The 50,148-nt window shown below is 28.0% G+C and carries 42 protein-coding genes, 1 tRNA gene and 1 other annotated feature; of the genes, 9 read left to right on the forward strand and 34 right to left on the reverse strand.

Annotated elements, in window-relative coordinates; all coding sequences use genetic code 11:
- On the forward strand, positions 1–332 hold a 332-nt coding region (locus ACRDBA_RS17215), incomplete at its 5' end, for a DUF5685 family protein (protein WP_438574162.1).
- Positions 333–400: 68 nt separating this feature from the next.
- On the opposite strand, the gene ACRDBA_RS17220 is transcribed toward ACRDBA_RS17215, so the two are convergent.
- The 11 genes from ACRDBA_RS17220 to ACRDBA_RS17270 all read right to left on the reverse strand — a co-directional run bounded on the left by ACRDBA_RS17220 (position 401) and on the right by ACRDBA_RS17270 (position 10,865).
- The gene (locus tag ACRDBA_RS17220) at positions 401–1,255 is read right to left on the reverse strand and encodes a PRD domain-containing protein (RefSeq protein WP_438574163.1); all 855 of its coding nucleotides are present in this window, start codon (positions 1,253–1,255) and stop codon (positions 401–403) included.
- Between the two features lie 219 nt (positions 1,256–1,474).
- Complete coding sequence (gene asrC, locus ACRDBA_RS17225; protein WP_438574164.1) at positions 1,475–2,452, reverse strand: sulfite reductase subunit C; 978 nt, start codon at positions 2,450–2,452, stop codon at positions 1,475–1,477.
- Between the two features lie 11 nt (positions 2,453–2,463).
- On the reverse strand, positions 2,464–3,258 hold the full coding sequence (gene asrB, locus ACRDBA_RS17230) for an anaerobic sulfite reductase subunit AsrB (protein ID WP_438574165.1): 795 nt from the start codon (positions 3,256–3,258) through the stop codon (positions 2,464–2,466).
- Position 3,259: 1 nt separating this feature from the next.
- Positions 3,260–4,276, reverse strand: coding sequence for an anaerobic sulfite reductase subunit AsrA (gene asrA / locus ACRDBA_RS17235; protein ID WP_438574166.1), 1,017 nt, complete (start codon positions 4,274–4,276; stop codon positions 3,260–3,262).
- A gap of 163 nt (positions 4,277–4,439) precedes the next feature.
- A complete protein-coding gene (locus tag ACRDBA_RS17240; protein WP_438574167.1) occupies positions 4,440–6,044 on the reverse strand; it encodes a M20/M25/M40 family metallo-hydrolase in 1,605 nt (534 codons plus the stop codon).
- A gap of 341 nt (positions 6,045–6,385) precedes the next feature.
- A complete protein-coding gene (gene rplT, locus ACRDBA_RS17245; protein ID WP_438574168.1) occupies positions 6,386–6,745 on the reverse strand; it encodes a 50S ribosomal protein L20 in 360 nt (119 codons plus the stop codon).
- 24 nt (positions 6,746–6,769) lie between these two features.
- On the reverse strand, positions 6,770–6,967 hold the full coding sequence (gene rpmI, locus ACRDBA_RS17250; protein WP_438574169.1) for a 50S ribosomal protein L35: 198 nt from the start codon (positions 6,965–6,967) through the stop codon (positions 6,770–6,772).
- Positions 6,968–6,987: 20 nt separating this feature from the next.
- Positions 6,988–7,509 (reverse strand): translation initiation factor IF-3, encoded by a 522-nt coding sequence (gene infC / locus ACRDBA_RS17255; protein WP_438574203.1) that lies wholly within the window; start codon positions 7,507–7,509, stop codon positions 6,988–6,990.
- Between the two features lie 349 nt (positions 7,510–7,858).
- Positions 7,859–9,019 (reverse strand): MFS transporter, encoded by a 1,161-nt coding sequence (locus tag ACRDBA_RS17260; protein ID WP_438574170.1) that lies wholly within the window; start codon positions 9,017–9,019, stop codon positions 7,859–7,861.
- Between the two features lie 118 nt (positions 9,020–9,137).
- Positions 9,138–10,307, reverse strand: coding sequence for a class I SAM-dependent methyltransferase (locus tag ACRDBA_RS17265; protein ID WP_438574171.1), 1,170 nt, complete (start codon positions 10,305–10,307; stop codon positions 9,138–9,140).
- A 108-nt stretch (positions 10,308–10,415) separates the two neighbouring features.
- On the reverse strand, positions 10,416–10,865 hold the full coding sequence (locus ACRDBA_RS17270) for a metallophosphoesterase family protein (protein WP_438574172.1): 450 nt from the start codon (positions 10,863–10,865) through the stop codon (positions 10,416–10,418).
- A gap of 303 nt (positions 10,866–11,168) precedes the next feature.
- Between ACRDBA_RS17270 and ACRDBA_RS17275 the strand changes: the two genes are divergently transcribed.
- The gene (locus ACRDBA_RS17275) at positions 11,169–11,711 is read left to right on the forward strand and encodes a TetR/AcrR family transcriptional regulator (RefSeq protein WP_438574173.1); all 543 of its coding nucleotides are present in this window, start codon (positions 11,169–11,171) and stop codon (positions 11,709–11,711) included.
- 66 nt (positions 11,712–11,777) lie between these two features.
- On the opposite strand, the gene ACRDBA_RS17280 is transcribed toward ACRDBA_RS17275, so the two are convergent.
- Complete coding sequence (locus ACRDBA_RS17280; RefSeq protein WP_438574174.1) at positions 11,778–15,836, reverse strand: polysaccharide lyase family 8 super-sandwich domain-containing protein; 4,059 nt, start codon at positions 15,834–15,836, stop codon at positions 11,778–11,780.
- 138 nt (positions 15,837–15,974) lie between these two features.
- Here ACRDBA_RS17280 and ACRDBA_RS17285 point away from each other — a divergent pair, with 138 nt between their 5' ends.
- Positions 15,975–16,577 (forward strand): hypothetical protein, encoded by a 603-nt coding sequence (locus ACRDBA_RS17285; protein ID WP_438574175.1) that lies wholly within the window; start codon positions 15,975–15,977, stop codon positions 16,575–16,577.
- Positions 16,578–16,729: 152 nt separating this feature from the next.
- Positions 16,730–18,568, forward strand: a complete 1,839-nt coding sequence (locus tag ACRDBA_RS17290; protein WP_438574176.1) for a hypothetical protein — start codon at positions 16,730–16,732, stop codon at positions 18,566–18,568.
- A 41-nt stretch (positions 18,569–18,609) separates the two neighbouring features.
- Here the strand turns inward: ACRDBA_RS17290 and ACRDBA_RS17295 are convergent, their stop codons facing one another.
- The 3 genes from ACRDBA_RS17295 to ACRDBA_RS17305 form a co-directional block, all read right to left on the reverse strand.
- A complete protein-coding gene (locus ACRDBA_RS17295) occupies positions 18,610–19,197 on the reverse strand; it encodes an HD domain-containing protein (protein WP_438574177.1) in 588 nt (195 codons plus the stop codon).
- A 72-nt stretch (positions 19,198–19,269) separates the two neighbouring features.
- Positions 19,270–20,655: a GTP pyrophosphokinase gene (locus ACRDBA_RS17300; protein WP_438574178.1), complete on the reverse strand. Its 1,386-nt coding sequence runs from the start codon at positions 20,653–20,655 to the stop codon at positions 19,270–19,272.
- A gap of 172 nt (positions 20,656–20,827) precedes the next feature.
- Complete coding sequence (locus ACRDBA_RS17305; protein ID WP_438574179.1) at positions 20,828–25,090, reverse strand: acyl-CoA dehydratase activase-related protein; 4,263 nt, start codon at positions 25,088–25,090, stop codon at positions 20,828–20,830.
- Between the two features lie 240 nt (positions 25,091–25,330).
- Between ACRDBA_RS17305 and ACRDBA_RS17310 the strand changes: the two genes are divergently transcribed.
- Both ACRDBA_RS17310 and ACRDBA_RS17315 read left to right on the forward strand, forming a co-directional pair.
- Entirely contained in the window at positions 25,331–26,104 is a 774-nt protein-coding gene (locus ACRDBA_RS17310) for a threonine/serine ThrE exporter family protein (RefSeq protein ID WP_438574180.1), read from the forward strand.
- The gene (locus ACRDBA_RS17315; protein WP_438574181.1) at positions 26,101–26,532 is read left to right on the forward strand and encodes a threonine/serine exporter family protein; all 432 of its coding nucleotides are present in this window, start codon (positions 26,101–26,103) and stop codon (positions 26,530–26,532) included. Before ACRDBA_RS17310 ends, ACRDBA_RS17315 begins: the two co-directional genes overlap by 4 nt.
- Positions 26,533–26,563: 31 nt before the next feature.
- Here the strand turns inward: ACRDBA_RS17315 and ACRDBA_RS17320 are convergent, their stop codons facing one another.
- The 4 genes from ACRDBA_RS17320 to asnA all read right to left on the reverse strand — a co-directional run bounded on the left by ACRDBA_RS17320 (position 26,564) and on the right by asnA (position 30,637).
- A complete protein-coding gene (locus ACRDBA_RS17320; RefSeq protein WP_438574182.1) occupies positions 26,564–27,517 on the reverse strand; it encodes a TDT family transporter in 954 nt (317 codons plus the stop codon).
- 410 nt (positions 27,518–27,927) lie between these two features.
- The gene (locus tag ACRDBA_RS17325; RefSeq protein WP_438574183.1) at positions 27,928–28,767 is read right to left on the reverse strand and encodes a metallophosphoesterase; all 840 of its coding nucleotides are present in this window, start codon (positions 28,765–28,767) and stop codon (positions 27,928–27,930) included.
- 159 nt (positions 28,768–28,926) lie between these two features.
- Positions 28,927–29,511: a TetR/AcrR family transcriptional regulator gene (locus ACRDBA_RS17330; RefSeq protein ID WP_438574184.1), complete on the reverse strand. Its 585-nt coding sequence runs from the start codon at positions 29,509–29,511 to the stop codon at positions 28,927–28,929.
- Between the two features lie 109 nt (positions 29,512–29,620).
- Positions 29,621–30,637, reverse strand: a complete 1,017-nt coding sequence (gene asnA / locus ACRDBA_RS17335) for an aspartate--ammonia ligase (protein ID WP_438574185.1) — start codon at positions 30,635–30,637, stop codon at positions 29,621–29,623.
- A gap of 106 nt (positions 30,638–30,743) precedes the next feature.
- Positions 30,744–31,010 (reverse strand) — a binding site (T-box leader).
- A gap of 164 nt (positions 31,011–31,174) precedes the next feature.
- Between asnA and ACRDBA_RS17340 the strand changes: the two genes are divergently transcribed.
- Entirely contained in the window at positions 31,175–32,842 is a 1,668-nt protein-coding gene (locus tag ACRDBA_RS17340) for an S-adenosylmethionine decarboxylase (RefSeq protein ID WP_438574186.1), read from the forward strand.
- 43 nt (positions 32,843–32,885) lie between these two features.
- On the opposite strand, the gene ACRDBA_RS17345 is transcribed toward ACRDBA_RS17340, so the two are convergent.
- The 3 genes from ACRDBA_RS17345 to ACRDBA_RS17355 form a co-directional block, all read right to left on the reverse strand.
- Positions 32,886–33,395, reverse strand: coding sequence for a GNAT family N-acetyltransferase (locus ACRDBA_RS17345; RefSeq protein ID WP_438574187.1), 510 nt, complete (start codon positions 33,393–33,395; stop codon positions 32,886–32,888).
- Positions 33,396–33,647: 252 nt separating this feature from the next.
- A complete protein-coding gene (locus tag ACRDBA_RS17350; protein WP_438574188.1) occupies positions 33,648–35,234 on the reverse strand; it encodes a leucine-rich repeat domain-containing protein in 1,587 nt (528 codons plus the stop codon).
- A 292-nt stretch (positions 35,235–35,526) separates the two neighbouring features.
- Positions 35,527–36,696, reverse strand: coding sequence for an iron-containing alcohol dehydrogenase (locus tag ACRDBA_RS17355; RefSeq protein WP_438574189.1), 1,170 nt, complete (start codon positions 36,694–36,696; stop codon positions 35,527–35,529).
- A 294-nt stretch (positions 36,697–36,990) separates the two neighbouring features.
- On the opposite strand from ACRDBA_RS17355, the gene ACRDBA_RS17360 reads away from it, so the two are divergent.
- Positions 36,991–37,079 (forward strand) — tRNA-Leu (locus ACRDBA_RS17360).
- A gap of 37 nt (positions 37,080–37,116) precedes the next feature.
- Here ACRDBA_RS17360 and ACRDBA_RS17365 read toward each other — a convergent pair.
- From ACRDBA_RS17365 to ACRDBA_RS17420, 12 genes are all read right to left on the reverse strand, one after another.
- Positions 37,117–37,344 (reverse strand): hypothetical protein, encoded by a 228-nt coding sequence (locus tag ACRDBA_RS17365; protein WP_438574190.1) that lies wholly within the window; start codon positions 37,342–37,344, stop codon positions 37,117–37,119.
- Positions 37,345–37,475: 131 nt separating this feature from the next.
- Entirely contained in the window at positions 37,476–37,991 is a 516-nt protein-coding gene (locus ACRDBA_RS17370) for a DUF1836 domain-containing protein (protein WP_438574191.1), read from the reverse strand.
- A 21-nt stretch (positions 37,992–38,012) separates the two neighbouring features.
- On the reverse strand, positions 38,013–38,864 hold the full coding sequence (locus tag ACRDBA_RS17375; RefSeq protein ID WP_438574192.1) for a DegV family protein: 852 nt from the start codon (positions 38,862–38,864) through the stop codon (positions 38,013–38,015).
- Between the two features lie 270 nt (positions 38,865–39,134).
- On the reverse strand, positions 39,135–40,157 hold the full coding sequence (locus ACRDBA_RS17380) for a threonine aldolase family protein (RefSeq protein WP_438574193.1): 1,023 nt from the start codon (positions 40,155–40,157) through the stop codon (positions 39,135–39,137).
- Between the two features lie 143 nt (positions 40,158–40,300).
- Complete coding sequence (locus ACRDBA_RS17385; protein ID WP_438574194.1) at positions 40,301–40,579, reverse strand: hypothetical protein; 279 nt, start codon at positions 40,577–40,579, stop codon at positions 40,301–40,303.
- Between the two features lie 100 nt (positions 40,580–40,679).
- A complete protein-coding gene (locus ACRDBA_RS17390) occupies positions 40,680–41,609 on the reverse strand; it encodes an exonuclease domain-containing protein (RefSeq protein ID WP_438574195.1) in 930 nt (309 codons plus the stop codon).
- 131 nt (positions 41,610–41,740) lie between these two features.
- Positions 41,741–42,895 (reverse strand): DNRLRE domain-containing protein, encoded by a 1,155-nt coding sequence (locus ACRDBA_RS17395; RefSeq protein ID WP_438574196.1) that lies wholly within the window; start codon positions 42,893–42,895, stop codon positions 41,741–41,743.
- A 314-nt stretch (positions 42,896–43,209) separates the two neighbouring features.
- Positions 43,210–44,625, reverse strand: coding sequence for a glycoside hydrolase family 32 protein (locus ACRDBA_RS17400; RefSeq protein ID WP_438574197.1), 1,416 nt, complete (start codon positions 44,623–44,625; stop codon positions 43,210–43,212).
- A 3-nt stretch (positions 44,626–44,628) separates the two neighbouring features.
- Complete coding sequence (locus ACRDBA_RS17405; protein ID WP_438574198.1) at positions 44,629–45,600, reverse strand: carbohydrate kinase family protein; 972 nt, start codon at positions 45,598–45,600, stop codon at positions 44,629–44,631.
- A gap of 93 nt (positions 45,601–45,693) precedes the next feature.
- A complete protein-coding gene (locus ACRDBA_RS17410) occupies positions 45,694–47,076 on the reverse strand; it encodes a sucrose-specific PTS transporter subunit IIBC (RefSeq protein ID WP_438574199.1) in 1,383 nt (460 codons plus the stop codon).
- A 236-nt stretch (positions 47,077–47,312) separates the two neighbouring features.
- Entirely contained in the window at positions 47,313–48,311 is a 999-nt protein-coding gene (locus ACRDBA_RS17415) for a LacI family DNA-binding transcriptional regulator (protein WP_438574200.1), read from the reverse strand.
- A 171-nt stretch (positions 48,312–48,482) separates the two neighbouring features.
- A complete protein-coding gene (locus ACRDBA_RS17420; protein ID WP_438574201.1) occupies positions 48,483–49,388 on the reverse strand; it encodes a protein kinase domain-containing protein in 906 nt (301 codons plus the stop codon).
- A gap of 248 nt (positions 49,389–49,636) precedes the next feature.
- Between ACRDBA_RS17420 and ACRDBA_RS17425 the strand changes: the two genes are divergently transcribed.
- Positions 49,637–50,148 (forward strand): SDR family oxidoreductase (locus ACRDBA_RS17425; protein WP_438574202.1); only part of this gene is annotated, 512 nt, incomplete at its 3' end.

Raw genomic sequence — 50,148 nt, forward strand, 5'->3', positions numbered from 1 at the left:
TTAACTTGTATAACTTTGGATATTTCTTAGGAAAATGGATTTATTTAATGGATGCCTTAGATGATTTAAAAGATGATTTAGAAAAAGATAATTTTAATCCTATAAACTTTTTATATAATAAAGATAATAAAGATTTAGATACCTTAATTAAAGATATAAACGACCCTATTGAATTTTTTATATTTACATGTAGTTCTTTTTGCAAAGAACACCTTTCTAAACTGCCTATTATTCGTAACAAGGAAATTTTAGATAATATAATAAATTTAGGTGTAGTAAATAAATATCAATCTGTTATTTCTAAATATGAAAAAAAAGAGCAAAGTAGGTAACCCCTACTTTGCTTATTATAAAAAATAATTAAATAATACTATAATTCCATAAAATCTAACAATACAAATTATAACTTCATTGTTACTTTAAATCTCTCTATGTGCATTGCAAGGTATGCAACTTCATCATTTATCATTTCTATTCCTAATTCTTTTTCTATTATCTTTGAAGCATCAATTGCAATACTATATGATAAGGGATATTGCTTTTCTATAGCTCCTGCTAACTCATTAGTAAGCTGAGAATTAGTAATTATTCTTTCAATTGCAAATCTTATATGTGTTATAAATCTTGCATAATCTAGGCTATCTCTGCTTATTTCTTTATCAAGTTTTTTTTCAACATCTTCAATAATTCTATTACTTAAATATCCATATTTAATGGTATTTGATAAATTCCCTTCGTTTCTAGCAGAATGTATATGTAGTGCAATTAAACCAACTTCTCCATCAGGAATATCAACCCCAACTTCCTCACTTATCCTCTTAGAAACATTTTGGGCTAATTTATATTCTTTTTTATAAAGAGTTTTTATTTCTACTAAAAATGGATTATCTGTAACTTCGTTTTTCTTTAATCTTTTTATTGCAAATGATAAATGATCTACTAGGCTTATATGTATATTTTCATTAAGTTCCTCTCCTAGTTCTTTTGTTATTTGAACAATTACTTCTTCGCAAAGAGCAAAGAACTTATTATCTACTCTATGCATTACCTCTTTTAAATTACTCTTATTTTCTTCACTTTCTATAGAAAATATCTTATCTACTTCTATTCCAGCATCAATAGTTTGTCCAAATTTCTTTCCAAATCCAATTCCAATTTTTACAATAATTTTTTCAGTTCCCTTATCCCTAACTAAAATTACATTATTATTAAAAACCTTAGTAATTACAACTTTTTCTTTCAATAAATACCCCATAAAACTCCTCCTATCAAATTTCCCATTACTTTTTTTACTCTATTTAAATGTTTACTTATATCATTTTATAATACACTGCACTTCATGTCAATATTTGTTAGGTAAAGGATTTCTTTTATTATATTTCAATTTATATTAAACAATTCCACAAAACCAAAAATTATCATATTTTTATCCAATAAAGAAAAATAGTGCTATACGCACTATTTTCACATTATTTTACTTATAATGGATTCCATTCCAATAGACATGATCTTTAACTTCTGCAATTTCCGGTAAATTTACACCTTCTAAAGCCCATTTTTTAAATTCCTTATAACCTACTCTATCAACTATATATCCTATATGCTCCTTTCCCATAGGTGCATCCTTTGATATGTATTCTCTTACAAATCTATAAGTATTTTCTATCACCTTTATTACTGTATCTTCATCTGCCCACTTAATAAAATCTTCTGCTAATCTCGGATTCTTCTTTCCAGTTCTCCCCATAATAGCTATTCTATAATATTTTTTCGGACTTCTAACCCAAGCATTATTAGGACAATTCAAAACACATTCCCCACATCCTATACACTTATCATGATCTCTAACTACCTTATAATTTATTCCTTTAAGTGCATTAGTAGAAATATTTTTACACTTCCTTACACAAGCACCACAAGATATACATCTATATGAATTATATTCAGGTAGACACATACCTATAACTCCAATATCATGCATCCTAGCCTTAATACAGTCATTAGGACATCCTGTAAATGCTAACTTAACATGTAAATCATCTGGATAAACTATATTTTCTATCTTTCTTGCTAATTCAGTAGTATTATATTGAGCTTTAGGACAAACTTTATTACCAATGCACGCTGCTATATTTCTAGTTCCTGCTGATGGATACCCTGTTCCTGGAATATCTTGATTAGTTTCCATATTATCTATTATAGGTTGAATGGATTCATTTACTTCTTGCATATATTCCATTGGAATACCCATTATTTCAAAACCTTGTCTTGTAGTAATATGAACTTCTCCATTACCATATTTTTGTGATACATCTGCAACTAACTTTAAAGTATCTGCATGAATAGCTCCTCCTGGAACTCTTACTCTTAATACAGTTTCATATTTATTTTTTGTTATTCTAAAAGCATTTTTCATAACCTTTCTAGTATTTAAATCTCTAACTTGTTTCATTTATATCACTCCTAATCAAATAAGGTTTTTCCAAAAGTAAAATTAAAAACAGGTCCATCCACACAAATATATGTTGAATTCATTTTACAATGACCACATTTCCCAATTCCACAACTCATTTTTCTTTCATAAGAAACCCAAATTTGCTCATCCTTTAAACCTATTTTTTGTAATTCAAGTATTGTAAACTTCATCATCATAGGTGGCCCTACAACTACAGCTACCATGTTGTTAATGTCCTTAACATCTATTTTAGGAATATATTTTGTTACAAGTCCTATTTTTCCGTTGTAACTTTCTTCACCCCTATCAACTGTTAACATTACATTAAATTTACTGCTCCATTTTTCTAGATCCTCTTTGAATAATACATCCTCTGGTGATCTAAATCCACATATTAAAGTTAGCTTTTTACACGCTTCAATATTATTATAAAAATACTCTAAAATCCCTCTTACAGGAGCTAAACCACTTCCACCAGATACTATCACTATTTCCTTTCCCTTATACTCATCTACATTAAATCCATTTCCATATGGTCCTCTAAGTAAAAGCCCATCTCCAACTTCTAATTTAAATATTTCATCAGTAACCTTTCCTACAGCTCTAATAGTAAAATCTAATGCATTTTGACCTATTCCTGAAACTGAAATTGGAGATTCTCCATGCTTAGGCATAGAAATTTCATAAAATTGACCTGGTTTAATATTTTCGCTTTTTTCTTCAATAGTAAACGTCCATTCCTTTTCTGTATGTTTATCTATATTTAATATTTTCGCTAAATGAGATATATACAAGTTATTCATTTTATCGTTCCTCCCCAGCTATGTCTTCAACATACTTTGTAACCTTGTTCATTGCTGTAGAAAGTGATATATACTGAGGACATACATCATCACATCTTCCGCATCCTACACACATTTGTGGCCCAAACCTTTGTGCATAGTCATACATCTTATGTAATGTTCTAAACCTCATTTTATCTCCATTTTTTTCTCTAACGTCGTGCCCCCCAGCCATAGTACTAAAACCTGGCACTTGACATGATGCTCCTACCCTTCTTCTTTCTCCGCTTTTTGGATTTTCTCTACTTATAACATCTTGCATTGTAAAACAAGAACAAGTTGGACATGAAAAATTACATCTTCCACAAGCTATACATCGACCATCATACTCTCTCCAAAACTCTGCTTGCTCCACCTTTAAAGTATTCATCTTTTCAGGTAACTTTACAGTAACTCCATTTGATTCTACAAAATCTATATTAAAATCTGCTTTTTCACCTTTAAATATCTCTTTAAATTCATCATCCTTAATATCAATATAAACGTCCCCCTTATCCACTTTTATTCCCAAGGAGTAATTATCTGTTTTATTTGTGTTAAAGCTTACGCAAAAACAATTTCTAAAGCTTTCCTCACATTCCATAACCACTATTTTTACTTTTTCTCTTAATCTTTTGTAAAAGAAATCAGGTTCCGGTCCATTTTGAAGATAAACTCTATCTATACGATCTAATCCATGAATATCACAAGCTCTCATAAACACTAATATTTTTCTTTCATCTATACTAGCAATTTTATAATTATCTTCATTAAAATAAAATAAAGTTTCTGTTACGGGCATTACAACTTCCTTTGCTGTAAAATGTGATTTTTCTCCAAACTCCACTTCCTTTATGCTATTTATTTCTTCATATCTAATTACATCTGTATCTGAATATGTTCCACTATAAGGTATTTTAACAGGTGCAACTACTTTATAATCATTCTTTATATTATCTAATAGGCTATCAAACTGCTGCACAGACATTTTTACTTTCATACTCTTCCACCTCTCTTATTTTCATATCTTATTTTTGCTAATTTCACATATTATTATTCCTTATTTATACATAAAAAGATAATAAAACAGGGTATATTCTCAAATATACCCTGTTCGCTTATTGCTTTATATTATTGCCCCTTTTTACTTATCTAAATACTTATTACTTTATAGTTCTTAAATTAACTGATACTGGCTTTGATAATTCCCCGTTTGAATACTTACTTACTATTTTAACCCCATAAATAGTATTAGCAGTTAAATTACTTATTATTATTTCAGCCTTATCTGAAGAAATTTCTTCTAATACTTTTCCATCTTTATATATTATATAACTAACTAACCCATTTGGTGAATTAGGTTTTTCCCAAGTTATTTTTGCTGAATTATTTGTTACTTCTTCTAATTTTATATTTTCAACTTTAGATACTACAATTTCTTCTTCTACCTTATCCGTTGCCCCTACTAAATCAAAAATAGTTGAAGATATAAGTTCTCCCATTTCTCCTAATCTCTCTGGTGATATCTTGTCTATAGTATCTTCATAAGTATGGTACCATGGTTCAGTTCCATTATCATTTGTATTAGGTATTACCCAAATAAATGTAACTTCATCTATTCCTGCATTATGGAAGGATACATGGTCTGATCCACCATATTTACTTACAAAATAATGATCCTTACCTAAATTTCTACCTGCATTTAAAACTGCATCAGTTACCTTATGAGTTGACCCATCTACTGTTTCTATCGCTAATTGAGTACACTCTTCATAGTTAGTTCCTATCATATCCATATTCATGTTTCCAATAGTCTTTTCTTTTTCTTCAGATGTTAAATTGTCTACATAATATTTTGATCCTTTAAGCCCTATTTCCTCTGCACCAAATGCTACAAATTTTATATCAGCCTTAGTATCATAATCTACAAATAGCTTTGCTAGTTCCATTAGCATCGCAGCTCCTGATGCATTATCATTGGCCCCAGGTGAACCAGCAACTGAATCATAATGTGCTGTTACATGTAAAACTTCTGGATTTTCTATCCCTGTTGCTTTTTTAGTTGCAATTACATTCCAAGTTTTATCATATATAGTTTCACCAACAGAACAAATTATATCTTCCCCTGAAGTTTCTAAATCGCTTACTAAAGCTTCTCCATCTACCTTTGGTATTAATACTACTGGTACAGGGCATTTATAACTTCCTAAAGACACTCTAAAGCTTCCATCTTTATCATTATATATAGCTATAGCCTTAGCTCCTTTATTTACGGAATTTTTTATTGCATCAACCACAGATGAACTATTTTTTATTATAGCTATATTATCGCTAACTTCATCTTTAGTTTGGTCTATACTACCAGTTTCACAGTTTACTGCCTTTCCTTCTACAAAGCCTTCCCCAAAGGTCCCTACAGTTCTATACCCCATTATATTGTAGTCTTCACTACTAGCTACTTTCACTGTACCTCTTTTATTTACTATAGGTACTTCTTGAACTTCAACATCATAACCAAGTCCTTTAAAATAGTTATAAATATAATCTGCAGATTCTTTTTCTTTTTCTGATCCTGCAAATCTTTCACCTATTCCTTCGCTAAAATAAGATATATTACTCATAACCTCATTAACATTTAATTTTTCTGAAATTGATTTTTTTTGTTCTATATACTGTTCAGTAGCATTTACCTTTTCAGCATAACTTACGCTAGAAATTACTAAACTTAATGCTATTGCAGCAGATAATATCTTTTTGATCACCTTCATACTTATATCCCCCTTATAAATTATTACTTTATTAACATTTATTTCTATATTAATAATTATACATTCTTTTTTGTATAAATCAAGCTTTTTTTAATAAATATACATAAAAATGTATATTTATTACTTTGTTATTATTTTGTTAAGTGTAATATTCTTTTAAATTAAGCTATATAAATACACTAATATATTTTATCAATATAATTTTTTATATAAAAAAAGGTTAAAAGTAACTTATATTACTTTTAACCTTAAGAATTTATCTAATTTAAACTACATCTAAATAATATTACTTATTCACTTTATTAAAGTAAAAAAAGGTAACCTAACGGTTACCTTTGATATTACTTGTTTATTTGAGCTTTAGCAACTGCTACTAAATCTGCAAATGCTTTTGGATCGTTTATAGCTATTTCTGATAACATTTTTCTGTTCATATCGATTCCAGCTAATTTCATTCCATTCATGAATCTTGAGTATGAAAGACCATTGATTCTTGTAGCTGCATTTATTCTAGCTATCCAAAGTCTTCTGTAATCTCTCTTCTTTAATCTTCTACCTACGTAAGCATTTCTTAAAGCTCTGATTACTGTTTCGTTAGCAGTTCTGAATAATCTGCTCTTTCCACCGTAGTATCCTTTTGCAAGCTTTAATACTTTTTTATGATTCTTACGGCTGTTAACCGCTCTTTTAACTCTTGCCATGTTTCAATTCCTCCTAAGTGTTTTTTATAGATATGGTAATAATTTCTTCATTGCTTTTTCTTGAGTAGTTGAAACATAAGCAGCTTTTCTTAAGTTTCTTTTTCTCTTAGCACTTTTCTTTGTTAAGATATGGCTCTTGAAAGCTTTAGCTCTCTTAAGTTTACCTGTACCTGTTTTTCTAAATCTTTTTGCTGCACCTTTGTGCGTCTTCATTTTTGGCATAATAAAAATCTCCTCTCAAGTTATGCTTTTTTAGGGCCTACCATTAGTGTCATGTTTCTGCCTTCTTGCTTAGGTTGCTTTTCTACAACACAAACATCTTCAAGCTTTGAAACAAAGATTTGTAGGATTTTTAATCCCATATGACCTAACTGTGCTTCTCTACCTTTAAATCTAACGGTAATTTTAACCTTATCCCCATCTAATAGGAACTTTCTTGCATTTTTAGCTTTAATTAAGATGTCGTTCTCTTCAATATTAAGACTACATCTAATTTCCTTAATTACTGTTACCTTTTGGTTCTTTTTAGCTTCTTTTTCTTTTTTTGATTGCTCATAGACATATTTCCCTAAGTCCATAATTCTACAAACTGGCGGGTTAGCTGATGGAGAAATCATAACTAAATCTAGTTCCTTCTCATCTGCCATTCTTTGAGCCTCTATAGTAGAAATTACTCCTAATTGACTTCCATCATCAGCAATAACTCTTACTTCCTTATCTCTAATATCTTCGTTACATATAAACTTCTTGCTAATATGTTCCACCTCCAAAGTGATTTTACAATATATTATAATAATAAAAAAAAGGATGACCTAAGTCATCCATCTTGTCATACTTATCTAAATAATAATTTAGCAATACTCTAACAAAATTACCTTACTAAGTATTCTACCGTAAGGTGGGAATGACTGTTTCCACTTGATAATTATTTACTTTACTTTAGTCATTTTATCACTAGATTTTTATAATGTCAAATGTTAATATACGGAATTCATTAAAAAATATTATTATAATATAATCTTTTTTCAAACTGCGTATATTTAGTTAAAATTATTCCCACTTTAACCTCTTTATATAACAAAAACTCTCAAAATTCTAGATATATTTATAATTCTATTTTGTTTCTATCTTTACTCTTGTTAATAATATAAACCCTATAAATAGCACTATTCCTGATGCTAAAAATGGCAATTTCGCACCAAAATCAAATATTGCACCTGCAAATAATGATCCTATAACCATACCAACTGCTTTCGCTGAATTTTGCAATCCCATTAATGCTCCATAATTATCTTTAGATAACTTTGTAACTATATTTTGTTGAATAGGAATATAAATACTACATACTGAAACAAATATTATAATAAAGAAGAAAAATAATATTATATTAGGAATAAGTGCCACAATTGTTATAACTATAGATAATATTAAAGTAATGTATTTAAAAATATCTTCACTTTCAAATTTCTTTCCTATATATGGAGTTATTAATATATTAGCTAAAAATCCAATTATACCCGCTATAGAAATAAATACTCCATTAAATGTAGGAGGTAAATTTAGAACTGACTCTATATAAAAGTTTATTGTTGAATTATAACTTGTAGATGCAAAGTAAAACATCACTACCATAAGCATAATGAATGTTAAATTTCTATTTAATATACTTCCATATTTTTTAAATGAAAATGATGTTAATTTTAATTTTATCTTTTCTTTTTTCTTTTCTATGGTTTCACCTAACATAAAATATAATGCAAAACATAATATAGCTGATAAAATAAATTGCCATAAGAAAGTTATCTTATAATTATTATTTCCAATAACACCTCCAAGTAAAGCCCCTAATGCTCCACCAAAGGTTGTTGCACCTGCATAATATGACATATATTTAATTCTATTTTCTGAATTTGTTATATCAGTTAAATAAGCTAATGCTACAGTTAAATAACTAGTTACAAAAGCTCCACCTAAAACCCTAAATACTACTATTAAAAATGTATTTTCAATAAATCCGAATCCTAATTGACTTACTCCATACCCTAATAATCCTATTATTAAAAATCTTATTCTCCCTTTACTATCTGACAATCCACCCCATATAGGCGAAAAGAAAAAGTTTCCTAATGACATCGATGCAAAAAATATTCCAAACATAATTGATGGTAATCCTAAACTTTTAATTAAAACTGGAGTAACAGGATGTGCCATATTTAATACTATTGATATTAAAAATGTTAATATCAATAAATAGTTCATTGATTTTTTCTTCATAAATACCTCCTCCTCATATGTTATTAAAATAAACTAATAATAATTATTAATTAATCTACTTTATAATATATTAAAAAATAGATACTTACAATAATTAGCAAGTATCTATTTATATATTTTATATATCTAATAAGTTATCCTCTTTTAATAGCCTTAATAATGTTGGCTTTAAATTAAATTGATTTATTAAGTTCTCAACTTCTTTTATAGATGCTTTTCTCTTACTTTCTGATATATTTGACTTTGATGCTCTAATTAATATATTTTTAGGTGAATGAGAAATATCTATAAACTCTAGCAATTGTGTTTTATATCCTACACATTCTAAAAGATTTGCTCTTACTGAATCTGTCATTAAGGCAGCAACTCTTTCTTGAACTATTCCATATTTAGTTAATATTGATAAATCTTCTGTTTTTATTTGACTATTAAACTCATGTTGACAACAAGGAACTGAAAATATCATTTTACTATTCCACTTTATTGCATTATATAATGCATAATCCGTTGCTGTATCACAAGCATGTAATGTAATTACCATATCTACTTTATTATTATACTTAAATCCATTTATGTCTCCTAATTCAAAGCTAAGATTCTTATAATTATATCTTTTCGCTATTTCATTACACTTTTTAATTACATCTTCCTTTAAATCTAAACCTATCATATTTACCTTTATCTTTTTAATTTCTACGAAGTAGTAGTAAAGAACAAATGTTAAATATGATTTTCCACATCCAAAATCTAAAATAGTAAGTTCTTTAGATTCTACCTTTTTTATTTCATCATCTATAATTTCTATAAATCTATTTATTTGCTTATACTTATCATATTTTGAATTAATAACTTTACCTTCTTTAGTAAATACACCTAAATCAATAAGTGGTTCTATTATCATTCCTTCTTTTAAGATATAATTCTTTTCTTTATTATGTCCCTTATTTACAATCTTTGAATTATCACTTTTTTTCTTTCCTAAAAATACCTTTCCTTTTTTTGATATTTTCAAATCAAATGTAACTTCTTTTGACCAAGCAGATAATTGCTTATAATTTGAATTTATGTACTCTAAAAGTTTTTTTGATAATTCATTTATTTCTATATTTTCATGAAAGGCTTGCTTTTCTGTGTACTTTTCTATTTGATAATACTTCTTTTTCTTATTTTCCTTTAACTCAAAAGTAATTTTATTATATTTAACATCTTTATTCATTTTATTACTAATAACAACTTTAATAACTTCTTCTTTAACAATATCCTCAATTGCTTTTTTTAAATCTTCCATTTTGCACATCCTATTTATTTTTTATTCTTAAAAATCTATATTTTACTTAATGTTTATTTTATCATTTTTTTCCTAAACTACAATCTTTAATAATACTATATTTTAAATTTAATCAATATCTATTTTTTCTATTTTAATTTTTTCATCCTTTATAGTTATTATCCCCATAGTCAATGGTAGGGAAAATCTCTTTTTCCCGCAGCTTCCAGGGTTGAAAAATATTATATCTCCCTCATTTTCTAAAGAATATTTATGAGAGTGACCATAAATTACAACATCCACATTATCCACGTACCTTGGGAGTCTTTTTATTTCATGAATTATAAATATGCTTTTCCCACCTATATTAATCTTTTCTCTTTCATTAAGAGACTTTGTCCAATCTTCTAAATCATTATTTCCTTTTACTGCTATTGTAACAGCTATTTCTTGTAACTTTTTTATTATATCCTCGGAACCTATATCTCCTGCATGAATTATGTAATCACAACCTGATAACCTATCTATAACATCATCTCTTAGTACACCATGAGTATCTGAAATTACTCCTATAATCATAAGTTTCATCTCCTTAAATATAAATATTTTATTACTTTTAAATATACCATATTTATATTTTGCAAAAAATATTAAGATTTATTACTTTATATTTTTACATATAAAAAAAGAATGTTAGTAATTCTTCTAACATTCTTTTTCTTATATAAAATGCAGTGACAATATAACAAATGTTATACATTTGTTATAGTATTATGATATACTGTAAAAAAATATATCAAATACAAATTAATTATAACAAAATTATAACATTTACTACAATGAACAATTTTAATAAAATTGTCTATTTTATGGAGAGAATTTATGACTGAAAAAATATATAGATTATCAGATACGCGTGATAACTTACAGTTTGCATTTTGGGAACTATATAAATTAAAGCCAATAGAAAAAATATCTGTAAAAGAAATAACAACTAAGGCCGGCTATACAAGAGGAACATTTTATCTTTATTTTGATGATGTATATGATATGTTAAATAAAATTAAAGATAGGTTCTTAGTTTTAATTGAAAAATTTACTATATCTATGTTAAATATGACTTTTAAAAATAAGAAGCCTCTTCAAGAAGATTATCGTCTCTTTAATCTTGTAAAAAAACATCTAAATGATTTTCATTTTTTACTTTTAGAAAATGGAGATATAGAATTTCAAAAGAGATATTTTGATGTTTTAGCAACTCACTTTTCCAAACAAGTTAATACATCAGAAATTTCTAAAAACCTAATATATTTTTATGTTTCTGGCCAAATGGGCTTTATAATATTATATCTTTCTAATAATTCTTCTTGTACATTAGATGAGTTAATTAGAGATTTGAAACTCGCAATTAATTACAAAATATAAAATACCTAATGGTTAAATTTCATCATATGTATGCTGAATTATCCATTAGGTATTTTTTATTTAATACTACTTTTTAGTTCTCTCATTAATTGACTTTGGTTTAGATTCCTTCTTATTTGAATATTTAGCTACTATCTTAAATCCATAAATAGTATTTGATTTTAAATTATCTACAATATATTCTTTTTCATTAGCCTCTATAGTATCAATTAATTTACCATCCTTATAAATTATATATTCTGATAGTCCTACTGTTTCTTTAGGGGACTTCCATTGTAAAGTTATACTCTCATCAGTGATATTAATGCTTTTTAACTGTTCTACTTTACCTACAATTATATCTTCTGGTACTTTTTCTTCTAGTTCCATATTAAATTTAACTTCTATTGCAGATCCATTTTGGTTAGCTGTATTTACTTTAAACTTAACTAACGCATTTGTATCTTCTATTAAACTAACATCATTTCCTTCTATAATATTTAATGATTTTAATCCTTCAACAGGTAACTTAGTTTTATCAATAGAAACTATAATCCCTTCTTCATTTAACATAGTTGGATCTGAAACTGCTACTGTTAAAGTATCTTCTTCAACTTTTACCATTACAGATGATTTTTTGTCTACAGTTATATACTCAATATTTTTTTCACTATCTGTAAAGCTATTAAATGATGTAATATTTAAACCTTTATGCTTTACAGCTTGAAGTTCTTTTGTGTTACTTAATATTTCTACTTGTGGATTACTATTATAAGCTTGAACTTCATCATTTGTCTTATTTGGAAGAATTACATATTCATAACTATCATTTTCTGGATTTACTCCATGGTCTACCCACATTTCTAAATAATTATTTTTTATTTCCTTAGGCTGACCATTTTTAACTGGCCCACTTGAACCTATTGATTGCCAAGTACTTGTATTTTCAACATTTCTAAAGTTTAATTCAGCTTTGTTAGGGAAGTAATATCCTATAGATGTTCCCCCTTGATTCCCCTCTACAAATATAGTTTTTACATCCTCTAAAACTTCCTTATCTTCTGTTGGCTTAGGATCTAAAACAATATTTTGACTAATCTTATTAAAGTTAGCTTCTTGCCCATTTATAGTAATATTATTTGAATTGTCATTTTTAAGCTTTATATTGTCTACTATAGTTTCTATTGTTCTTCCATCTGTACTATTTATTCCAGCACCTAATGCAACTATTTCATCATCAAACATAAACCATGACTTTGTTGCTTCAAGTGATAATCTATCCATTTCTCCAGTAGAAGTATTTAATATCCCCCTAGGTCCTATTTGTCTATATTCCATACCATTAGCTCCATAGTTACCTAATTGAACTCCACCTATCCAATCTTTATCTAAATTAGATTTATTTCCTTTTCCATCTTCCATAGTTATTGTATCTACTGTTGTTCCTGGTAATCTATAAGGATTTATAGTTGGCCAATAATCTTTATAATATCCTAAATCATCATTATAAAGATAAGTCATACCACTACTTGTATGCCATGCTCTTTTATTCTCTCCATTCATTGATTCAAAGTTTGCAATTCTTTTTGAGAACATAGATATTCCAAATAAATAGTCTTTTCTTGAATGAACTACTCTATCTTGTAATGGTGTAAATAAGTGATATTCTTCATTTACTTTTCCTTCAATATCACCGCTTAATAAACTATTTAAATCATTTACTAATGATATTGGATATTGTCTATAATCAAGCTTTGCTATTGACTCCATATGGTCTGAATAAGTATTAAGTTCAATCATTCCCTTAACAAAAGAATATAATTCATTTTTTTCTACTTCATCATCTATTACTCTTGCAACCATCATAATAGTATTTAATGCAGTTTTACCTGAACCATCATCTGAAGAATCATATCTACTTATTGCTCGTCCTCTAGTCATATCAAGCATAGCACCCTTATATATATAAGGAATAAGAGAATTATCTACAAATTCTTTTAATATAGTTAATTTTTCCTTAGAAACTTCCCAAGGTGAATTTTTAAGCATCTCAACAACAGTTGGTGCTCCTGTTAAAAATACACATCCATATGTGCCTATATAAGGTATAGCTCCTAATCCAGTCTCACTTTTATGCTGTATAAATGAAGCATCTGTATAGAAACCATCACCTTCTGTTGTATATTCAAATAAGCTTTCTATTGCATCTCTTGCCATTAACAATTGATCATAATCCTCAACTAAAGAACCTAAAACAGCAGCTATTTTAGAACAATCTGATCTATTTGCTCCTGTTGTAACCTTATATGCCTTATTAGTAGGATTTAACTCTCTAAAGCAGTTATTAAATGGATCTGGTTGATAGAAGTAAATTGGCGCCATATATTTTTTCATAGTTTCCATATCTATTTCATCATGTAATAACACACCTATATTTGTTAATGCTAACGGTGTTCCTATTTCCCAATTCCACCAGTTTCCATACTCAATATTTAAGTTTTCATTATACTTATTGTTATACATCCACTCAACTGCATCAAGTATATCTGATAACATTTCCTTATTTCCTTGTAATGGACTATTTTCCATATGATAAGCTCTAAGCATAGTTTCTATTCTTCTATACCCAGTAGTAATTGCATCTGATATTTTTATATCCGTATTTTTCTGATCTAATCCTTGAGCCTCTATAGATGAATCTGAAATATCATCCCATACATGCTCCCTATTTTCCTTATCCTTATTCATGCTTGTCCAGAATTTTTCAGCATCATTGAATATCTTATCAACAAGCCCCTTAGTGTTCTCATCATTATAATCATAATCTCCACCAGTTAAATCATATAAATATCTATCTCTTATTTTGTCGTATTCACTAGATTCTATTTCTGGCGGATTTACTATATGTCTTACCTTAACAGTTGTACTAGCAACCTTATTACCGTCTTGAGTCTTTGCTACTATTTTTACATCTCCCCAATTTACACCTGTTAAAACTCCATTTGAATCTACCTTTAACTTCCTATCATCTTCAGTACTCCAAACTATATTTTTGTTAGTTGCATTTTCAGGAACAAATTCAACTAATTCTTCTACATTTAATGTACTTCCCTTTTGAACTGATAAATTATCAGGTAATATTATCTCTTCAACATTTACCACCTCATCAACTGTAACATTACAAATTGTGCTTACTTTACCATCTAATGAAGAAACTCTAATTTCAGCAGTACCTTTATTTTCTCCTGAAGTAACGACTCCATAATTATCTACTGATACTATGCTTTCATCACTACTTTCATAAATTAATTCACCTGCTGTAATTTGTGGTATAACAACTTTTTGAAGCTCCATTGAAGTATTAGGATTCATAACTAAATCCTTAACTTTTATTTCTTCTATATCAATATAATCATATATTTTAAAGTTATCTACTAAAACTTCTCCTGTCGCTACAGATGCATGTCCAGCTTGAGTTATCCTAAGTTCTGTTACGGCATCCCATGAACGAACATCAAATATCCTTGAGTCTAATAATTTATTATTTAAGTATATTTCTATTTCATTAGTTTTCGGATTAACTATAAACTTTACATTATACCACTTATTAACATCATACTTTTCCTTTGATATAGTTCCTAACACTTGTGTTCCATAAGCCTTTGTATAGTTTGAAAGTACTATTGATCCATCTTTCTTAAACACTATTTCATACATATCCGAATCTGCTGAGTTTAACTTTATAGATACCTTTCTTTCTAAGTTTTTATCTGTAAAGTTTAAATCACTTTCGAATACTAACTTATTTTTTAATGTAACACTTGGCTTAGATATGTAAATTCCAGCATTATTATTATTTGTATTAATCAAAGCTAAGCTTTTTCTTTTAAATTCATCAACGCTCTTATTTTCAAAATAAGAATCATTATTTCCATTATATAACCAATAAACGTTTCCAAAGCTATCTGTAAAAGATGCCTTATCTGTTATTTTCCCTTCAAAATTTTCAAAATCACTATTTACGTACACGCCAACCGGAGCTGCTAAAACCGGTTTACCTTTGAATAAATTATTAGGTAAAAAATTTGTTGTTAGTAATAAACTTAGAGATAGAGCTATTATTTGCTTAATCTTTTTTTTCTTCATCATTTCCCCCTATATATTCAATAATTTTTTTTACTATTATATAATAAACCATATTCTTATTTTTGTAAACCGTTTCACTACCTTTTTTTATTAACTATATAAATAATTTTCCATATACTAAATGAAGGAGGTGATTCAATGTCCAACTTTAAACCTTATTATGGTTACGTTAAATATTATTATAAAGAAAAATTTAATAAGATAAAATATGTTAATTCTAGTTATCCATCAATTTTAGATTCCAAATCTTTAGAAGGAAAATCTAATTGTAGATCTATTAATTCACATAACAATAAATGTCATGAAAAATGTTTAATCCCTACTGGTATTCTTTTAGAAATCTATAATAATTCTTTAATATTAGAAAATAATCAAGCAATTCCCTTTAATCTTGAAAAAGTAAATACTGATAAAAGAAATTTAATTTTTGATGCATACAACAATACATTAATACTCGTAAGGCCTGGATTATATGTATTTGATTGGTGGATAGGTGTCGAAGGTTCTAATTCTAATAGACAATTAAAAATTGATATTGAAACTACAAATTCACGTGGTAAAAAAGACTCCTTTCCTACAACTCATCCTATCATAATTACTGGCTTATTCTATGGTCAAGGTCTAGTTACAACAAATGAACCACTTAGTGTTAGGCTAATTAACTCTTCTAATGCTTCTATGAGCTTATCAAACCATACCGATATGCAAGGTAGTTTAAAAGTTGTAGCATTTTACAGTTAAATTACTTTATATAATACTTTAATATTCTCTTTTTCATTATCTACTATATATTAAATTTCACTTTTAATATATTAGCTTAATAAATTGTAATTATCATCTATACCTTGGACAAATAACACCTACATGACATAATATGCATTGAGGTGATTGAAATGAGTAAAATAAATTTTGCTGATATTCTTCAAGTAGAGCTGAATTCAGCGCTTTCAACTATAGAAACACTTATTGATGTTCAAAGTTCTGTAAAGTTTAATAATTCTTTTATATCTAGTTCAAATGATATAACTTTTGATAAAGCCACAGGAATTTTTAGAATTGATAAAAGAGGTAGATATCTTGTTAATTGGTGGATTGCACCTATGAGTTCTACCACTCCTAGTAGTAATATATCATTTTCTATAAAAGGCACCTTTGTTAATGCTCTAAACTTTATTACCTTTCCAACAAATACGTCATCAGATGCATCTCAAGTCGTTGGTAATGCCGTTCTTGATTTAACTGAACCTTGGGGCGAGTTCCCATTTGAATTTTCATTAATAAATACTGGCCAAACCCCAGTCTCTCTTAACAAAAATCTTGAAATAATATCTGGTTTATCTTTAGTTGAGCTTTCTTCTTTATCCACTTCATCATCCAATTCTATTGGACTACCCGATATTCTTCAACTAGAAGTTAACTCTGATTTCAAACCAATTCCTAAGCCAGTTGATTTTTGTGATCCAGTAATATTTAACAATGAAATTATCTCCTATGCTTCTTCAATTTCTTACAATAAGTTAAATGGACTTTTTACAATAAGCAAACCTGGAAGATATTTTATAAATTGGTGGATTGCAACTCAAACAGTTTTAGGTCACTCTGCTGTAGGATTAGCTATTATAGGAAAGCATGTTAATGATTCTGATTTTATAGTAATACGCTCAACTACTGCAATTAAAACTGGACAAATTTCTGGAACCGCTATACTGGATGTGCAAGAAGGAAAATTCCCTTATGAATTTTCTTTAATAAACATTACTGGAATATATGAATTATATGGTGAAAATGATGAAAGCTTATCACCATGGCAGCCTCCTTCAAATGTAGATGATGATGTAAAATCAAAGTATGCAATTTTATATGCTGAATATACTAAAATTAAAGCAGGTATATCAATAGTCGAACTTGCTTTACAAGGTCCAAGTGGTGAGACAGGTGAAAAAGGTGATACTGGTTCTACCGGCGCTACTGGTCCTACTGGCGAAAAAGGGGATATTGGTTCTACCGGTTCTACTGGCCCTACTGGTGAAAAAGGTGATGTTGGTTCTACCGGCGCTACTGGCGAAAAAGGAGATATTGGTTTAACCGGTTCTACTGGTCCTACTGGTGAAAAAGGGGATATTGGTTCTACCGGCGCTACTGGTCCTACTGGCGAAAAAGGTGATGTTGGTTCTACCGGCGCTACTGGCCCTACTGGTGAAAAAGGTGATGTTGGTTCTACCGGCGCTACTGGCCCTACTGGTGAAAAAGGTGACATTGGTTTAACCGGTTCTACTGGCTCTACTGGTGAAAAAGGTGACTCTGGAATAACTAACGGCCTAGTTTTAATAACAGAAGGAATAAAGACTGAAATTAATAAAAACTCTGCAATACCACTTAATTTTCTAAGATTAAATACTGATTATGAAAACATGATTTATAATAGCTCAACTTCATCAGTAAAATTCTTAAAACCTGGATTATATGCTTTTGATTGGTGGTTAGCTATAGAAGGTTCAAATGCAACTGGCCCTATTATAATTTCCTTAGAAATAGTAGATTTTTATGGTAATGTTAGCTATAGAGATTCAAGCTATCCTATGATAATGTCCGGATTGGTTTATGGTCATAATTTAATAGTTACTAGCACAGAATCTGAAGTGCGACTAATAAACAACTCTGCTGGAAGCATTAAATTATCTGAATATACCCCAGTACAATCTAATATTAGAGTACTAGCAAACTATTATTAAAATTTAATCTTGAGGTTAGAATCTTTCTAACCTCTTTAAATTTAAATAATTTTAAATAAATACTTTGCAAATTCCACTAATTTTTTTGAATTACTATTCCTTAAAAAATTTAAATCTAAATCATTTGCCCTAACACGATCTAAAGCATCTGCATCTTTAAAATACTTTAATAACTTTTCCCCCAATATTTTATCCTTAATATTACTTTTTTCTAAATATATCAATGCCTTTGAATCATCCATTACATGTCCTATTATTACAAAGTCTAATATATTAAGCTTAGTTCCATCAAAGTTTTTTTCAATCTTTTCTTTATATATATCTAAACTATGAAGCTTTATAACACTATTTCTTCCATGATTTCTATCTGTTCCATCACTTTTTCTTCCTATATCATGAAATACCGATGCCATAGCTAATAAATCTACCTCTTCTGTATTTAAACCAATTAGCATTGAAATAACCATACTTAATATTAGCACTCTTTCTATATGCTTAACTCCATGTATTCCATTTGAATTAAAATAATTTTTTTCACTAATATACCCTTTATATTTTTTATAAACTTCATATTCACTGCTGTTATAAAACTTACATAAAACTTCTTTTGGCTCATATTGATTTACCAACTATATTCCCTCCATGTAAATAAAAAAGATATTAATACATATTACGTACTAATATCCTTTTCGTTAATATATTTATCCTAATACAGCTAATTTTATATATTTATCAAACTCTTCTAATATGTGATTCTCTTTTTCTTTCCAATCAGATATAGTTGAAATATTATTTAAAATATATTTATATATATTTTCTACTTCATCATTAATTTCATAAATAATAAAATCATATACTATTTCTACCCTATCTATTTCTATAAGAGTTTCTGCAGTTTTAATAGCTATCTTATTTTCTATCTCAACAAAATCGGAACCAAACCTTTCTTTTAGAATTGATTTTTGTTTATTTATATATTTAGACTCAATGTAACTGCATTTTAGAAACTCCATAAATTTTTCAAAGTCTCCTACATTGTCTAAAGGTTCTAAGGCAAATAAAATTCTAAAAAATAAGTTCCAATTAAATTCATTATTTATTACCTTCTCAAAATATTCACCAATTATTTTTGTGAATTTATCTTTATATTTAATATCTCTTTCAAATATTATTTTTGAATTAAAGTCTATGTTTTCACTTGAAAGTTCACCTAATCTCTTTAATGCTTTTATTAGTGTTTCTGTGTATTCCTCCTCAGATGAAGTGTCATCTATTTCAAATGTATATCTAATTATTGTTTCACAAGAATTTTTAAAGTCTACAGACATACCAATAGATTCTTTCATTTTATTAGAAAACAAATCATAAATTATTTTAGAAACTATATCTTCTAAATGCTTTTTCCTTGAATTAGTATCTGTCCTCTTTTTAGATTCAAAATGGTTAAATACAGTTATAAGTTGCTTATCTATCATAGATAAGTTATTCTTTATAGATCCCATTATATCTTTTAAAAAATTATTTTCTATTATGTAATTAGAATTTTTATATATAATTTGATGCTCAATTTCCCCCCAAAACATATTTACTAAAGATTTAATTTGTAACTCAAATGGAATTATCTTTCCATTGTAAATATATCTACCATCTATTCTGTATATAGTAAATCCATTTTTTTGTCTTTGAGGTTGTTTTCCTTCTAATTTTATATGAAAATTCTCATCATCTTCGTTATAATAATAATTCTCTTCGCAGCACTTATTAAAGTATTTTTTTAAATATCTATATATATTTTTTTCATCATCACCAAATCTACATTCTATTCTTACCCCTATTAAGTCGCTTAAGTTATATACAAGTGATTCAGCATTAGGAAATTTTTTATAGTATTTATTTCTAACTATCTTTTCTCTTAAACTTTCTGCTGACTTAACTCTTGATGAAATATTTAAAAATTCCACCTTACTTTCATCTAAAACATTGTAAAACTTTTCTTCTATAATAGTAGATACTATACTTAATTCCTCATATGTTTCTTCTAATACATTAATAGCTTTATCTAAATATTCAAATTCTTTTATACTCACTGTCTTTCCCTCACAAAATACTTTTATAATACATATTAATTAAGACTTTAAAAATATTATACTATATTATTCTATTAAATATAATTAGCATAATAATTCTATTTAATTCCTATGATTATATAATGAGAAATTCCTTCTAAAATAAATTTTAAAAGGAATTTCTCAAAACAGCTTACATTATATATTCTTCTCCATTTTTTAAATTTTTAAATGCAACTGATAACATAAGCTTTATTCTATTTAATTGATTTACATTAGATACGCCTGGATCATAATCTATTGCAACTATATTAGATTTAGAATACTTAGACTTTAATGCCTTAATCATTCCCTTTCCTGTAACATGATTTGGTAAACAAGCAAATGGTTGAAGGCATACAATATTAGTTGCCCCACTTTCTATAAGTTCTATCATTTCCGATGTTAAAAACCATCCTTCTCCTGTTTGATTTCCAACTGATAGTATTTCTGATGCTAATCTGGCTAATTCCCCAATTTCCTTAGGTGCCTTAAACCTTTTACTTTTTTCTAGTTCCTTTTTCATTACATACCTAAAACCTTCCATATACCTAATTGCAAATTGTGTAATTGCCCTTGTTACCTTGCTTTTCCCTAAATAATCTGATTTAAATCTTGCATTATAGCAACAATAAAAGAAAAAATCTAAAAGGTCTGGTACAACAGCCTCAGCCCCTTCTTCTTCTAAAATTCCTACTATATCATTATTGGCAGTTGGATGAAATTTAACTAATATTTCTCCTACTACACCTACTTTCGGTTTTTCCTCATTACATAATTCAATTGAGTCAAACTCTTTTATAATCTCCTTAATATTACTTCTAAACTCTTTGATACTTCCAGTTCTTACATTATCCTTTGCTTTTTCATTCCATTTACTATATAAATTATTTACAGCCCCATTTACTATTTCATAAGGTCTTGTCCTATAAACTACCCTCATAAATAAATCTCCATAAACAATAGCCATTAAAGCCCTATTCACAAGCTTTGGAGTTATTTTAAAACCTGGTTGTTCTTCTAACCCTAAAGCATTTAAAGATATTACTGGAACTCTCTCGAATCCAGCATGCTTTAATGCCATCTTTAAAAAACCTATATAATTTGTAGCTCTACATCCACCACCAGTTTGGCTAATTATTACTGATGTATTGTCTATATCATATTTTCCACTTTTCAAAGCTTGTATAATTTGTCCTATAACTATTATAGATGGATAACACGCATCATTATTAACATATTTTAATCCCTCTTCAATTGCACCTAAATCTTTTGATGGTAGTATTTCAACATTATACCCAATTGACTTTATAGCTGCTTCTACTAATTCAAAATGTATAGGTGACATTTGTGGTGCCAATATAGTATGAGTTTTTTTCATCTTCTTTGTAAACATTGGATTTTTATACTCTATCTTTTCTGCTATTGGTTTATAATTTTTACGTTTTCTTTCTTCCATAGCTGCCTTTAAAGATCTAATTCTTATTTTAGCTGCTCCTAAATTATTTCCTTCATCAATTTTTAATGCTGTATATATTTTTCCACTTGAAGATATAATTTCATTTACTTGATCTGTAGTCACTGCATCTAATCCACATCCAAATGAATTTAATTGAATTATATCTACTAAATCATTTTTCCCTACAAACTCTGCGGCTCTATATAATCTTGAATGATACATCCATTGATCAACAACTCTAAGCTTTATATCTAATTTCCCTAAATGAGCTACAGAGTCTTCAGTTAAAACAGCCATTCCTGAAGAAATAATAATATCTGGTATCCCATGGTTTATTTCAGGATCTATGTGATATGGTCTTCCACATAATACAATCCCTTTCTTTTTATTTATTTTTAAATATTCTAATACTTCTTCACCCTTTGACTTTATATCTTCCTTATACACTTCTCTTTCTCTAAAAGCTTCTCTTACCGCTTTTTTAGCTTCATTAAAAGTTACATTATATTCCCTAAAAATATCTAAAATTCTTTTAACAAGTGTTTTTTCATCATCTAAGGAAACAAACGGTTGTATAAAATTTATATTATTTTCTTTTAAGCTATCCATATTTGTTCTTATAACTTCAGGATAAGAAGTTACTATTGGACAGTTAAAATTATTATTTGCAGATTCAAACTCCTTTTTTTCATAAGAAACACATGGATAAAAAATTGTCTTTATACCTCTATTTATCAGATTCATAATATGACCATGTGTAAGCTTTGCTGGATAACAAGCTGATTCTGATGGAATTGTTTCTATTCCAAGTTCATATATATTTTTACTTGAATGGGCCGAAATTTTAACACTAAATCCTAAGTTAGTTAAAAGAGTAAACCAAAATGGATAGTTTTCATATATATTTAAAGCTCTCGGAATTCCTATAATACCCCTTTTAGCCGCTTCTTCTTTAATGGGTTTATAATCAAATGTTCTCTTATATTTGTACTTATATAAATTAGGTAGTTCTTCTTTTTTACTTTTTTCTAAACCTATTCCCTTTTCACACCTATTCCCTGAAATAAACTCTTCATCATCTGCAAACTTATTTATAGTAAGCAAACAATTATTCCCACATCTTCCACATCTCTTAACTCTTGATTCCATATCAAATTTATTTACTTCTCCTTTTGCCAACAAACTAGAAGTAACCTTATTAGAATCATCTATTTTGGAATAATGTCTTTCCTTTGCAATAATTGAGCATCCAAATGCTCCCATTAACCCTGCAATATCAGGTCTTATAGCATTTTTACCTGATATTAATTCAAAGCTTCTAAGTACTGCATCATTATAAAATGTTCCACCTTGAACTATTATATTATCACCAATATCACTTTTATCTCTTAGCTTAATTACTTTAAATAAAGCATTCTTTATAACTGAATAAGAAAGCCCTGCTGATATATCTGATACGCTGGCTCCTTCCTTTTGTGATTGCTTTACTCTAGAATTCATAAACACTGTACATCTAGATCCTAAGTCAACTGGTAACTTTGACTTTAAAGCCTCACTAGCAAATTCATCTATTTTCATATCTAATGACTTTGCAAAACTTTCAATAAAGGATCCACAACCTGCTGAACAAGCTTCATTTAACAATATACTATCAATTGCTCCATTTTTTATCTTAAGGCACTTCATATCTTGTCCACCTATATCTAATATAAAATCTACCTTTGGTAAAAAATATTCCGCCGCCTTATAATGTGCTATAGTTTCAATTTCACCAATATCTATATGTAATGCAGATTTTATCAAAGCTTCTCCATATCCAGTTACACAAGAACTAGCTATATTTACTTCACTTGGTAAGAAATCATATAAATCCTTTAATATTTCTACTACCTTATCTATAGGATTTCCCTCATTACTTTCATATTTAGAATATAATAATTTACATTCATCATCTAACAAAGTAACTTTTGTAGTTGTAGATCCTGCATCTATACCTAAAAATGCATTTCCCTTATAATTTTTCAAGTCTCCTAATTTCACCTTTGATTTATTATGCCTATTTTTAAACTCAATATATTCATCATTATCTTTAAATAATGGATCTAATCTATCATCATTATTTTCCTTAATGCTTTCTATACTTTTAACTTTATCTACAACAGTTTTAAATCGCACTTTACTAGTTTCCTCTGATAACATTGCTGCACCTACTGCAACAAACAACTGGGAATTTTTTGGTGAAATTATTTGATTACCTTTTAAACCTAATGTTTCAACAAATCTCTTTCTAAGTTCTGATAAAAAGTATAATGGTCCACCAAGAAACGCAACATTACCTTTTATAGGCTTACCACAAGCAAGTCCACCAATTGTTTGATTTACTACTGCTTGAAATATAGACGCAGATATATCTTCTTTATTTGCACCTTCATTTATTAGTGGTTGTACATCTGTCTTTGCAAACACACCGCATCTTGATGCAATTGGATATATAACTTTATAGCTTTTAGCATATTCATTAAGCCCCTGTGCATCAGTATTTAAAAGTGTTGCCATTTGATCTATAAATGCACCTGTTCCCCCTGCACAACTTCCATTCATTCTTTGCTCAATTCCACCTCTTAAATATGTTATCTTTGCATCTTCCCCACCAAGTTCTATAACCACATCTGTTTCTGGAATTAATACCTCTACAGTTTTAGAACAAGCAATTACTTCTTGTGCAAAATTAATATCTAGCCATTTAGATACTGATAATCCACCTGAACCTGTTACCATTATCTTGCATTCTATATCTCCAACCTTTTCATAAGCATCATTTATCAAGTCAATAATTGTACTTTTAATATCTGAAAAGTGCCTTTGATATTTACTATGCATAATAATATTTTCATTATCTATAATAACTAGCTTAACTGTTGTAGACCCTATATCTAATCCAATTTTGTAGTATTTCATCTCTTATTCCCCCTACTTAATTTGCCATTTCTAAAAGATAAAAAATTACTTCCAATAAATTTTTTTCAATAATCTCACTTATACCTAAATTAATATTCATATAAAACTTATATTATTACTTTTCTTAAAGCCTAAATTTATACTTTAAATACTCTATATTGTTATAGTAATGAAGTAAATTTATATGCTATAATAATCAAAGAAAATTTACATATTTATCAAAGAAAGGACTTCTTAAGTATGAGTGATATAAAAAAAATTTTAGACCTTTCTGTTATGGCAGGTGAAATATTACTTCGTAATGGAGCAGAAATTTTTAGAGTTCAAGATACTATGACTATAATAGTTAATTCCTTTGAAAATGCCAATTTTAATGTATATGTTATATCTAACGGTATATTTGCCTCTATAAGTAAGGGCAATGAAAATCACTATACTGAAATTAAACATATTCCACTTTCTCCAGTTCACTTAGGAAGAGTTGAAGCTGTTAATAACCTTTCTAGAGAAATAGCTCAAGGAAATTTAACTGTAGATGAAGCTATAAATAAATTACATAGAATTTCACAAATTCCTTATTCCTCGCACAAGCTTCAAATATTATGTTCTGGAATAGGAAGTGCTTGCTTTTGTTATATCTTTGGTGGGACACCTTTTGATAGCTTAGTGTCATTTATTTCTGGAATACTACTTTACATATTTATTACTTTTATAGGTAAAAGAAAAGTCTCAAAAATAATGGTTAATATTTTAGGAAGCTCTTTAGTAACTTTATGTGGATGTATTTTATTTACCTTAAATATGGGTACTAATTTAGACAAAATCATAATTGGTTCAATTATTCCATTAGTTCCTGGAGTTCCAATTACAACTTCAATAAGGGATTTTTTAAATGGGGATTATTTATCTGGAACTATACGATTAATAGATGCATTGCTTATTGCATTTTGTATAGCAATTGGAGTTGGTATAGTTCTTAAAATTTATAACTTAATAGGAGGCGTACTAATATGATGCTGGAAGTTTTAGTTGCATTTATTGCTACTATTGCATTTTCTGTACTTTTTAATGTTTCAAAAAAGGAATATATTTTTTGTGGAATTACCGGTGCATTAGGCTGGTTATTTTATTTAATTATATTCAAATCATATCCATCAGTTGTACTAGCTTCATTTATAGCCTCATTTATTCTTACTTGTGTTTCAAGAATTTTTGCTATTTATAGAAAGGCTCCTGTTACTATATTTTTAATATGCGGAATATTCCCATTAGTTCCTGGTGCAGGTATTTATTATACAGCTTACAACATAATTATGGGTGATAACCTACTTGCTTTAAATAAAGGAATTGAAACTGCTAAAATTGCTGTTGCAATAGCTCTTGGAATATTAGTTGTTTTTTCTCTTCCATATTCATTTTTTAAATTGTTTAATAAAAAATAGCTATGACTCTAATGTCATAGCTATTCTTATATTATTTATTTCCTCTGAAATTAGCAAATATTAATTTAAACATATTGTATCCTACAAATCCAATAATTATTGTAGTTACATAAAGTTGAATCCCACTTAATTGCTTAGCTATATTCGCTAGTGTTTCATATCCTTGAGCTGTTAAGAATCCTGACATTTTTACAGATGCAACTATTCCTATAGCCATTGGGAATGTAAGTCCAGCAAAACCTGGGTGGAATTTATGTCTAAAGAATGATGGTATTTTATATACTATAAATGCTAATGTAGCTAAAATTACTGCATATAAAGCATAGACTACATATTTATTAGGCTCTTGTATAAAGTTTAAGTAACTCACTAAGCATAAGCTTGATGGAGCTAATAATATAGGTTGTGTATGATATAATAATTCCTTTAATGAGAATTTAAATAATCTGTATATCATAAAAGGCATTATAACTACTAACGCTGTAATTCCATAATAAACAACAATCTTACCTATTGTAGGCTCATTCATTACTCCACCTACAACTGTTGATACCATTATCCCATTAAATGTTACAAACCAACTTGGTACAAATGTATCTGTATTTACACCCTTTATTACATTTCTATAAGTGAAAACTACTATATGTATTGCATGTAATATCAATCCTGTAAACCACATACCTTTTCCGATAGTAGCATTGAAGTCAACTACATAACTTCCTAAAATCATTAATATCATTGTAAATCCAGCATATAAACTTGCAGGAACTGTCATTGAATATTCCTTTTTAACTGTATCGAAATGGAATACTATTTTAATTAAATAAGCTAATAATATAATTGCTGCTATCCAAATTGTAATATGTTTTATCCAATCATATCCTAAAGTTTGATATACGTTAGATAATGTAGCCGCACCAACCATAGTAGGTAGTATTGCAACTGGTATGTCTTTAAACTTGCTTAAAAAACTATTATTATCCATTTAAAATTCTCCTTATTAATTAAATTTTTTAAGTAATTTCTTAATTTAATTTTATTCTTGTATTTATATTTTCCATATTAACTTTTATAAATCCAAAAAAATACGTTAATTTTAACACAATATAGATATTTTTTTAACAATTAATTGTCTAATATTCTTCTCATAAGCTTCTACTTAATATTAATTAATTTACAAAATAAATTCTGTGATTATAATCACGCTATTAAAATTATTAATATATATTTTGTTTTTTATATATTTTTTCAAAATTTTAAACTAAAAAGGCATAATATATATCATTAGATAGAATATTTTTCCTTAAAAATAAAAAGAAACCAGTTAATACTTGGCTTCTTTTTACTCTTATGCTTTATATAAATTTCAAATTAATTTATTTATAAAATAATAATTTAGATCTTAAGTTTAAATAATGATATTTGTGGAATATTAAACAATCTAAATGGAACTTTTGTATTTCCAAGTCCTGTATTTACATAAATCTTAGTCTTTCTTTCATTATCTAAGGTATAAAAACCCTTATTATATTTCTCTGCTAAATAATTTTTCTTTATAGGTCCATAAAAAGGTATATATACTTGTCCCCCATGACTATGCCCTGATAAAGCTAAATCAATAGGATATTCATTATACTCATCAATTAAATCGGGTTCATGAATAAGTAATATATTTACTTCATCTTCAACTACACCTCTCATAGTTTCATCCGCATTATGTATTCCCATTAAAGCATCATCAGCTCCATAAAAATTTATTATTTTTCCATCTACCTCTATTGAAGCCTTTTGATTTTCAAGAGTTATAAATCCTGATTTAGTCATTATATCTTCATAGTATTTTATAGCTCCACCACCAATATCATGGTTACCATAAACAGCATACTTCCCTATTTTAGCTTCTATTTTACTTAATGCACCTTCAACCTTATCTAAATCTTCATAATCAGCAGCATGATCTATTAAGTCTCCTGTAAAAACAACTACATCTGCCTTTAATTTATTAATTTTATTAACTGCTTTCTCTAAATTTTCTAAAGTATAAAAGTCACCTAATTGTGTATCTGTAAAATGAACTATCTTTAAATCTGTTTCTCCATTTTCATTAATTATAATATTATGCTTTTTAGATACTAATAAATTCCTTTCTATATATGTTGTATATATACCTAAAGAAACCAATAGAATTGTTGGAATTAATAAAAGCCATATTATCAACTTTTTTATTATTTTCATCTTCTCTTAACTTCTCCTTTTTCTTTTGTTTATATTAGAAATTGTAGCATTAATATAATTAATCAATATTACATTATTGTTACAAATTCGAATTTTATATAAGTAATTTATGTAAAATAAAAAAGCTAAAAATCCATATTATTTTATGAATCCTTAGCTTTAAAGTAAAACTTTTTTTAATGTATAATCAAAAAAACTATAATCTCTTTGATAAGTCCTTAGCATTAAAAATATATTTTGAATTATAAATTTAATAACTTCATCTTGGGTAAATCTATTAAATATATCTTTATTAAACTCAGCTTTATGAGTTTCTAAAAGTTCTATAGATATTTCATGAAATCTTAAAATATATTTTAATTCTCTTGCTCTCCCCTTTTTCTTATTTAAAGAAGATAAGTTAGCCAAATCCTTTAACCAATTGCTTTCAAATTTTTCTAAGTAATTTAACATATAAAAATATAGCTTCTTTAATTGCTGAAAAAAATCTAATTTTTCATCCAACATAAAATCTATATTTTCAAAACATTCATTCCAAAAATCTTCAACTACGTCTATAACAATATCTATTTTATTAGGGTAATAATTATAAATAGTTCCTAATGCAATATTACATCTAGTTGCTAATTTTCTCATATTAATTTTATTTATTCCCTCTTCATAAGCAAGTTCCTTTGCAACCTTTAATATTAATTCCTTAGGGTTATCTAATACCTTTGAAATATTATCACCTCTTTTAAACATATAAAACTCAATGATATATTATTAATATTCTTGTATTTCTACTACTATGCCTAATTTTATGAAAATAATTTTTACCCCCTGAATGATTTGTTCAGGAGGCAAGTTTTCTTTAAAGAAGTTTTATATTATTTTCTTCACAAATATCTATCATTTCTTTAGGCCATATAGATGCTTGAACCTCACCTATATGAGCTTTTCTTAAAAAGAACATACATATTCTTGATTGCCCAATCCCTCCACCTACTGTATATGGTAATTTTCCACTTAATAAATTTTTATGGAAATCTAGTTCCCTTCTATCTTCACAACCAGCAATTTTTAACTGTTTTAATAAAGCTTCTTCATCTACTCTTATTCCCATAGACGAAAGTTCTAATGCACAATCAAATAACGGGTAATAAAATAAAATATCTCCATTTAATGACCAATCATCATAATCTGGCGCTCTTCCATCATGCTTTTCTCCTGAAACTAAGTCTTGTCCTATGCTTTGAAGAAAAACTGCCTTTTTTTCTCTACATATTGCATTTTCTCTTTCTTTAGGTGTTAAATCTGGATATCTATCTTTTAATTCTTGAGCTGTTATAAAGTAAATTTCCTCTGGAAGCATTTCTTCAAAGCTTGAGTATTTACTAGCTAAAAATTGCTCAGTACTTTTAAATACTCTGTATATATTACTAACTATTTCTCTTAATTTTTCCTCATTTCTTTCTTCCTTTAAAATAACCTTTTCCCAATCCCATTGATCAACATAAATAGAATGTGTATTGTCTAGATCTTCATCCCTTCTTATAGCATTCATATCAGTATAAAGCCCTTCACCGCTTGCAAACCCATATCTATATAAAGCCATTCTCTTCCATTTAGCTAATGAATGTACAATTTCTATATTGCTCCCTGGTATTTCTTTCATATCAAATCCAACAGGTCTTTCTATTCCATTTAAGTTATCATTTAATCCAGTTTTATTTTCAACAAATAAAGGTGCTGATACTCTTGTTAAATTTAATGCTTTTGCTAATTCTCTTTCAAAAAAATCCTTTAAATCCTTAATAGCTACTGCTGTTTCTCTTAATGTTAATTTAGCTTCATAGCCCTTTGGTAATATTAATTTTTCACTACACATTTTTAATTCCCCCAATTTATTTTATTTTTCTTATTTGTCATTAATAATTAAACTTATTTCAATAATACAATTAATTTTTTATAATAAAAAAAGCTCTTCATCCTATATATAGGACGAAAAGCATATATTCCGTGGTACCACCTATGTTAGCTAAAAAGCTCACTCTTAATCAATACGGAACTTGCTATTTAAGTTCGATATTGTCCAAATAATAACGGATTGGTTCCGTCCTAATGTAATTTCTAAAACATTTTTTAGATTTCCATTGGAAGCTCCAAGATGTTATTCATTATAGCCTTAATATAAGCATTCCACCATCGCTTACTCTCTAAAATCAGTATCTATAACTACTTCTTCTTTTCTTTGCCTTTGCTATTTAACTTTTTATCATAATATCATTATATTTAAAGCTTGTCAATAATTTATCAGAATATTTTCAATCTTATTTGTGATGATAAATCCCCATTAATTATAGTGACCTTTTAATAAGTTAATCATATTATTATTAATATGATTATAATCAAAAGGGGCTTAATTATGGACTTCACGAATTATAGACATATTAATATACAACTTATCAATTGTGACCATAGTCTACTAAATAACAAAAAAAATCTAAGCCTTTACTCAAGAGAAGCATGCAAGGAATTAAAAGCAGGAAAGATTAAAGCTTCTTTTTTTGTTTTCAATCCTAATGGTTTGACTTTTGTAGTGCTTTTTAAAGGCGGGCAAATAACAATTATAACTGACACTTCTAAAAATCTAGCTTCTATAGAACTATTTATAAATTCTTCTAATATAAATTTTTCTGCATTTAAATATCTAAAAAAAGCATTAAAAGCAGAAACTCTAGAGATTTACCAAGTTGATTGTAATACAGATAATCTCCCTATATCTGAAGCAATTAATATTATAGAATCAAATATAATCTCTAGAGAAAGCTTTAATTATAGCCTTGTAATATCAATTTTAGGTAGTTGTGGAGGTGTTGCAACGTCTCTTTTATCTATACTTAACAGAGCTTGCTTTGATAAATCTGATCCTCTCCATGATTTTATAAATCAAAGTAAACTACACCTAATAGACTTACATCAAAAAGATGAAAAATACTATGATAAAAACTTTCCTAACCTTTCAAAAAAAATAATTTTGCATAGCTTTGATCTAAATGACACCTCTAAACTTACTGATCATTTAAAAGAATCTAAAACATCCATAGTTTTAGATATTTCATTTGCTGATACTGTAGATACTTTGCGTTGTTGTGATTCCTTAGGTGTTATTTATATCAACTCTGCTCTAGAAAGTGTTAGTGTAGATAAAAATGAAGACCTAGAGGGTTTCCCCCTTCAAGAAAGATTTGAAATTTTTGAAAGCCATAAAGATGAATTCAAAAATACTACTGCTATAATATGTTCTGGAATGAATCCTGGTGTAGTTCAATGGATGGCTATAGATTTAATGAAAAAATATCCTAATGAAACTCCGCTAGGCTGTTATATAGTTGAAGAAGATACTTCTTTTTTTAATGATGAAACCTTAGCCAATAAAGATACACTTTATACAACTTGGTCAACTGAATGTTTTTTAGATGAAGCAATTTACAGTTATCCAAACTTTATTAAAAACCATCAATCATTATTTTTATACAAGGAAGTTTATGAACTAGAATTTAAAGTTCGATTAGGGAAAAGAGAGTTTTATGGTTGTTTGATGCCTCATGAGGAGGCGTTAACCTTAGGTAAGATGTATAATATGGAAACAGGTTTTATATATAAGATAAACGATCATACAACTAATATTATTAGAGATAACCTTGATAATTTAGATAGCTTATGGGAAAGACCTATGGAAGTTTTAGACCCTAAAAAGTATTCCTTAAAAGGAACTGATTCCGTTGGAATACTTTTAGTTTTTGCCAATAAGGAAGCATATATGTATAATGCATTAGATAATAAAAAGGCCTATAAAAAATATAATACTAATGCAACTTATATCCAAGTTGCCTCTGGATTATATGGTTCATTAGCAACTATCCTTTTAGACAATATTCCTAAAGGAATTTATTATGTTGACGAGCTTCTTGTAAATACAAATAGTAACTATGGTAAATACCTAACCTATCACCTTGAATCCTTTATAGTAGGAGAAAATACTAGTACTGATGGAGATTTAATTAATAGAATGCGCCAAATTAAAAAATAATCTTCTAATTAAAATAATAAGGCAGATTAACTTAAAACCTGCCTTATAAAACTTTTTCCCTATATAAAATTTCATAATCATACTTTTTTATTCTCTTAGTTATATAAAATCCATTCTTTTCGTATATTTCTTGTGCCTTAGCTTCATTTTCATCTGTTGATGTGTAAAGACATAAATAACTTTTACCTCTTTCTCTCGCTGTATTTATAGCATAATCTAATAGAAACTTCCCAATTCCCTTACCTCTATGTTTTTTACTAACGCAATACCATCCAAGCCAATAAGTATTTTCATAACTTTCATTTAATGAGTATAGTCCTATTATTCCTAATAATTTTTTATCTCTACCTATAGCAATAAAGTATTCTAAGGTTCTTATATGTCTATCATATTTCTTTATATACTTTATCATCTTTTCATCATTAATACTTGCCCATAGCTCTCTTTTAATTGACTCTCCTTCATCTTCAAATGTATTCATAACAAGCTTTATAGCTCTTTTTACATAGCTTTCATCTAACTGGATTATATTTACGTCATTATAATCTATCATAAGAATCTCCATAATTATTACTACTACCATATATTATGATTCCACTTAGTTTATGTTCAAAAATTTAGATGTTCTCTATACATTAATATAAAAAACATATAACTTACTATCATTAATTAATTTCCTTTAATACTTCATTAGACTTTGAACATTACTGATTTAATAATATTATCCATATATTTTAATTTATTTTAGATTTTTAAATAAAAAACTTATACTACAAAATCATAGTATAAGTCTTATTGAAGTTAATTATTTTTTATTTTTTCTCGCAAAAACAAATCCTAGTGAAGTAATAATTACTCCCACTAATCCAGTTCCAGTCCCTCCACCTGTGTTAGGTAGCTTACTTACTGGTTTTTTAGTTGTCGTTGGTTTAGTTACTGGCTTTGTTGTTCCAGTTGCTTTTTTGTTTACAGTTACCTTTACTTCCTTTGTAAAAGTTTTTCCTTCTTTATCTACTACTTCATATATTACTTTATAAATACCTTCTTTTGATGTATCTACTGTATTTTCTGTTACCTTTATTTTATCTGTTAAATCTCCATCTTCCTCATCATGAGCTTTTACATCCTTCAAAGGGTCAAATTTATCTCCTACAGTAATAGTTTTATCACTTGCAGTTATTATAGGGGCACTATTTTCTTTAATATAATCTACATATTGATATACAATCCCACTAAAATATGCTTCTTCTCCCGCTGCTTTAAATTCCTCAAAACTCATTATAAATTTATTATTCCCTGGAACTATATCCGTCCATGTAATACTATCCTCTTTATTTATTCCTAAAGATAAAACATCCTTTATTAAAACTGTCTTTCCATCTTTACCTTTGATAGGACTTTTTAAAGTGAATATATTTTCAGTAATTGTTTGCTTATTAAGATTTATTTCTTGATTTAGCACAGATAAACCACTTATATTTATATCTTTTAATGGTGATATATCACTTATACTATTGTTATTTAAAAATAACCAATCTAATTTTTTTAAATTTGCTAAAGTATTAATATCTGATATTTTATTTTTTGACAAATCTAAAAGAGTTAATGATGTTAATTTACTAAGTGGTGTTAAATCACTTATATTATTATTATATAAGTCTAACTGAATCAAATTAGATAATTCCTTTAACGGACTTATATCTTCTATATTATTTCCTCCTAAAAGCAACACAAGTATTGTTTTACAGTCTGCTAAAAAATCTATATTAGTTATTTTATTATCTAATAAACTTAAATGAGTTAAATTTTTCATATTAGCTAAGTGGTTAAGGTCCATACTGTTATCAATTCCACAATTAACTAATCTTAATTTTGTTATGCTTGAAATAGAGCTAATAATATCTATATTTTCTTTATTTGCAATCTTCGCTTCATTTTCAATAATTAGCTCGTCTAAATTCACAGCATATTGTAATCCCTCTAAACTTTCTACCCCTTGATTTATTATAGCTAAAGTTTTTATCTTACTTAATTCATCCATTGTTACAGGTGTATTTACTTCTTCTCCCTTTCCTAAGCAAACATTTATTATTTGTAATAGTTTTTGATCCTTAATTTGAACTATCTCACTACTATTATACTCTTGATCCTTTAATTCATTATGTCCCTCATTTACTGTTGTGTCTGTTTTATCATTTACATTTTCATCCTGTTGAACTCCTTCAACCTTTTCTACATAAGTACCATCACCATTTACTTCACTTAATATTGGCTTTTCGGTTTCCCCATGCTCTTCTGTAATTGCATTTGCAACATATACTTTTTGATTTAGTAATAATGCTGATACCATTACAGTTACATATATTTTTTTTGTAACCATTGATTTTCTCATTACGCTCATACCCCTTTGTTAATATTTGTATTAATGATTATATTCATATTGAAGTTTATTATTCACTTCTTATAAATTTATAATTAAATTTACATATAAATTAAAAAAATCATATTAAATATCATTAAAAGAGACAGTTCTTATCTATAAAATGAAATATATTTTGCTATAATTTTCCCACAAAAAGCACCTAACATATTATTAATAAAAATTTGAAGTTAACACTTTAACTTTTTAAATGTTAACCTTAAAAATTTTCATAATATTATTAAGTGCTCTATTTTATCTTTAATTATTTATAGGATTTTTCTAATATCCATAATACATCCTTATTAGAAATTTGAACTGGATCCACTTCAAATAATCCCCCCATAGTTTCTCTTGCATTTATAACATACTTTTCAAGGTCTTCTTTTTCTATTCCATAATCAGACATTCTTAAGTTCGCTACTCCACAAGCTTCTTGCAATGCAACTAATTCAGTTACAAAATCCATTGGAATCTTTGCATCCTTCTTTCCTAATGCTTTAGCCATTTCTATCATTTTTTCATCACAAGCTCCTACATTAACTAAATGAGTATAATAAGCCCTACTAATCATAATTAACCCTGCTCCATGAACTATTTCAGGATGAAATGCACTTAATGCATGCTCTATAGAATGCTCTGATGTGCATCCTGATGTAGATTCAACTAATCCTGATAATGTATTAGCAAGTGCTACATCTGCTCTAGCATCTTCATCTGCTCCATTTTTAACTGCAGTTTCTAATGACTTTCCTATAAGCTCAATACTTTTTAATGCATACATATCACTTAAAACATAAGAAGTATTATTTATATATCCTTCTGTACTATGAAAAAGTGCATCAAATCCTTGATATGCTGTAAGCATAGGAGGCACTGTTACCATTAAATCTGGATCTACTACTGCCAAAACAGGGAATGTCTTATCATATCCAAAGCCTATCTTTTCATTAGTAGCTTCTTTTGTTATTACAGTCCATGGATCTACTTCTGTTCCTGTTCCCGCTGTAGTAGTTATTGCAACTATTGGCAATGGATCATTTTTAACCGGCTTTCCTTTTCCTGTTCCACCACTTATATAATCCCAATAATCACCTTCATTAGTTGCCATAACAGCTATACTTTTGGCAGAGTCAATACTACTCCCCCCACCTAATCCTATTACAAAGTCACATCCTGTATCTTTTATAGCTTGAGCACCCTCCATTACATGTGGCTTAATTGGATTAGCTAATATCTTATCAAATAGTACATATTGAACACCAGCTAAATCTAACTGTCTTTCTAATCTTTCTAAATAGCCATACTTTTTTACTGAATTACCTGCTGAAGTAACAATTAAAGCCTTATCTCCAGGTAAGTTTTCCTTATGCAAATTATCTAATTGTCCCTTTCCAAACAATAATTTAGTTGGCATATAATACTTAAAATTCATTTTATATCCTCCCATTTATCTCTTTTTTTATATCTCTATAATTATTCTTAATCTTTAATCAATCTATGCTTATTATTTCTCAATTATTAAATACCTTTTTTTGTAAATAATATAAAATAATCATATAATACCTTTTATTCTATTACAATATAACTTTTCTACTTTTAAATATTAAAAATATATCATAGCAAAAAAATAAGTAAATCAAATAATATTTTTGATAATTTAACTTATTTTTCTACAAAAAGTGTTGACATAATTCATTTTAGATAATATAATAATTCTTGTAGCCGCGCCGAAGTGGCGGAACTGGCAGACGCACAGGACTTAAAATCCTGCGATTTTAACCAATCGTACCGGTTCGATTCCGGTCTTCGGCACCAAAAGGTATCTAGTAAATAGATACCTTTTTTTGTTTTGTTATTTTATTTTTTTAAGCGAATCCTCTATTTTAGCTTCCATTTCCATAACAAATTTTGAATCTAATTCGCTATTTTCAAATACATCATCAATTGATTTTATATCAACACCGGCTACAGAATAATAATCTTTTAATTCTTCTTCCATTTGATAAATTGAAATATTCACATTATTATCTTCAATATATATTTCCTCATATAGCTTTCTTATCTTTTCATTTCTATCCATTTATATTTCTCCTTTCTTAAAATACTTTAAATACTAAATCCTTATATTTTTAGTATTTAGATTCTTAAATATACATACTCCACTTTTAATAAATATATAAAAAAACTCCAGCTAAATAGCTGAAGTTTTAATTATTCATTAGATTTTCCTTCTAGATATTTTTGTATATACAATTTATTTGCAAAACTCATTGCAGAAGATTTAACTAATTCAGCCTCTAGAGATATATTTCCCTCTCTTTCTAATCTTGTATTAGTAAAAGTAGATTTTAAAGCCAATTCAAGTTCAATACAAAACCTATCATACGCATGATCTACAGGGCATGTATCTATTTGTATCTTTATTAGGTTACATACTTCTGTTAATGTAAATACTTGCTTTAAAATACAAACTACTATTAAATATGCTACATGAGTTTGATTGTATTTTTTATCCTTTGGCGGTGAAACAACCCTTTGTTTTACATAATTGTTTACCATAGTAGAAGTTAATAGTTTTTCACTTGAATTTGAACATAATATACTTAAAGCTTCTTCAATAAATGTTATAACTTGCTCTTTGTATAATGGTATAGTTGGCAACTCATTATATCGAGGACAATGGAAATTTATAAGGTCTAATTCCTTATCCGTTTTATTATTTTCCACCTTTTAATCCTTACCTTCTATTTACCTTAATAACTCATGCTTTTTAATTACTTGAATTGACACACAACCTGGTCCACCTTGAGTTGTAAAGGCTGGTCCTAATTTCCATATCTCTATATCAGCATTACTTATATTTTTTGATAAAACTTCTTTAGCTGCAATAGCTAATTCTTCTTTACAAGCGTGTGCTATATATATTTTATAATCGCCATTTGCACCATCATTTATTAATGCTTCAGATATTTTTTCAATAGCTTTTGAGAAAGTACGCTTTGTTGTGAATTTAGCTATTCTTTGTCCATCTTCTGTTACTGTCATTACAGGAACTAATTTTATTACACTTCCTATACGTCCAGCTAAGTTCGATAATCTTCCACCTCTAACTAAATAATCAAAATCATGAGGAATTAAGAAAGATTTAGAAGTTGGAATTAATGAATTAATAGCCTCTAGAATTTCTTTTCTAGACTTGTCCATTTCTGCCATTTTAACAGCTAAGTTTACTAAATAATGTTGTGGCCCACAAAGTGTTTTAGAATTCACTACTTCAATATTTTCTGGATTATTTGCCATCATCTTAGCTGTACACGCTGAATTATATGTACCTGAAAGCCCATCTGCCATAGAGATATTTATTATCTCATCGTTTTCATATTTATTATATAAATCTACAACTTCTCCAATTGAAGGTTGTGATGATAGAGGTATATGACCTTCGTTTATAATATCTATAAATTCTTCAGTAGAAATATCTTCATATTCTTTATATGTTTTTTCATTAATAGTAACTGTTAATGGTGCAATATCTACACCTTTTGTTTTCCCCTCAGCAATAGAATACAGTGATGATGAATCTGATATAATCTTTACCATAATATTCCCCTCCGGTATATTTTATCTTTTAGTTTTTTATTCCATTTAATTTAGTTTTTAATACTATATGATTTAGATTAACATACACAATTGCAATAGTCAATTTATAAGAAAATAATTCACATTTTATAAATAAAAATTTCTTATTTTTCATTTATATTATTTTTTCTCTTGAGAAAAAACAAGTTTTACAATAATAAAATACTTAACTTAAAATTGAATATTTCATAAAAAAAGATTTAGTACAAAAAATACTAAATCTTAACTCTTTTATAATTCTTTTAATTTAAATACAAATTTTTCAACATCTTCTTTTTTAGTCGCCCAAGATGTTACTAATCTTATAGCAGAATTACTTTCATCAATCTTTTCCCATATTATGAAAGAAAAATCCTCTTGAAGTTTTTTAATAATATTATTTTGTAATATAGGAAATACCTGATTAGATGGTGATTCTACTAAAAATTCATATCCTTCTTTAGAAATTCCATCTCTTAAAATATCAGCCATTAAATTCATGTGTTTTCCTATTTTCAAAAATAAATCTTCTCTAAATAATTCCATAACCTGAATTCCCAATATTCTTCCTTTAGCTAATAATGCACCTCTTTGCTTTAAATGGTATCTAAAGTTTTCTTTTAATGAATCATTACTTATTACTAATGCTTCCCCTAATAAAGCTCCATTTTTTGTTCCACCAATATAAAATGCATCTGTTAATTTACAAATATCTTCTAGTGTTAAATCATTTTCTCTACAACTTAATGCTGAGCCTAATCTAGCACCATCCATAAATAAAATAAGATTATTTTCTCTGCAAACCTTACTTAACTCTTCTAATTCTCTCTTTTTATAAATAGTTCCTATTTCCGTAGAATTTGAAATATAAACAAGCTTAGGCTTAACCACATGCTCACTATTATGCTTTTCTAATACTGAAGCCACATCTTTTCCTGTAATTTTTCCATTCGAAGAATTTACAGTAATAACCTTATGTCCTGTACACTCAATTGCTCCAGTTTCATTAACAAATATATGACCTGTATTAGCTGATATACAACCTTCATACGGCCTTAAAAAAGCTGCAATAGAAATTAAATTTGTTTGTGTTCCCCCTGATATAAAGTGAACATCTATATTTTCATTTTTTGCTTTTTCCCTTATCAATCCTTTAGCCTTTAAACAAAATTCATCTTCTCCATATCCATCCTGCTGATTTAAATTGCTTTTAACTAAAGATTCTAATATTTGAGGATGTGCTCCCTCACTATAATCATTTTTAAAGCTATACATTTTACCCCAACCTTTCACTTATGTATATTAATTTTTAGTAATATTATACAGTATATTTTTGTAAGAATCTATTGAGATTTAAATAAATACATCTAAAAAATAACCCCAAGATTATAACTAATCTTAGGGTTACTTATATCAAACTATTCTAAATCATCATCATCATTTTCAATATCGTCTTCACCAACAACATTATTAGAAGGCTTACTACTATTTTCTTGAATATTGGTTGTGTTAGGCTTTTGAATATTAGATTCAACATTCCCATTATTTATTTTCCCAACTCCAAATATAAATGCTATAATTGATAATAATATAGATAAAATTGCAATAATATTTCTTGTTAATCTTAACCTTTCAGTTTTGTTTTTTAATAGTTCATTTTGCATTTTAACTTCTTCTAAGCTTAGTTTATTTTTCATATGTACTTTCTCTCCCACTTAACCTTTAGTAACTTATTATATCAAAAGCTAGTACTAATTTAAATGTTCCATCTACTTCTATTTAAATTTTAAAAACATATTAACTACTTTTAATTATTTTTAAAAACTCTTCTTCATTTATAATATTAATTACTTGACCTTTTTCTATATACAAACATGCTTTTCTAAGCTTAGTTGTCATTTCTTCTCTTTTTAAGCTTTTAATATTTTTCATATTTGTAACTACACATGTGGTTTTTTTAGTTACAGAACCACCTGTACTTCCACCAAGGTTTCTAACAATCCTCATTGCCTTATCCCTTGTCATTGATGATAATCCACCTGTAAATACTACTACTTCATTTTTAAAAGAGCCATTTTTGATTACTAATTCAAATTCATTTCTATCATTTAATCTATTTTTCTTTGAAACTTCTTCTGAAGTACCTTTGGATGATGATGGCTTATACCCTTTACTATCAACCTTCCCAATTGAAACTGATATTAATTTAGATATTTCATTAATATCTCTAGATTTTACCTCATCTGAAATATTTAATAATATATTACTACACGCTAATGCATCAGATAAGGCATCATGATGGTTAAATTTATACCCTAAAAAATTACTTACTGTATTTAACTTTGCATTTTCAAGATTTAAATAAAAATTCTTAGAAAGCTTCATTGTACATATGTATTTAAAGCTAGGTGCTTCTATATCATATAAATCTAGAGTGTTCCTTAATACAGATATATCAAAAGCAGCATTATGAGCTACTACTACTGATTCATTAAAATAATCCTTTATTTCTTCCCATACTTTATCAAATTCATTTTCATTTTCCACCATACTTGGAGTTATTCCATGAATCCCTATATTCATTGGTGTAAATCTCATTTCCTTTGGTTTTATTAGGTGATGTATCTTTTCTACGACTTTTCCATCTTTAACAACAACTAACCCTATTGAACAAGGACTATTTCTTTTTTCATTTGCTGTTTCAAAATCTATAGCTATAAAATTCATTTCTATTCCCCCATATGTATTTTTCCTTATTAATGAAATTCAATTGTATTCCATATTAATCTTTATATCAATCTATAATATTAATCTATATATTAAAATAAGTCATATCTAAAAGATATGACTTATCCTTACTATGCTAATCTAATTATTTCTAAAGTTGTTCTATTAGGCACTAAAGTTAAGCAATTAGCTGTTCTATTTACTAAACTTAATGCCTCTACCCTACATCCTGTACATATTATTGTTGATTTAGTAAATGAATTTCCATCCTGAGCTGTTTGTGCCTCTGAGCCCATAACACGTCGCCCATTCAATGTTAAATCAGCCCTTATAGGATTACTTGTTGATGCTCCTGCAGCACCTGTAACAGTATATACTACAAAGTAAACTTGTCTTGGGCTTAAAAATATTGCATCAGTTCCATTTGCAAACCTAATATCTCCTCTATTTATAATACTAGTTGTAAATGGTATTGCATCTCTTCTAGCTATAGTATCTGCTGTTGAATTAATAAATGATGCATTGCTTCCAACTGTGTTTAATCCTTCTGGTCCCGGAGGCCCTGGAAATCCTACCGGACCTCTTGGTCCTACAGGACCTTGAAATCCTGGTACCCCTTGTGGACCTCTTGCTCCTCTTCTCCCTTCAAGTCCTGGAAATCCTTGTTCACCTTGTGGGCCTCTTGCTCCTCTTGGCCCTACTGGTCCTGGAAATCCTTGTTCACCTTGTGGTCCCCTTGGTCCTCTTGGTCCCGGAGGGCCTGGTTCACTACAATCTGCATCCAACTCAATAAATGGTCTAAATCCACTACGTCCATTACTTATTTTTAATATATTCCCATCACTCGCTTTCAAAGCTAATCCATAATTTTCATCCGGATTTTCTATCCAATATCTAACTAATCTTGTTATATCACCTTTAATACATCTTTCTTTACATCCAGGATTATAATAAATTTTAATTTCTGTTTCACTTATAACAGGTGCGTTACTCCATGTTACTTCGTCTGATCTATATCTTCCTCTTATTAATCCAATACTTATAAAATAAGGTCCACTACAACTTGACTTTAACTCTTCATCTATATATAGATTTAGTGTAGCCCTTCTTACCCTACATCCTGTAAAGGGATTTAATCTAAACATCATAAAAGAAACAAATAAATTCATTCCACTACATTCTTTAGTAGATCCTACTAAAAGATATGGATAACCACTAAAATTACTGTCTGGTCTTGAATTTACAACAAATGTTTCATTAACTGCATTAATAGGACTATGGCTCATAATTCTACCTCCTTCTGAATTACTACCGTATACTATATAATATTTATGTTCTTATAAAATGTGATTAAAATATTTATTGTAAAGACAATTTCTTTATGAAACTTATTATTTTTAAACCTCTAAACCTATTTTTGTAAAAGTTTGTTATGTAAAAATATATTGATTAACATATTTTTTATATAATAATAGAAGTATACTCTACACATTTTGATTTCAAATAATAAATCACCCAATAATTTATTAATATTTCTTATCAAATGACGAGAAATCTAATAATTATTAGGTGATTTTCTATTATAAAAACTCTAGTTTAATTATAAATCCCATTTATCTATATTTATTTTTCCTACTCCCTCAATAGTAAGGAGTTTATCTATATCCTCATTATAAACTCTCGTACTAAGTACATACATACCATCATTTATAAAGATTTCTAAAGATGAATTATCTGAAAATATTCTTATATTATTTAAAGCATTAATCTTAATACTTCTCCCATCTCTTCCATATCCTGATTTACCTAAAGATAATGTAAATACTTTATTTTTAAAACTAATTTTACAATCTTCTCTTAAATTAATCTCAACAATTTCACAACTACCACACTCTAAAAATAATTCATATTTATTAGAATTAAATAAATCTATAACCTTCTTTTCTTTAATATCTATTCCTATCTTTTCAATCATTCTTTTTCTAAGAAATTGAAGTTCTCTTACTGGCTCTTGATATATTACTCCATTAATTAAAGATAATTCTCTAGGTATAGTAAGCTGATGCTGCCAATAGTTTTCTACTGTTGGATTTTTATGTTCCATAGCATCAGGAACTCCCATCCAACCTATCATTATAATTCTACCATCATGATTTTTAAATGTTTGTGGTGCATAGAAATCAAATCCTCTATCTAACTCTACAAAATGCTCAAGGGAACTCCTCTTTTCAATGTCTCCAACTATATACCCACTTTGATATACATTGTTATAATCATATCCTTTAGCTTCTATTCCTTGTGGTGAAAAAATAAGTACCTTTTCACCATTAAAATCTAATATATCTGGGCATTCCCACATATAACCCATTTCATCGCTTCCACCAATAGGTTCTGATTGTAAAGACCAATTATATAAATCATTTGACTTATATATTAAAATATATCCTTTATTATCTTTACCTCTAGCTCCTAAAACCATAAAGTAAGTTCCATCTTCTTCCCAAACTTTTGGATCTCTTACATGCAACGACATATTTCCTGGGAAATTACTATTTCTAAGAAGAATATACTTTTCTGAAAAATTAACTCCATCCTTGCTAGTAACTAAAATAACATTTTGTTCTCTTCCACTTAGAATATAATCATGTTCTCCTTCATGTTTAACATTCCCTGTATAAAAGAAATATATTTCATCTTCTTTAACAAATGCTGAACCTGAATATACACCATCTTTATCACAATCATGGTCTGGATAAAGAGCTATATCTTCTTCCTTCCAATTTACTAAATCCTCTGAAGTATAATGTCCCCAGAACTTTAATCCTCCACTTGGATTTAAAGGTGAGTATTGATAATAAACATGGTACTTACCTTTAAAATAACATAATCCATTTGGATCATTTATCCAACCTATAGGAGCCATTAAATGATATTCACTTCTCCATTTATCATTTTGAACCTTATTTAAATATGCTTCCTTGTATTTATTTATATCTTCTTTAAACTTCTTTTTCATAAATTATCTCCCTTTAAGTAGATCTAATACCTCTTCATTTGTTGGTAATGCTCCTATAGCACCTTTTTTACATACTGTTAAAGCTGCTGTTGCGTTAGAAAACTCTAATAACAACCTTATCTTTTCATCTTCTAATGTTATTAATTCTTCTAAAGAATAATTTTCTTTAGTTACTTGATATAAAAATGATCCTATAAATGAATCACCAGCACCAGTTGTGTCCTGCGCCTTTACTTTGAAAGATGGGGCAAATACTCTTTTATCTCTTGTTATAAATTCTGCACCTTCTGTTCCCTTCGTATATATAACTGCCTTTACATCTCCTTGAAGTAAAAAATTTAAGGCCTTTTCTTCATCTTTAATTCCAGTAATAAATTCTAATTCTTCATCACTTATTTTAACTATATTTCCATAAGGTAAAAATTCTAATATAGCTTTTCTACACTCTTCCGAAGTTTTCCATAACGGTAATCTTACATTAGGATCAAAGCTAATTATTCCTTTATTATTTTTTGATAATTCTATAGCTCTTTTATGAGCTTCCTTTATAGGTGCATCTATTAAACTTACAGAACAAAAATGTAGTATATCTCCTTCATTAAATGAATCTTCATCTATTTCATCCTTTGAAAGTAACATATCTGAACTTGGGTTTCTATAAAATGAAAAATCTCTTTCTCCATTTTCCTTTAATGATACAAAAGCTAATGCTGTATTTGCTTCTTTAGTTCTTTTTACTTTTGAAATATCTACACCTAAAGGTTTTATAGCTTCTAATATAGCATCTCCAAAAGCATCTACTCCAAGCTTCGTTAAAATTTGAGAATTACCTCCAAGCTTCGAAACAGCTGCTGCTACATTTAATGGTGCTCCGCCTGGAACCCTTAAAAAGTTCTCAACCTCCATTAATGCTACACCCTTTTCATGTGGTATAAAATCTATTAAAGCTTCTCCTATTGAAATTACCCTCTTCATTTCAATCCTCCTAAATAATAATGTAATAACCAGACTACATCTATTGGTAGCCTGGCTAAGTTTAAAGTAATATTTTCATTATAATAAATATTTCTATTTTTCGTCTTCTTTAATTCCTAATAACCATGTTGCTACAAATGATACTACTAATGCAATTGCTAGTCCTATGATGTAATTAACCATAGAATTTGATGTTGTTATTGCTAAAGCTGGAAGTCCTGTAACTCCAACTGCTGTCATAGCAACCTTAGTTAATACGACATAAGCTCCTGCTGCTGCTCCACCTATAGCTGCTCCTATGAAAGGTCTTACATATCTTAAGTTTACACCAAATATTGCAGCTTCTGTTATACCAACAAAAGCACTTATTGCTGATGGTAAAGAAATACTCTTTATCTTGCTATTTTTAGTCATAAAATAAACTGCTAAAGCTGCTCCACCTTGTGCAAAATTAGCCATTGACCAAATTGGTAATAATGTATTAACTCCTGTATCAGCTATTAATCCAAGCTCAATAGCATGGAAACTATGATGTATTCCTGTAATTACAATAGAAGAATATGTTCCTCCAAATAATAAGCCTGCTAAGACTCCAAACTTAGATAATGCAAAACTTAAGAATGTACTAATTCCTGCTCCTATTAAGTTAGCTGCTGGCCCTATAACTGCTAATGCTAAGAATCCTGTAAGTAATACTGTTATTAATGGTGTTAATAATATATCTAAAACTTGTGGTACAAACTTTCTTGTATATCTTTCAATATAGGCCATTACAAATACAACTATTAATATAGGCAATACAGTCCCTTGATAACCTAAAAGTGGCATATCTATAATTCCTAGAACTTTAATAGTTTCGAAACCCTCACCTTGTGACCAAGCATTTTGTAATGATGGGTGAATCATTATTCCACCAATTGTAGCTGCTAAATATGGATTTGCTCCAAATACCTTTGCTGCACTTATAGCAACTAATACTGGTAAGAATATAAATGCTGCTGAACTAAACCAATCAAGCATTAACCACCACCATGAATTAGTATATTGATCTAAACCAAATTTAGTTGCTGCTCCCATAAGCCCCATTAATAATCCTGCAGCAACTATGGCTGGTATTATAGGTACAAATATATCTGATAATGTTCTAGCTAATCTTTGGAATGGATTTAATTTCTTAGATGCCTCTGTTTTTATATCTGCTGTACTCATTTCTTTAATTCCAGCTAATTTTATAAACTCTTCAAAAACATGATTTACAATTCCTTGACCTAATATTACTTGATATTGCCCACCTGTTGAAAACACACCTTTTACTAACTCTAATTTTTCAAGTTCCTCTTTTTTAGCTAAGCTTTCCTCTTTTAAAACTAATCTTAATCTAGTTGCACAATGAGCCGCACTAACAACGTTTTCATTTCCTCCAATAAGAGATAATATTTCGCTTGCTGATTGCTTGTAATTTTTACTTGACCCCATTTTTTACTCCTCCTTAAATGATATTATTAAAATCCGTAAATTATTTAATATTATTGTTCCCTAAATATTCTATTTTCTTCTTAAAGGGAACGTTCCCATAATTCTCATTTGTTAATCTATATTTTTAATACTCTATAAGAATACTTGTCCACATATTATTTATTAAATAATATGAATCCCATAAGGGAACGTTCCCATAAAGAACAAAAAATATAATAATCCTATCTCTAAGATTATTATATACTGTCTCTTTTGATAAGTCCATAGGAAAGTTTAACATTTCTCCCTTTATTTTTAGAGGAAATTATACCATCATTTATCATTTCCATCATTATTTTCGCACTTTCTCTACCTGATGTCTTATAATGATAATGAATAGTTGTTAACTTAGGTGTTACAACTCTTGATATTTTTGAATCACCCATACCAATAATAGCTATATCTTCTGGAATTTTATATCCTTTTTCTAATATATACTCCATAGCCCCTATTGCTAATGTATCTGTCACTGCTAAAATAGCTGTGGGTATTTCTTTTTTATTCAATAACTCTTTTGCTAATGCATAGCCACTTTCTTGTGAGAAGTCTCCTATTTTTATATTTTCTCTATTTATTTCTATTTTATTTTCTAACAATGCATCTAAATATCCTTGTTTTCTATGTAGTCCTACAGATATATCTTCTTCATAAATTCCAATAAATCCAATATCTTTGTGACTATTTTTTATTAATTCAATAGTACTGTCCTTTGCAGCATTATAATCATCATTATATACAGATGGGTATTCCTTTATTTCCTGTGCTACTACTACTATAGGAACTCTTACTTCCGCCATAGCCTTTAAATGAGTTTCTGTTACTTTAGTAGCCATGAATATCACTCCATCTACCCCGTTATTTTTAAATATTTTTAGATATTCTAATTCCTTTTCTATAGAAAGATTAGTATTTGCAATAAGCACATCATATCCGTTAGGCGAAAAAATTTCTGTCATTCCCTCAATAACTCTTGATGCAGTTTCAGAACTTATTTTTGGAACTATAACTCCTATTAAATTAGTTTTTTTAGTTCTCATACTTTGAGCCTGTCTTTGTGGTAAAAATCCTGTTTCTTCAATAACAGCTTTTATTTTATCACTTGACTCCTTACTTACATATCCATTATTTAAGTATCTTGAAACTGTGGATTTAGAAACCCCAGAAAGCTTTGCTATATCTATTATATTTAGTGACATATTTTTTCCTTTCAAATCTGCTAAAAATTTTAATATATTTATTATATCACAGTTACTATTTTATATTTAACTTATCTTTTAAAAGTATAAAAGGCACTTAAGTGCCTTTTATACTTTTAAACTACTATAGCTTCTATTTTGTTTATTAAAATAATATCTTTGAACTTTTAATTATTCTAAAGCTGATTGATAATGCTTAATAAGCTTGTACCAATCACTTATTGAAAGTCTATAATCCTCTGTACTATGGTACTCACCTTTTTTAAATGTCTTATAAAATGCTTCTCTTAAATATCTAGGCAACTTGTACCACATATCTAAGATTTGATTTCCTTCATATTCCTCATCTCTATCTTCTATTGGAAAATTAAAATTTCCATTTATCATGTTATATGATAGTTCACGCTTTGATTTATTAGAATATGGGTATTTTCCATGCATTAATATTACAAATAATAATATTGCTATTGAAAAATTTTCATTTCCCAACGTTCTTAAATACCTTTTATTTTTGTTTACTTGTAACTCCGGTGCAGTATATGAAAGCAAATCAACTAAACAAGGAAACCCTCCTATTTGATAGCTATCAGTATCAACAAAATAAACTTCCTCATCCGATACTACCAATATATTCATAGGACTTACATCTCCAATTATAATTCCCTTTCTATGAAGATATTCAAACTTCTCTAATATTGTTAAACATAAATTTGCATAAAACATTGTATCTATTTTACTTGTATCTTCTATATTAGAATTATTATTTAGAAAAATCTTTTTTAATTGCTTTCCATATGCTTTTGGCATTAAATACCCAATAAAATCGCCTTGCAAATTATAAACCATCCTTCTAGGCCAGCATATTCCATCTATGCTTATGCTAGTTCTTAACATAAGTTCTATCTTTTCATATTTATATCTATTAGCATTGCATACCTTAAATATTTTACAGATATAGGAAGTGTTTGTCTCATAAACACTTCCTTCTCCACCAGAGGCTATAAATTTTATTAATCTAATTCTTCTATTATTACAATAAACATAATCTCCTTCTTCTAAATAATTATCATTTCCCACTTTTTTTCTCCTCCAATAGTACATTCTCTTACCTGTGTTACATTCAAATGTTTCCATCAAAGTAAATTCTTTTGTAGCATATCTAAAATAAATAATTTTTTATAAACCATTTATTTTGACACTACTATATTCTATTAATATGACTTGAAATAAGTGTTTGATTTACAAGAATTTTATCTTTTCCCTTATTGTCTATTAGTGCTATACTTTACATTAATAGATTTTATAAATTTGAAAGGATTGATAAAATGAATAAAAAAATATACTTTATATCTGGAGCATCTAGCGGAATTGGTGAAGATATAACAAAAGAACTAATAGAAAAAGGATTTACCGTTATAGGCTGTGGTCTTGATTTAACAGCAAATTATAAAAATAATAATTTTATATATTTTAAATCTGATGTAGCCGATCATAAAAATCTAAAAGAAAATTTACATAAGGTTATGCTAGAAAATAACATTTCTACATTAAATGGAGTTGTTACAAGTGCAGGTATTTGTGGCGTTGCTGAAGACATATATAATACATCTGAAGAAAGATTTGCAGAGCTATTTAATATTAATGTAATGGGGACATATAATACAATAAAAGCATGTTTAAAATACTTATCTAATGGATCAATTGTAACTATTTCTTCTAGTCTTGGTACAAAACCAGTACAAAAATGTATAGGTTATTCACCTGCAAAAGCTGCTATTTGTCAATTAACAAAAAATTTAGCTTTAGAGCTATCACCTAATATTAGAGTTAATAGTGT

The sequence above is a fragment of the Clostridium sp. genome (assembly GCF_051654825.1).
Lineage (GTDB): Bacteria > Bacillota > Clostridia > Clostridiales > Clostridiaceae > Clostridium.

Coding starts and splice junctions, on each gene's coding strand:
- ACRDBA_RS17260 (WP_438574170.1), bottom strand. CDS start 9,019: ATGAAGAAAAAATCAATGAACTATTTATTGATATTAACATTTTTAATA.
- ACRDBA_RS17315 (WP_438574181.1), top strand. CDS start 26,101: ATGATGCTGGAAGTTTTAGTTGCATTTATTGCTACTATTGCATTTTCT.
- ACRDBA_RS17410 (WP_438574199.1), bottom strand. CDS start 47,076: ATGGGGTCAAGTAAAAATTACAAGCAATCAGCAAGCGAAATATTATCT.
- ACRDBA_RS17290 (WP_438574176.1), top strand. CDS start 16,730: ATGAGTAAAATAAATTTTGCTGATATTCTTCAAGTAGAGCTGAATTCA.
- ACRDBA_RS17320 (WP_438574182.1), bottom strand. CDS start 27,517: ATGGATAATAATAGTTTTTTAAGCAAGTTTAAAGACATACCAGTTGCA.
- asrB (WP_438574165.1), bottom strand. CDS start 3,258: ATGAATAACTTGTATATATCTCATTTAGCGAAAATATTAAATATAGAT.
- ACRDBA_RS17325 (WP_438574183.1), bottom strand. CDS start 28,767: ATGAAAATAATAAAAAAGTTGATAATATGGCTTTTATTAATTCCAACA.
- ACRDBA_RS17285 (WP_438574175.1), top strand. CDS start 15,975: ATGTCCAACTTTAAACCTTATTATGGTTACGTTAAATATTATTATAAA.
- ACRDBA_RS17375 (WP_438574192.1), bottom strand. CDS start 38,864: ATGGTAAAGATTATATCAGATTCATCATCACTGTATTCTATTGCTGAG.
- ACRDBA_RS17400 (WP_438574197.1), bottom strand. CDS start 44,625: ATGAAAAAGAAGTTTAAAGAAGATATAAATAAATACAAGGAAGCATAT.
- ACRDBA_RS17275 (WP_438574173.1), top strand. CDS start 11,169: ATGACTGAAAAAATATATAGATTATCAGATACGCGTGATAACTTACAG.
- ACRDBA_RS17415 (WP_438574200.1), bottom strand. CDS start 48,311: ATGTCACTAAATATAATAGATATAGCAAAGCTTTCTGGGGTTTCTAAA.
- rpmI (WP_438574169.1), bottom strand. CDS start 6,967: ATGCCAAAAATGAAGACGCACAAAGGTGCAGCAAAAAGATTTAGAAAA.
- ACRDBA_RS17355 (WP_438574189.1), bottom strand. CDS start 36,696: ATGAATTTTAAGTATTATATGCCAACTAAATTATTGTTTGGAAAGGGA.
- ACRDBA_RS17265 (WP_438574171.1), bottom strand. CDS start 10,307: ATGGAAGATTTAAAAAAAGCAATTGAGGATATTGTTAAAGAAGAAGTT.
- ACRDBA_RS17280 (WP_438574174.1), bottom strand. CDS start 15,836: ATGAAGAAAAAAAAGATTAAGCAAATAATAGCTCTATCTCTAAGTTTA.
- ACRDBA_RS17345 (WP_438574187.1), bottom strand. CDS start 33,395: ATGATAGATTATAATGACGTAAATATAATCCAGTTAGATGAAAGCTAT.
- ACRDBA_RS17310 (WP_438574180.1), top strand. CDS start 25,331: ATGAGTGATATAAAAAAAATTTTAGACCTTTCTGTTATGGCAGGTGAA.
- asnA (WP_438574185.1), bottom strand. CDS start 30,637: ATGTGTAGTGAAAAATTAATATTACCAAAGGGCTATGAAGCTAAATTA.
- asrA (WP_438574166.1), bottom strand. CDS start 4,276: ATGAAAGTAAAAATGTCTGTGCAGCAGTTTGATAGCCTATTAGATAAT.
- ACRDBA_RS17340 (WP_438574186.1), top strand. CDS start 31,175: ATGGACTTCACGAATTATAGACATATTAATATACAACTTATCAATTGT.
- rplT (WP_438574168.1), bottom strand. CDS start 6,745: ATGGCAAGAGTTAAAAGAGCGGTTAACAGCCGTAAGAATCATAAAAAA.
- ACRDBA_RS17395 (WP_438574196.1), bottom strand. CDS start 42,895: ATGAGCCATAGTCCTATTAATGCAGTTAATGAAACATTTGTTGTAAAT.
- ACRDBA_RS17350 (WP_438574188.1), bottom strand. CDS start 35,234: ATGAGAAAATCAATGGTTACAAAAAAAATATATGTAACTGTAATGGTA.
- ACRDBA_RS17385 (WP_438574194.1), bottom strand. CDS start 40,579: ATGAAAAATAAACTAAGCTTAGAAGAAGTTAAAATGCAAAATGAACTA.
- ACRDBA_RS17270 (WP_438574172.1), bottom strand. CDS start 10,865: ATGATTATAGGAGTAATTTCAGATACTCATGGTGTACTAAGAGATGAT.
- ACRDBA_RS17380 (WP_438574193.1), bottom strand. CDS start 40,157: ATGTATAGCTTTAAAAATGATTATAGTGAGGGAGCACATCCTCAAATA.
- ACRDBA_RS17240 (WP_438574167.1), bottom strand. CDS start 6,044: ATGAAGGTGATCAAAAAGATATTATCTGCTGCAATAGCATTAAGTTTA.
- ACRDBA_RS17305 (WP_438574179.1), bottom strand. CDS start 25,090: ATGAAATACTACAAAATTGGATTAGATATAGGGTCTACAACAGTTAAG.
- ACRDBA_RS17405 (WP_438574198.1), bottom strand. CDS start 45,600: ATGAAGAGGGTAATTTCAATAGGAGAAGCTTTAATAGATTTTATACCA.
- ACRDBA_RS17330 (WP_438574184.1), bottom strand. CDS start 29,511: ATGTTTAAAAGAGGTGATAATATTTCAAAGGTATTAGATAACCCTAAG.
- ACRDBA_RS17220 (WP_438574163.1), bottom strand. CDS start 1,255: ATGGGGTATTTATTGAAAGAAAAAGTTGTAATTACTAAGGTTTTTAAT.
- ACRDBA_RS17365 (WP_438574190.1), bottom strand. CDS start 37,344: ATGGATAGAAATGAAAAGATAAGAAAGCTATATGAGGAAATATATATT.
- ACRDBA_RS17390 (WP_438574195.1), bottom strand. CDS start 41,609: ATGAATTTTATAGCTATAGATTTTGAAACAGCAAATGAAAAAAGAAAT.
- asrC (WP_438574164.1), bottom strand. CDS start 2,452: ATGAAACAAGTTAGAGATTTAAATACTAGAAAGGTTATGAAAAATGCT.